Below are 57,671 nucleotides of genomic sequence, written 5' to 3' on the forward strand. Positions count from 1 at the left end.
GCAGCTCATCGATGTTCTGCGTGATGCCGGTGGGGATCAGCCCCCATTTGCGGGCACGCTTGTACAGGCTGCGGAAGTATTCGCTGCTGAACCTGTTGGAGAACAGCAGGTGGAACTCGTCGATGTAGAGCCAGGTGCGCCGGCCACGCTGGCGGTTGTACGCGGTGCGACGCCATATCTGGTCGAGCACCACCATCATGCCGAAGGTCTTCAGCTCGTTGCCCAGAGACGAAATGTCCCAGGATACAAGCCGGTTGTCCACCTGCACGTTGGTCTCATGGGCGAACAGGTTCAGCGAGCCGGTCGTGTACAGGTCCAACGCTCCTGCCAGCTCGTGGCCTTCCGCTGACTCTGAGTCCTGCAAAGACTTCTGCAAGTCCAGCAAGGTCGGCTGCACCATCGGCACGCCATCATGGGCGGCGGCCGCATGGGTTCGGTACAGCTTGACGGCACACCGGTCGATGAGCGACTTCTGGGCTGCGGTCAGCCCTTCCTTGCCGCCCACCAGGGCTGAGATCATCTGTAGGATGAAATCGGCCTTCTCGTGGATGGCGTCACCGTCTGCCATGCCGGACTCCAGGCTGATGTCCATCGGATTGACGGTATCCGTGGATCCGGCGTGAATCTGTATGGTGGTGCCGCCATACGCCTTGATCAGTGGCGGGTATTCGTGTTCCGGGTCAATGATGATGATGTCATCGTCCGGCCGGGAGAGAAACACGTTCGTGATCTCCATCTTGCCGGACTGGCTCTTGCCTGATCCGGTGGTGCCCAGGATGAACCCATTGCCATTCATCTCCTGGGTGCGATCCGCAAGAATCACGTTGCCGGACTGCGAGTTGATCCCATACCAGTTGCCGTGCGGGGCCAGCAGCTCCTGCGTGGTGAAGGGAATGATCACGGCCGTGCTCGCGGTGGTCATGGTTCGTCGCATCGGCAGGGCGCGCACGCCAATCGGCAGTTCGGTGCTGATCCCGTCGAGCGTCATGAACGTGGCGCGTTCCGCCTGGCAGGAATGCTTGCGGATCGCGGTCATCACCTCTTCGGTCACCTGGTCGCAGTCCTCCTTGGTGGTGCCGGTGATGCCGATGATGAGCACGGTGCTGAGGATCTTCTGGTTGGACTGCTCCAATTCCTCGCGCAACTGGGTGGCCTCGTCCAGGCCCTCGGTGAGACGGTGAGGGATCATGGTCTCGTCATAGTGCGCCCTGCGGGCCTTCTTCTGCTCGGTCATGACCTGCATCTCGAACTCTGCTATCTGTCGGTTGAGCATGCCCATGCCGTCAGCCTGGTCGAATGGTTCGATGTGCAGGCTGATGTTCAGATCGCTCTTGATCGCCGTGAGATCCCCGATGAGACTGTCAGAAAGCCAACGCGGGTAGTCCCGCACCCACAGCACCGTGTGATGGGATGAACCGGAACCGTTCATCAGCTCACAACCCTTGCCGTCAGCGTCAAGCCTGATCGCCCAGGGGGCGATGTAATCCTTCGTGTGCATGGACTTGCGTGCCGCTGCGAAATCATCCTCCGTGAACGACGGCACCTCGCCGGGACGCATCAGATGCGATAGCAGCGCGAGCCGTTGCGTGCGGTCAAGCCGTTCCACCCGGCAGCCATCCATGGCGCTCAGCATGCCCTGAATCTCCCCATAGGCGCGGCTCAGCGCTGCGGAAGCCTTCTCCGCATCGCTTTCACGAACCGTCACCGTCAGATACTTTTCGGTGACCACGCTTTTCCCGCTGCCGGAACGCAGCTTGTTCGTGGCGATCCTGTTGAAGTCCTCGCGCCATGCATCGAACCGGTCGCCGGTCAATGGCTTCTGCACCAGGTCGGTCACGTCAGCCTCGTCGAGCACGCGGTTGATGACATTCTCCTGGATCCTGGTGCCTGCGCCGAAGCTGTTGATGAACTTGGCCCACTGGTCTACCAGAGCCTCCTTCGTGTCCTGCGCCGACGCCACATAGTTGATGTCGGACATGCTCATCGTGATCGACCATTCATCCTCGCCCAGGTAGGCCATCCCGTCAGGCTTCATCGCCCTGTACGCAATGACGTCGCCCGTGCGCTTGGGGGCAGCCGACCACACGCCACGGCTCACGTCATCGTAGCCGGTTACGTGGCGGATATGGCCTTTGGCTGAGAGATGCGTGTCAGCGCTCTTTGAGGTTTTCCTTCTCCTTCCTCTTATCCTGCTTGTGTGCTCTTGCGTCTCGCTGATCTGCTGGGCGGCCTGCGTCCATCCCTCGGTATTCGTCTGCATAAGTTATGACCTTTCGTGATGCGTAATGATTGATGACATAGCCGATATACTGTTCGGGTTTCAATCCCTTGGGACGCCACCATCCCCACGCAACAATGGGGATCAGTATCGGAAACAGGACGTAGAGCGCAATGTTGGTGGCATTGTCCCAGGATGCGCCATTCGCGTGCAGCGTGAAGGCCGCAGCGGCATAGGCGCCGCCACCGACCAGCACGGCGACGGCGGCCGCGCCAAGCTGACGCCAGCTCATGCCAAACATGACCTTCGCCTCATAGGCGCGCACATCTTTATAAACTTGCACTTCCAATGCCATTGCCTCATCCTTCCCCAATAACAGCCTTGGCGAGGCTGTTGGAACCTATGACCACCAAAGCCAGGATTATCGGAGCGACGAACAGGTTCCCAAAGTTCTTCATGAGGAAGTCCATTGGATCGCTGCTGGTGTGTACCGTGCTGGTCACCCATCCACTGATCAAGGCCTGGTAGAGCTTGATCCCCGCTATGAGCATGACGCCCTGCAAGGTGATCGTCGCATAGCGTTTGAGATATCCAATGCCGATCTGCTTGGTGTCCTCGTGGGCCAGGAAAGCAAGAGGAAGGCTGCTGAAAGCGGTCATCAGATCCAGTTGGATGAACCGCCAGAAGATCATCACCGTAGGCAGGATCCCCACCACGTTCGCAATCAGCCAGGGGAACAGCACGATCATCAGCATGGCCGCCTGTGCACCCCAATTCGCAGAATCTATCGAAGACTTCATGGCATCGCCTAGGAGCTGCCCCTTGGCAGATCCAGTGCCGACATCGATGTTGCTGCCACTCTTGGCCAGTGAGACACCGATATTGTCAATGCCTTGCAGCAGCGCCCCACTGATCCTCAGCACGGCCAGCACCAGGCAGGCCTTGATCATCACCGATGCCACCAGGCGCACCGACAGCATCTTGTCGCCGTCCGCACGGGTGGTGGCCTGTTGCAGCATAAGCATGAGCATCACGCTGAGCACCAGAGCTGTGATGGGCTTGACGGCCACATTCTGAAATGTGGTCATCGCGTTGTACATCGTGGCGTTGTAGCCAGAGGGCAGTTTCAGCAAGTTCTTCGTATCAGTATTTCCTGTACTGATAGCGTTGAGCATCGCTACAATCCACTGATCCATAGGAACCTCAGACCTGGATGCTCAGGAACAACTGTGCGGCGGCGATAATCAAGCCTCCGCCAACAATCTGCCATATACCCGACTGAATCTGTGGGCCTTGGTGATCCCTCATCGCCAGGCCAGCTACGATGGCTCCCCAGACGATCCACAGGCCGCCACCGATGGTGACGAAGGTCTTCAATAGGTTAAGAATTGTTTGAATGGTCATGTCATGCCTTTCTCTACTCCCTAATAATTATATAACATCATTTTATGTATTTATAGTTTTATACTAGAATCGTGCCTATGAGATCTAATGACCCGGCCGATGCATTGCGTGCAGTCCTGAATATGCGCCGCTACCTCCTGCTGAGGCACATAGCTGATGAGCCGTCCGGGAGCTGCACGATCTCACAGCTTCAGGCCAGCCTTCCCGAGCAGTCACCAACAGGGATATACCGCGACTGTCTCGCGCTCGAACATGCGGGTCTGATACGGCCGACCGGAGGCATACCACGTCGGCCGCACGTCGAATCATCGTGGGAGCTTGCCACGGACGTACACGCACTGCTTGCAGCCCTGGCATCATCCTTTCCCAACCGCTCATGATCGCTTCGCTTCATAGACGAAGGTGGAAGGGTTGATTTTCTTGGATAGGAACGGCCTCACGCCGCGCAGCGTGTACACGCACTCGTCGGATCTGATCAGCGCCAGCTCGTCCGGGGTCATCAGCTCTCGCTTAACCTTGTGCCATGATTTGGTGCTGCTGCCGCTCATCCCGTAGCTCTGACTGTCCTCACGCACGTCGATGGTTCCCGATCCGAGCCGCTTGCTCAGCCACTCGTTCGTGGTGTTGTCATTGCTGCCCAGGTAGAGGATGGAATCACAGTTGCCCACGATGGTGTCCCACTGCTCCTTGTACATGGCTTTGCCCTGGCTATAGGACTGCATGACGATGCATGCGCTGATCCACCGACTGCGGAATGTGGAGATGCGCTGCTCGAAGTCGGGAATCTTGCCAATGTTGGCGAACTCGTCCAGCAGGCACTGAATGGGCACCTGCACATGCCCTTCCGGGCTGTGGTCGGCAATGTAGATGTTCTCCTCGAACAGGCACTGGTAGAAGATCGAGGCGAGGAAGCTGAACGTGCGATCCGTGTCCGACAGTTCCAGGAACAGCACGGTTTTCTCCTTGCCTAGCCGTCCCAGGTCAATGTCATCGTCGGAGAGCATGGCGCGCACATTGCCGACCTGCATGGGCGCGAGCCGGTTACCCAGGCTGATGATGATGCTTTTCTTCGTCTCGCCGGCACCCTGGGTGAACGGCGTGTACTCCTTGATGGCGAATTCAAGGCCCTGGATGATGCGCGTGGCGTCGTCGTCGAACTGGTCGGGATCCTTCAAGTATGAGGCCACCATGTGCTTTGCCGATTCGAACATCAAATCGACGTCGAACCGTTTGTTTTCATCCTGCTCGCTAGCTCCCATGCGGCCGACCAGATCAATGACCATCGGCAGTGACGGATCCTCTTCGGCAAAGTAGACGAACGCTATCAGAGCGTTCAGCAGGGCGCGTTCCGAACTCACCCAGAACGAGTCCGATGATTCCTTGGCGGCAGCACCGGAGGTGTTGTTGATCAGGTTTTCCGTCAGCCGTAGGATTGACACTTCAGGATCCTCACGGTTGAAATACTTCATCGGATTGAAGTGGTTCGACTGGGCGAAGTCAATCAGATTCAAGCATCGTACCTGGTAGCCGCGTGACGCCAGCTCCAATCCGTAGTCGCGCATGATCTCCCCCTTGGGATCGGTCACCGCATAGCTGGTCAGGGCACGGCGCAGATTTGGCATGATGAAGAAGCGCGTCTTACCGGTTCCAGAACCGCCGATGATGAAGGCATTGATATTGCGCTGCGTCTGGTGAGTATCAATGCTCAATCCCTCAGTCTGTGTAAATTGAATGTTCTTTGCAGTCTTGCGATCCATGAAGGAGCGAATGTCTTTCGCGGTTCCCCATGAAGCAGAACCATGTTCCTCACCGTTGCGTTCCTTGCGCCATCCAGCGTTGTAGAGCACGATCAGACCTAGTGCGACCAGGCTTGCCGTGGCTGCCAATAGATCCGTCCGGTAGAGGGAAAAGTGTAGTGGGCGCGAGATGATGTCCGTAAACAGTCGATTCGAGATAGCATCGATGCTCATGCCCCGGGCATGATCCACGCGCACCTGGAAGCAGACCTTGTCCACTATCCAGAACAAGATGACGGCAAAGACGATGCCAAATATGGTCAGGTCTCGTGTACTGCGGGTTCTTCTCATGACTTCACCTTTTCACTGTGTCCATGCGGGCGTTGCGTTCATCCTCATGGGTGAGCACGCTGCTGTCTGATGAGCCGCTAGCGGCCTGCTGCTCTCGCGCATGCTGCTCATCGATGAGCCTCTGCGCGGTCTGATGCAGGAGGTTTCTCACATCCAGCGCGCTGCGCCGCCGAGTATCATCTGCCTGCCCATCATCGTGCGCCAGAAGTGTGGGAGCGCTTACCGGTGCAGGTTCTTCAACGCGGGGCGGCAACGGTTCCGTATGCTCCTCACGCCGGATGAGATCCGGTGGGGTTGGATCCGTGGAAGAAAGTGGTATAGATACCACGGTGATGCCGTCACCGAACCATGAGATCACACGCGGGGCGGTCGTTCCCGTCATCGCCTGCAAGACTCGCAAGCTAGGCTCACTGGATTGCATGCCGCCGACGCGAAGCTGAGCGGTGGCATTCATAGTTCACTCTCCTGCCATGTTTCGCTCGTATCCCCGGTCATCGCCTCGACGTTGACCACAGCAGAACTATGGCCGGCATTGTCTTGCTTCTCCCTGACAAAGCCTCGTATCCAAAGCAGATCGCCACGGGAATACTGATGAGACTGGCAGTATCGGGATACCGTGCCACGGGCATTGCACGGCACGCTGATAAGCTGATTGCCGCCAATATCGCAGGTCACCAGCAGATATGTGACTTCATTACCATCGCTGAAGCGCACATGTTTTGGCTCTCTCAGCAAGGTTCCACGGATCCACACTTGTGCCCCTGGTGGAAGGAGATCGCGCTGTTCATTCATCGAAGTCACCTGGTTTTCGCCTTTGACACCGTATGCACTGGTGCCGCGTTACGAGAGCGGTTGATGCGTTCCTTGGTGTCCTGTTTCAATTCACGTCGCACATCCGACGCTGTCTTCTTCGGAGCAGATTTTGACGACACACGGGTCTGCGTATGCACTGGCTGCTGCACCGAGGGCGATTGCTTTGGCTGCGCTGGGGCGAGCTGAGCGTAATTGACCACACGGCTCGTGTCGAAATGTTTCACGTTCTGCGCGTATGAGTCGATGAACTGTTTGACTGCCGGTTCGCATGATTGCGGGAATACAACCTGCTTCACCCCGTTCTCACCGTCACTCATCGTGTATGGGATACCCAATTTGGTGAAGTTATCGCTGATGATCTTCGCATCACGATCCCACTGCACGGTCTTGAACTGCATGGTGAACTGGGGGGCGTCAGCCGGCAATGTTGCCGGTACAAGGTCTGAGGCTTTCGTCACAGCCACATCCTGTGCAGCTTGATTCACTCCCTGGGCCTGTTCGGGTACTACCACGGGGTCGATGGCGACATTTCCATCAACCTTGGCCAACGTGCGTTCAAGCGCGTGCTTGACCATATCAGCGTCAGAACCTTTGAATACCAGGTAGTATTTGCCAGTATCAGCATTTTTCTCGATACCGTAATGTACGCCGTAACGGTGCAGTTGCGTGCGAGCATTACGCATATCCTCGCGTGAAAGCTGCTCGGTGAAGTGCAGGTCGCCGCCAGACTTCTTCGTGAGTTTCACAACTGACTCACGGCCCTGCCGCAGCGCGTCCTTCGTGGTTTTCCCTATCTTGGAGATTGTCGTTGATGTGGCCGAAGCGAGTATGTTCGCGCCCTTCTCGCTGACGCGCAGGATAAGGGTCGCTCCCTGCATGGCCGCGCTCAGCACGCTTTGTGCAATCTGTTCTTCCATGACCATGATGGCCTTCGCTTTCGTTCAAAAGAATGGTTGGAATATTGAAGAATGCCCCGCCCGCAGGGGGAAGCAGACGGGGCGTCATATGGCCGGCGAATGTTGGCTGCCGACCGTGGCGCTGACGGTTGGGGGAACCGTCAGCGCCCTGCATGAGGGCCGGTGCGGTGATTGACCGCATCGAGGTGTTCAAGCTGCCTGTCTCCCATCGCGGCAGCCCTGCACAGCGATAGTGACATAAGCAGGACGAATGACACCGCGAGAACGGCCACGATCCACAGCATGATGGCTCCTTTCGAGACTGGATGAATGATGATTTTTTTTTTGGGGGGGGGGATGTCCCGCCCGAAGAAGAGAGAAATGGACGGGGCAAGCATGATCACTCCTTGCTGTCCGTATCCTTGCCGGAATCGTCGGAGAGAGTGAGGGAACGGCGGTAGAGGAACAGACCCGCACCGCCACCAGCAAGCAGAACCACGGCGGCAGCCAGCCAGAAGATGTCGGCACCGGTCTTCGCCAGGGCGTTCTTGGCGGCCGTGGGCTTGTTGTACCCGTTCCAGTCGTCGTGCGCGCTGATCGCAGTGTCGTAGCACACCTTGGATGGATCCACAGTCGGGGTCTTGCCATCGAACGGGTCGGTGTCGACGGCCGGGCAGTCGATGATCGGCTGCGCGGTGACCTTCGCACGATCCGTGTGGTGGTCGTTGCTCTTGATGCCCTTCAACATGCCGGTGACGTCCACCGACGCTCCGGGCTTCAACACGAGCGTGTTCCAGTTGGCCGGATACTTGAAGTCCACGACCGTGCCGGAACCCGTGATGGTGGAGTCCTTCAAGTCGATCTTCGAGAGACTGGCCTTGCCGGTGTTGGTGATGTGGAACACGATCTCGGTGTCGCCCGTCACGTCCAGTGCGTCCTTGGGATCGTTGCGATCCCCGGCCTTCATGCCACTCTTCGCATCGTATTTCTCGATGCTGATGGATGGCGTCTGGTCAGGCGTGTGGGTGGTGACAACGTTCGACGGGCGATCCTGGCCGTTCAGATTCTCGATGAACTGGTTCCTGACGTCGCCGGTCCTGGTGCGTTCCATCTGCACGTAGGCACGCCACCCCTGCTCGGTCGTGTCATTCGAGGATGCGATGGCCAGATAGCGTGCCGTGGCAGTGATCGTGATGACACCGTTCACATCCTGAGCCGTGAACAGGTCTCCACCGAACTTCGTGGAGTCCACGCCACTGCCGGCGATCCGGTCACCCTTCGCGGCCAAAGTCACGGCCTTGCCATCCTGGTATTCGACCACATCCTTCGTCGCGTACACCGCCCACTGGCCGGTGTACCGGTCGTGCGACTGGTCGTAGCCGTCGGTGATCCTCCAGTCGGTGATCTCCTTGTACGCACGATTCGTGTGCAGCGTGGAGCTGTCCAGCTGGTAGAGGAACAGGTGGTTCAGGTAGATGCTCTGACCGTCGGCCGAAGCGCCGCCCACGTTGACCGTCACATCCTTGGAGGGGTTGATCTCCTTCAACGGGTTGGACACGGTGTTGGTGAGCTTCTGCTCGTTGTTGGTGACCTGGATCGCAGTGTTCTTCACGGTGTACCCGTCCTTGACGGCCTTCACCGTCATCGGCAGCACGATCTGGTAGGTCTGGCCAAGCACCTGCTGGTCGATGGCGGCAGAGGTGAGCGGATCCAGGTTACGGATCGAATACTCCTGCAAGTCGGACGGCTGCGGGTCGCCCTTCACGGTCTCGCCCGTGGCGGGAATGGTCGTGTCCACCGTCTTGAAGAAGGCATACACGATGCCGTCCTTCGCCTGGATGTTGACCTTGCCGGTCACGTCACTGCCCTTGGCGTCAAGCACCTGAATCCCCGTCGTGTCGAGCTTCAAGTACTGCTCGTCATAGTCGTCGACCATACCCAGGCGCTGCACCACATACGCGGTGTTGTCCAGCTTCGAGGCATCGAGGTTGACGCGATAGTAGATCCTGTCGCCCAGCACGACGGTCTTGCCGTCAATGTTGATCTTCGCATCCTTCTGAGTGTCCTGCTTGGAAGGGTTGTCGTCGGGAGGCGTGTTCTCCACGATGTTCGACGGAGTGATGCTGTTGTTCAGCGTCAGCTTCCACTGGTTGTCCACCTTCGTGTTCGCGGGAGCGTCCTTGGAGACCGTGCCCTCGAACCGGACGATGACCCTCGGGTTTGATCCGGCCTTCCAGTTGGCCTTCACCCAGGTATCGGAGAACGCGAGACGAACCGTGTGCGCGGTGTCATCCCAGGTTCCGGTGTACTGGCTCTTGGGAATGATGTTGCCCGTGTTCAGGTCGGTGACCTCCAAGGTCTGCTTGTCCACGTTCAGATACCGGTCGTAACTGTCCGTCACACCCACGTTCGTCACCTGATAGGCCAGGTTCGCAGGCAGCTTCGGCGTGGTCTCAAGCTTGTATTCGACCTTCTGGCCGGGGAACACGGTCTTGCCGTCCACGCTGGACTGGTCGCCGCCCTGCGAGGCTTCGGCCAGCACATCCTTCGTGACCGGTGGCACATAGCCGCAGATCTCAGGCTCGTTCGTATCCTCGGCCTGCGTGTTCACGGTTTCGGAACCCGCGTTCGTCAAACCCGCGCCATCGTCCACGCCGTCGGGGTTCGTGCAGAACGTCAGCTCGTCGCCGGCCTGCTTGCCGAAGTCGGAGCGCACCTGCTTGGCGCCGCCACCGTTGGCGAAGTTCACGGTTCCTGGAATCAGCAGGGTAATCTGCCGGGCCTTCGCCAGACCCTTCAACGAAGCAAGGTAATCTGCCTTAGCCGTTGCAGTGGCAACCGTGCCGTTCACGGTGATGGTGAACCGGTCGGTCACATCCTTGCCCGTATTGGCGATGTCCGCGACACTGGACTGCTTCTCACGGCTCGCATCAGCCGCATACACGCGGATCTTGGAAGCGTCAGCAGCATCGAAGATGCAGTCAGCCTTCGCCCAATCATCCGTCAAAGTCAACTTCGTAGGAGCCTGGATCAGGTTCGCGGCAACCATCCCGTTGACCACGGAACCGACCGTATCGCCGTCAAGGAATGTCTCGGTGTCGGCACCGGTCTGGTTGCTCCTGGACGGGTCGATCACGGCCTGCCACTTGCCATTGATCTGCTTGATCCAGCTCTTGTCAGGGTTGGGTCTCCATGTAGGGAAGGAATGGCCATCAGTGTTGACCGTGGCATCCTGGTTCCATTTCACAGAGGCGACATCATCGACCTTGGAGAAGTCAGGCTTGGCAACCGTCACATCGAAGCTGAACGCATAGGTGCGGTCCAACGGCATCTCGCCCCTGGACGCCGTACGCACGGCAGTCACCGTGTTCGCACTCTTGTCCCAGGTGATCGTGAAATCGCCAGACACGTCGGCACCACTCGTGGTGTCCACCAGCTTGCAGTTGTCGATGGAATAGTTCACGCCATTCGGCGTGATCGTATCCTTGATGGTCATCTCGTAGCCGCCACGACCGGTACCGGTCGTGATCGTCGTACGATTCACCATCCGGTCGGCAGACGTGCCGTCCTCGATGCTCTTCGAAGGCTTCACGGGAGGAACCGCAGCCACGGGGAACGATTCAGAAGCCTCGCGATCCGTGGTATCCACGGCAGCCGCCATCCTGCCCTGCCTGGCAACCTGCACGTCAAACCAGTACGTGCCTTCCTGCCAATGCGACAAACCAAAATCTGACGGCATGAAATCAGGAGAGTTCTTCGAACCATCATTACTGATGGCCATGCTCTTCGTCGCGCTCTTCGCGGCCACGTATCCGTTCCTCTGCCCGTCATAGTGCATGATGACCTTCGCCGTCAGATTCTCACTCAGCGAGGAACCATTGTTCGACGTGGTGATCACGTCATGCACCGCAGCGGTCGAACCCACCTTCATCGAGGCGGCAGACGCCTGCTTCGTGGACACGGAAAGCTTATAGGCGACCGGTGGTTCGTCGCTGGAAAGGACGATGACAATGATTCCTGGTGTCTTCGCCGCTTCACGAGCAACCAGTCCATTGATCGTGGTCACCCCATCCGAGAACGGAGTGGTCGTCTGATAGCCGACACCCTCATACGAGTAAGTCTTCCCCTGAGTCACCGCATTCCAGGCAGAAGCCCACTGCGATGTATTAAATCCACCGGTACTGCCGGTATAAACACCATCGGTGGAAACCGCGCCGACACTGACCAAGCGGCATCCCGCATTCGTGCTGCCATCATGCTTCGCGGCATAGCGGGACTGGCATTCACTCACCGCGCTCTTCAATGCCGTGGTGGCCGCCGCATCCGCAGGATGCGACGCATCGTTGAATGATGTCAGACCCATTGAAGCCAGCGCAACATCGACGTTGGCCAGCGTAGGAGCGCCAAAGCTGTCGCGATAGGCGAAACTGATCTGGCCGTCACCGCCCGAGCCTGTGCCGCCGCCACCTGATCCACCGCCGCCATCAGCGTAGGCCAGTGGTGAAACGAGCGTGGAAAGCGCCGCGATCACGGCTGCTGCCACGGTCGCACCCTTCTTCCAATTCCTCATATTCTTCCCTTATCATTAAGGGGCAGCCCCTTATGGGTTGCCCTAACAGACCCCTGCTATCGCGTTCATCCGGCAAAAGAGAACCGTGATAACGAAGGCACAATTGGTGTCCGCCGTGCGTGCGGACACGTCACGGCGTGGATAAATCATCGTCAGTCGGCAGGCCCAGCCGTTGCAGTGCCTGAATGCCGGTGATGCCCGTGTTCAACAGTTTGGCCAGGGTGACCGCGAGACCGTCGGGAGTGGCATTCTCCTCGTCCCTGCGCAGCAAGGCGAGCACGTGCGTGCATTTCCAGGTGTGCGTGTGAGCGTGGCCGGATGGGTGGCGGGCCTTGACCGTGAGGTTGAGTTCATGGCCGCGTCTGAGCCAGTTGCGGAAACTCGCATCCCAGTCGGCACTGACCTGTGCCGAGGAGAGACATCGGTCACGGAATTTCGCAAACTCCGCATCACAGTCCAAGCCAAGCGTGGTGGCGAGAGCGTGGTGCGCACTATCAGGCCGCCAGTCGCCGATTCTGCTCATCGTGGGTCGGCGGCGACGGCGGGGGAGTCTCTCACCCGGGTTATTTGTCGGGTTATATGGTTCGTGCGCACCGTGCTGCACGTCTACGGGGCTGTGATTGCATCCCTGGACAGTGCTTGCTGCATCCCTGTGAACGTCCACGGGTGCAGGATCTGCACCCGTGACGGTCGTGTCCTCCACCCGGTGTCTCGTGGTTTGCAGGTTCAGGTCCCATACCGTGGGGCGATGGTTGCCGGGCAGGTACGAGGCGAGCCGCTGGTCGCCATGGTGTATCGCTCCGGACCGTTCCAGCAGGCGCAGCTTGTACTGCACCGTGCGGCGTGACACCTCGGCGATCCGGGACAGTGTCGCCAGACTGGGGTAGGCGCCGGTGCCGTCGGGATTGGCGTAATCACCCAAGGCGATCAGGATCACCTTCGCGGTCGCGTCCTTGCCCGTGGGCGCGTCGTTCAACGCCCACAGCATGCTGCGCAGACTCACGGACGTCTCCTGCGATGGATCCTCGCGGTGCTGCGCACCTCGGCGAGCCGTTCGTCCAGATGCTCGATGCTGTCCGTGGACACCCGATACTGGCGTGAGGGCTGGCATACGCGCAGCACACCCTCCCTGCCGAGCCTGAGGATCTGGCGACGATCCATGCCCAGCATGATCGACGCCTCACTCAGATTCACCCACTTCGGCACGAATCCGCCACCGCTACTCATGATCGGCCCCTTCTCCCGCAACCCCGTGATGCGTGTCCGGCACTGGTAGGGCCGCCTCTTCGACGGGGCTTACCAGGGTCTCGATGTCGACATGGAAGGCTCGCGCCAGCATCTCCAGCTCATGCACATCGAATGGTGATGTGGAGGGGAACCGCAGCCGGCGGATCAGGGTCACCCGAGGGATCCCCGTCAGCTGCGAGGCACGCAGCATGGAAGCGCCCGACCGGGTGATGACCGCCGCGACATGATGCGCGACGAGTGTCGCGAAACTTGAACTGTCCATGAAAGACATGTTAATGCCCAAACAGGCAGTATGTCAATATCGGAAGTGCCCATATAGGGCTTGATAATGACTGTTCAGTGTTATAGAGTGTCCATATGGACATGAACGAAGCTACAGCGAAGACCATAGCATCCGAACGATCAGCGGCGGGGCTGACGATCAAACGGCTCGCGGAACGCTCGGGCGTCCCCGAACGCACCCTGATCCGCATTCTCAAGAACGAGCGTGACATCAAGGTCACCCAACTCGCCCAACTCGCCGAGGTGTTCGGCGTCTACCCCCACGAACTCATCCAATCCGCCGAAGCGTTCATCGAACGCGACCAGCGGGGACCCGTCACCCTGGGGGAGTCGCAGCCAAGCGAACTGTCTGAAATGGACAGAACCGCGTACGTGCTCAACAAGATAGGCAACCATGATGTCAGGCTCGCGGCATCGCACGACCCCAACAAATGGGCTGAGGCGGCAGGCGGCGATGGACGATAACAGGCGCATCCTCCCCGATTTCCTGCACCGGACATACACGCAGATCGTCAACGACACCGAACGCCTCGACGTGAGCGTCGTCAACACTCTGCTTCCGGGGGATCTCACCGGAATATACGATGAAGCAACGAAGCTCATCCTCATAGACCAGCGGCTCATCAGCGCCCAGCAACGCTGCACCCTGGCGCACGAACTCGTGCACTGGGAGCACGCCGACGAAACCTGTTCGGGAACCCTGGGCTCGAAGATCGAGCGCCATACCCGCATGGAAACCGCGTCCAAGCTCATACGGCCGTGCGAATACGCCCTCGCCGAGAACGAATACGACGGTGACACCTACGCCATCGCCTGCGAGCTGGACGTCACCGTGCAAGTCATCGAAGACTTCCGCAACTACCTGGCAATGGTCCCTGCCATGACAGACCGTCGGCAACGGGCATTTTGCCAAAGCCGAAGATCGACGGGTGGCATCTGACAGCCAGGGGAGGAATCAGCCTTGCTTCTTCGCTTGTCTGCCCGTTTCATGCCGCATCATGGCGGTGGAGAGTTGTGATGACAGCTGTTCGTTCTGCTTTCTGAGTTCCTGTATGCGCTGATCATTATCCTCTATACGGGAGCGCAGCGACTCGACGGTATCCTCACCGGGAATGAGCGAACCTATCTGCCTCGCGAGATCCCTTGACCGCGACTGGACACTGTGCTGATACCGCATCGCGGTCTGCGGATCCGAATGACCGGCCGCATCCATGATCTCACGCACCGTCGCACCCTGCTGGGCCAGCAACGTCAACGCCGTATGACGCAGATCATGAAAACGAAGATCCTTGCGTCCCGCCTGGATTCGGGCCTTGTCATACCAACCTCTGAGCGTGTTGGGGTGCAACGGGGCTGAACGATCAGTGACGCCGGGGAAAATAAAAGCACCAGCTTCGGGACCGGTAAGGTCGAGTAGCGTCTCCATCATTGGTTTCAATTGTGGGGGTATGCTCTCGTCGCGTTCACTGTGCTCGGTCTTGGTGCTGCCGATCAGCTCCGGTCCAATGGTTTTACGGCTCGAGCGAATATGAAGCACCATATGGTCCAGATCGATGCTGCTTCTGGTGAGCGCGCAGATCTCGCCGATGCGCGGACCGTTGCAGAACACGGCGATGTACACCGCCGCGCGGTACCGTTCGGGCATGGCCTCGTAGATCATGCGTACCTGTGCGATCGTGGCGGGCACCGTCTCGGTGTTGCGTCGCTGTGATGGTGTCATGATGGTGCAGGGATTCCTGGGAATCATTGGGCTTTCCCCATCGAGCCCGGGACTGCTGGCGGATGCCAACACGCTCTTGAGCACTTTGAGTGCATTGATGCACATGCTGCGCTGGGAGTGATCCAACCCGTCCCACCACCGATCCACATCACGGCTCGTGATCTCGGCCAAGCGTCGTTTGCCAAAAAACGGGAGGATATGGTTCGTCGCGTCCTTTCGTATCCTGTAGATCGTACCTGCCTGGAGTTGGTCGCCCGACCGGGTGCGTCGCAGACCCAGCCATTGTTCAAAGTATTGGGCGAAGGTCAACGAGCGGCGTTGCTGCTCCCGAAGGATCTCCCTTTCAGGCTGCCATGAATGGGCGTCGATACGAAGCTTGGCATCCCTAAGCCACACCAGCGCGCCTGCCTCGTCATCGATGTCGAAGCTGGCATACTGGCGCTCCCTCAATCCAGGCCACATGTCGAACGCCCAGAAGGGCGTCAGATAGCTCGCCTCAATCCACGCGCTCGTCCGATTGCTCTTGTGCCGAAGCGTCCCGAATCTCCGAGCCATAACATCCTCCCGCACCCGTGAACCATACTGCTCTTACCACATGAATTACCACGCCAAACAGGAAACAGCAAGCGAAAACACGCCACTGCACGTCAAGACAGACCAACCGGAAAACCCTGGAAATACAATGGAAGAATGCTGGAATGGCAACAAAAAAGGCCGGTCACAGTGGACCAGCCCTTTGATAACCGTGGAGCTAGCCGGGTTCGAACCGGCGACCCTCTGCTTGCAAAGCAGATGCGCTACCAGCTGCGCCATAGCCCCATGACAGAGAAAAAATAAGCGGCCAGAAAGCCGCTGTCATATCTCTGCGTGGGCCCGGGAGGACTTGAACCTCCGACCTCATCCTTATCAGGGATGCGCTCTAACCACCTGAGCTACGGGCCCGAAAAACCAGTACGCTCGAAAGCGCACAAGAAGATAGAATACCCCTTCCCATGGATTAGTCAAACTGTGGGTGTGCGTGTCGTGCGAATTCTGCAGTCGGCAAGCGATTGAGTGGGAGTAGGAGCCGACGTAGCCATAGTTTCTTCCGCCGGAACCGTGCACTGCCGTCTGGGTTCGTCCGAGGGTGTTCTGCCTCCCTGCTCCTCCCGCTCCGTCGAGCAATCGAGCGACAATAGCCCGTATGCCCAATCGTCATCGTTCCCGGCCGTGCGCGCTCGCTGAAATGACGCTCGTTGTGGACGAGTTCGACGTGCGTGTGACGCGCAAGATGATCAGGAACCTGTACCTGCGCGTCCGGCCCGCGGACGGTTCGGTTGAAGTGTCCGCGCCCGCTCGGATGGGCGACGAACGCATCGTCGACTTCGTGCGCGAGCGGCGCGGCTGGATCGAGCGGCAGCAGCAACGGCTCGCTGCGGCGCGGCGCAACAGTCCTACGGGCGGGGGCGGCGCGGACGGAGAGACGTTCGCGTGGTCCGACGAGCGCAAGCGTGCAGCGGCTGCGGCGATCAATTGCCAGCTTCCCGCGCTGCTTGCGCATTGGGAGCCGATTGTCGGGCGCTCGCCGTCGCATATCACGCTGCGGGTGATGAGTTCGCGCTGGGGCTCCTGTACGCCCCGAACCGGTCGCATCCGGCTGAACCTGCAGCTCGGGCTGATGGATGAGCGTTTTCTGGACTACGTGCTCATCCATGAAATGACGCACCTGTGGGCCAATGGGCACGGTGCCGAGTTCCAGCGGCGAATGGATCGATACCTGCCAAATTGGCGGCAGCTGCGGCGAGAGCTGAATCGTCAAGTAGTGCTGTAGATGGTTCGCCAACCGTGATTATCGTGCTGCAGCTGCCGCATACGATTTATGTAAGAAGATAGGAGCCATGATGCGCCAAGAGAATGCCGCGGGTAACGACGCTGCCAGCAGTTTTGGCAGTGGCACCACTCGCGCCGCCTCACCCGCCCGCGCCCGCGACCTTGGCGTTGCTTTCGACGGCACGACGGGGCCATGCAACGCCATAACCGACGTGCCGGGGGTGCGCGTAGGGTATTCGACGATTATTTCGGATGCCGAACACATGCATGGCGCACAGGCTGCATGCACTGGGGTGACTGCGATTCTGCCGCGCGGCGATGATGTGGAATCGCCGTGCGCCGCCGGGACGTTCGCGCTGAACGGTAACGGAGAGATGACCGGGCGGACGTGGATCGAGGAGTCCGGCTCGCTGACCACGCCCGTGGCGATCACGAACACGCATTCGGTCGGCATCGTGCATTCCGCGATCGACCAGTGGCTCTTCAAACGCTGCCCGCGCAAGGCTGCGGCGTGGATGCTGCCGGTCGTGGCTGAAACATGGGACGGGTATCTCAACGCCATCAACAGCCAGCACGTCACGCTGCAGCATGTGTTCGACGCCTTAGACTGCGCGATTTCGGGCCCGATTGCCGAAGGCAACGTCGGCGGCGGCACTGGCATGTGCTGCTACGGGTTCAAAGGCGGGTCCGGTACGGCCTCGCGCACCGTGACGTTGCTGGGCAAAACGTATACGGTAGGTGCATTTCTGCAATGCAATTTCGGCAAACGATACGAGCTGAACGTGCATGGCGTGCCGCTGGGCCGCGACTCGAAGGCACCGAATCCGATGCAGGAGACGCGCTGGTTCGAGGAGGAATCGGGTGCGCCGAATCCGCCTGAAGGCTCAGGGTCGGTCATTGCCATCGTCGCCACGGATGCACCGCTGCTGCCCGTGCAATGCAAGGCATTGGCTCGGCGTGTGCCTATGGGCCTGGCTCGCACCGGTACCACGGGCGGCCATTTCTCAGGCGATATCTTCCTGGCATTCTCCACCGGCAATCCCGGATCGCTGCGCTCCTCGATGGCCGCCGAAGAGGAAGGCCGCGCACTTGACAGCATGGAATTCGTCGCGTGGGGACTGATGGACGCGCTATACGAGGCGGTCGCCCAATGTGTCGAGGAATCGGTGGTCAATGCGCTTGTGGCCGCGCGTGATATCGTCGGACGCGATGGACATGCCAGCTATGCTCTGCCGCATGACGAGGTGCGGCGGGCGTTTATGCGCTAAGGGCGTCGCATGCTGGCGGAGTTCGTGCGCTGAACTCCGCCAGCATGCCGGACCCGCCTGCATAACCGCCTACTTCTCGTATGATCCATCTGGCCGGAATCGGCCGACTACGGTGGAGACGGCCTCGACGATGCGATCGGCCTGCGCTTCGCTGAGAATCAGCGGCGGCGACATCACGATGATCGTGGGATTCGTGCAGCGGACGACGACATGGAATTCGTCGAGGATCTCATCGGCTATGGCGACCTGCGGCTCAAGCGGCTCACGGGTCTGCTTGTCCTTGACCAGCTCGATGCCGAACGCCATGCCGGCGTGGCGCACCTCGCCGACGACGGGCAGATCGTCCAGCGCCGCGTGCAATCCTGCGGCGAGATAGTCGCCGATCGTGTTGGCGCGTTCCACGAGTCCTTCGTCCTTGATGATGCTAAGGTTCACGGCCGCTGCCGTGGCGGCGAGCGGATGCCCCGAATACGTGTATCCCACCGGGAACCCAACGCCTTCGCGCACCGTATCGGCTATCTCCTTGCGCATCATCGCGGCACCCATCGGCATGTAACCCGAGGTGATGCCCTTGGCCACGGTGATGATGTCCGGCTGCACGCCATAGCGCTGGCAGGCGAACCACGAGCCGGTGCGTCCGAAGCCGGTGACGACCTCGTCTTGGATGAGCAGGATATTGTGCCGGCGCAGCACGGCCTCGAGCTTTGGCCAGTAGCCTTCGGGCGGCGTCACCATGCCGCCGACGCCGAGCAGCGGCTCGCCGATGAAAGCGGCGATATTATCCTCGCCAATCTCTTCGATGGACTGCTCAAGCTCCGCTATGCAGAAATCCACCGGATCCTGGCCGTCGAACAGCCACGAACGATAGGTGTGAGGCGGGGTGAGATGGCGGAAATGCGGCACGAGCGGACCAGCCCGAAGTTGTCGGCCTCGAATCCGGACGCGCACCCGCCGCCGTAGGCTGCGCCATGATATGCGTTGCGGCGCGAAAGAATCCAGTTCTTCTCCGGCTGACCCTTCTTGTACCAGTAATAGCGGGCCGTTTTGATGGCCGCTTCGGTGGATTCGGATCCGCCGCTCGTGAATACGAAATCGGTGATGTGGCTGGGCACGAGTTCCAGCAGCGTGGGGATGAGCTTCAGAATGGATGAATTCGTGAAATCCCAGAAGCTGGTGAAGTATTCGAGCCGAGACGCCTGCTTGCTCAGCGCTTCGCCGATCTCCCGCCTGCCATGGCCGATCTGCGCCAGCCACAGTCCGCCGGTGGCGTCGAGATATTCATTGCCATTGGTGTCCCACAGCAGGCATCCCTCGCCCTTGTCCATAATGAAGCGCCGCGTGTTGTCCAACGGAAGATGCGGGTGGATGAGATGGGTGTCGGCTTCCAAAAGCGCCTGCGTGCTGCGGGCCGCGGCAGTATCGGTGTCGGGTGTTGCGTGATTCGTTATAGTCGGTTTCGCCTCCATTGCGTCAGTGTGCGGTATTCAGCCGCCTCTCCCACACCATATTAATGAGCAATTGCTCAATATTGATTCATGCGAGTTGCGAGAGTGTTACCAAGCGGCGGCATTGCCGAGCGGCGGCATTGCTAGGTGACCGGTATTACTGGAACAGTGTTGCCGAGCGGCTGTGTCGTCAAGTGGCAGTACTGCAAGTGATGGTGTTGCGGCGAGTGCATACTGCACCTGCATTGCAGTAGTGCGTGACGCAAGCCGCGAGGCGGGACCCGTATCGTCGCTGAATCCGTGTCGGCGATCTCGTATAGCACGCAGTTGCTTCAAGCTTGTCGGTCAGCGTAGGCTGCTGTCGTGCAGGGCTCTGAGGTGGCGCCGTTCGTGCATGCTTCCGGTTTCATTTTCTCCTTCACCCCCGCTTTTGTCTCCGCAGCTTGGGCAAGCAGCGCAGCGACGCGCTCGCTGGCGGCGGCGGACTGCGCGATGGTGATGCGGATGCCAGGCGACGTGCGCTCGTCAAGGGCTTTGGGATCGGAGGTTTCAGAGCCGGAGGTGACGCAGAAGCGCGGGCGGAAGGGCTGGCCTGCGGCGACGCGGATGTTATTCTCGGCGAGCAGTTGCGCTGCGGCGGCATCGTCGCGCACGGGTATCCACATGTTCAGGCCGTCGCCGGTTCGCACATCCAAACCGTGGCGGCGCAGCAGCGCGTTCATGGTTCTTTGGCGCGTGGCGTAGGTGTGGCGTGCATTGATCACCGTGTTGAAAGCATGCTTGTCGGTGAGCATTTCGCTCAATATCTCCTGCAGGAACCTGCTGACCCAGCCCTGTCCCAAGCGCCGACGGGCATTGAGCAAGCCCACGATTTCGCCCGTGCCAGAGAGCGCTGCGAGCCGCAGGTCGGGGCCGTGCGATTTAGAGAAGCTGCGGATATGCACCACGTGATCCGGCATGCGCTGCGCGAAGGATACGGCGTAGGCGTTGGCCACATCGCCGCTGTGATCGTCCTCCACAATCAGCGGCATATTCCGCTCGTCGTCGCAATGGCGCAGCAGCACATTCGTGAGTTCGTCGATGCGTTGCTCGGTCATGCTCGCGCCGGTGGGATTCTGCGCCCGCGGCTGCACGACGATCATGGCGACTTGCGGCCGGTGCGCGGCGGCGAAGACAGCTGCACTCGGACGTTCGGCTAGGCGCAGCGCACGATCAAGGGCGTCTGGGATCATGCCGCAGCCGTCCATGGGGACGCCGATAGCCGTAGCGCCGCACCGGTCAATCATGCCCAGCACCGGGGGATAGGTGGGGGTTTCGGTGATGACGAAATCGCCGGGTCTCAGCGACGACTCGATGATGCGTGACAGACCGTCGCCAGCGCCGGAAACCATCGTCATGGCCTGCGGCTCGTATGGCCAGTTGCGGCGGAGCACGCCTTCGAGCATCGGCAGAATCGTCGGGCCATCATAGGAATTCACGAAGGCCTTGCGGTTCCCGAGTTTGCTCAGGAATGGCCGGATATCCGGCAGCAGCGCCGGATCCGGAGTGCCTTTCGACAGGTCGATCAGCGGCATGTCCTGGCGGCTGACGGGCAGCGGAAGAGCGCGGCCCTGCTCCTGCGCATGCGCTTGGGACAGCACATACGTCCCGGCCCGCCCGCGCGAGGCCAGCACTCCGGCACGCGACAGCGCGTGATACGCAGTGGATATCGTGGCTGGGCTCACGCGCAGGCTTGCGGCCATTGCGCGGACGGTGGGCAGCCGCTGCCCTTCGCGCAGCACTTCCGAAGTCGCCAGCGAGGTGATGGACTCCGTGATGCGCTGCGGCGTCGGCGCGTCGGCGGTGGCGAGGATGAGTTCGGAGAGTCGCTGCGCGTCCAGCGTTGCAGCGGTGTTAGGAGCGCCGTTGCCTGTATTGCCTGTATTGTCGCTGGTGCCGCTACCGCCGCTGTCGCTAGGCTTGACGAGGATTTCGCTGTCCGCGTCGATTGCAGGAGATGCCTGGACCGATGGCTGTGATGCCTGCATAGGGACCCTCCTCGTGAGTCGTGCGGGATGCGGTTTGCATGACGTTGCCAAAATGCCGTGCGGCATTATTCCAAGCGAGCTGTCCGAATCTTCGGACAGCGCCCTGTGTTTTCAAACGGCTCCGCACATTGCAAGCGGTGTTTGAACGATTTGGCGAATAACATAACGTTTATTGTGCAGTGCCTGTGTTTCGAAGCGGTTCGTCATGTTACGAGCATGCTAGTGAAGCGTAAACATTCATGCGAAGCAGGAAATGTTCAAGTGTCACAATGACATTTGTTGCTGACGGCTGCATGCGCAGGCTGCATATGCAGATTGTGTGCGCAGTCGAGGCGAATTGCGCGATTGCATTCGACTGGGCGATTCCGGCGCGGTGCGAGCCGTGTTCGCAATCGCCGCAGCAGAAGGCATAACGGAACCACGAACACGCTGCGATATCTGGAATATGAACACATTGGAATATGAACCACTAGGAAAGGGCACGATCATGGGGCACGATGTATCTGCGGACAAGGCGATCTGGGACGACGCCTGCGCATTGGATCTGAAGCATGTTTTCCATTCATGGCAGGCGCAGGCCGACCGTCATCCGGTCGAGGTGACCGGCGGCCACGGCGCGTGGCTGCAGTACGCCGACGGGCGCGAGATGTTGGACTTCACCAGCCAGCAGGTCAATGTCAACATCGGCTACCAGCATCCGAAGGTCGTCGAGGGCATCGCCAAGCAGGCGGCGCTGCTGTGCACCATCGGCCCCGATTACGCGAATCTGGCTCGCGGACGGGCTGCATCGCTGGTGGTGCGCCGCGCCCCGGAAGGCTTCAACAAGGTGTTCTTCACGAACGCCGGCGCGGATGCCAATGAGAACGCCATCCGTGCGGCAAGGCTGTTCACCGGCCGCGACAAGATTCTTTCCTCATACCGCTCGTATCATGGCAACACCGGTGCGGCCATCAGCGCGACCGGCGACTGGCGCCGCAAGCCCAACGACTACGCGCGCGGGCACGTGCACTTCTTCACGCCCTACCTGTACCGCTCCGAATTCTCCGCGACCACGCAGGACGAGGAGTGCGAACGCGCGCTCGCTCATCTGGAGCACGTCATCCAGTTCGAAGGTCCGGACACCATCGCGGCCATCCTGCTCGAATCCGTGCCCGGCACCGCCGGCATCATCACGCCGCCGAAGGACTACTTCAAGGGCGTGCGCGAAATCACCAAGAAGTACGGCATCCTCATGATCACCGACGAAGTGATGACCGGCTTCGGCCGCACCGGCTTCTGGCTCGCGCTCGACGACTACGGCTACACGCCGGATATCATCTCCTTCGCCAAGGGCTGCAACTCAGGCTATGTGCCGGCGGGCGGCGTGATGCTGAGCGATCCGATCGCGCACTACTTCGATGATGTCGTCTTTCCTGGCGGCCTGACGTACTCCGGCCATCCGCTTGCGATGGGCGCGATTGTGGCCGCGCAGGAGGCGATGGAGGAGGAGCATATCGTCGACAACGCCTACAACGTCGGCCACGATATTCTCGGTCCGAAGCTCTCGGCGCTGAGCGAGACGCATCCGAAGATCGGCGAAGTGCGCGGCAAGGGCGTGTTCTGGGCTGTGGAGATGGTGGCCGACCGCGCGAGCCGCGAGCCGCTGGACGGCGCGACGATGAAGCAGATCGTGGCCGAAGGTGCCAAGCTCGGGCTGGTGCTCGGGGTGCACGACAACCGCATCCATGTGACGCCTCCCTGCGTCATCACCCTCGACGAGGCGTCCGACGGCGTCGAGCGGCTGGACAAGGCGCTGACTGCGGCCGGTTGCTGAGCGGTCGTTCGCTGAGCAGCGAGCGGCTGGGAGCGTGCGCGTTGAGCCGCGGACCGCGTTGTTCGGGTTGCGCCCTGGGAGCCGTTAAGCCGTAAAATTCGGTAACAGAATAATCCTGCGATAGTCGTGATACTACTGTGGGAATCGAATGCGACGTTATTGAGATACAGCGCTATTCGCTTTTGAAGCGATTGCAGAAGTCCCAAGATTGAACAAGATTGAAGGAGGTCCGGCATATGACGGAAACAACGAAACGCGCGGTGGTGACCGGCGCATCCAGCGGCATCGGCGCGGCGACTGTGCACGCGTTGGTGGCGGCCGGATGGAGCGTGGTGGCGTTGGCTCGCCGCGAAGACAAGCTCAAGGAGCTGGCCGAGGAGATCGGCTCGGCGGTAAGCTATGTCGCCTGCGACATCACCGACGAAGACTCGACCCAGCAGGCCGTGGACACGATTGTTCAGGGCGGCGGAGTCAAGGCCCTCGTCAATTGCGCCGGCGGCGCGATCGGCAAGGACGCAGTGGCCGAAGCCAGCCTTGACGACTGGCGCAACATGTACGAGCTCAACGTGATCGGCACGCTGCGCATCACGCAGAAGCTGCTCCCGACGCTGAAGGCGGCGCCCGGCGGCGGCACGGTGCTCATCGTCTCCTCGACCGCAGGCATCGAGCCGTACGAGGGTGGCGCCGGGTACTGCGCCTCGAAGTCGGCCGAGCGCATCATGGCGCGAGTGCTGCGGCTTGAGCAAATCGGCCAGCCGCTACGTGTGATCGACATCTCCCCGGGACTGGTCAAAACCGACGAGTTCTCCGTCAAGCGCTTCGGCGGCGATGCTGCCAAGGCTGCCGCCGTGTACCAAGGCGTGCCGAACCCGCTCACGGCCGACGACGTCGCTGAGTCTATTCGCTGGGCGCTCGACCAGCCCGACACCGTCGACATCGACTCGATCGTGGTGCGCCCCCGCGCCGAAGGCTCCTACACCAAGCTCTACCGCGAGAGCTGAGAAGGTTTCGGCGTTTTCGTTTCTGGTCCTCGTGCTGTCGTCACACAAACAGGTTGGTTTGTGTGACGACAGCACGAGGATCAGCGCGTTCTGGTAGCTAGCGTAAGTGCCGCGTTAGCAGTCTTCATTCGTCCGATCTCAGTCGAAGCATCCCATTCTTCACGATGCTGATATAGCAGCAATACACCACAATAATCCGATAAATTATTAAGTATGAGTCCGATAAATTGTAAAGTAGAAGGCCAAAGCTTGCATTTCCGGTGACAGTAACCGTGTAATCATGACATAGCAGCGGGGTGGGGCCAGCGAATCGAATCGCTGGCCCCACCTTGCTGGGAAACTGCGGCGGTGCAAGTTTCACCTCACAATGTGTAACTTGCACCGCCGTTTATATGCTCGCACGTTTATACGTGCAACGAGCGGCTCACACCAAGTGGCTGCGCATGAACCACTGGAACTTTTCGAGATCCTGCACGTGATCCTGCACGATGTTCGAGCTGATCACGTCAAGTTCGTCGAGCTCCTTGATGGCCTCGCGGTCATCGGCGATGAGCTGGTCGTAGAAGTCGCACAGCGCCTTCAGATAATCCGTCGTGGAGTGGCGGCCGGTCAGGTCCACGCCCTTCCAGGTGCGATTGCGCAGAATCGCGTCGGGACGGCCGTCCGGGCTGCCGCCGAGGGTGGCGATGCGCTCTGCCGTCTCATCGGCCTGATTGCGCACGATATCGATCTGCGGATCGAGCATCTCGTGCACGCCGATGAAGCTCGGGCCGGTCACATTCCAATGCGCGTGCTTGAGCACCAGGGACGCTTCCTGCTCCTGGCTCAAACGATTCTGCAAAATGGAGACGATCTTCTCGGAGGCAGCCTCGTCCAGTCCGGGAACCACAAATTCAAGTGCCATAATTCATTCCTTCCTGTCAATGAACACAGTACTTCCATCCTAGCGGTCTTGGCTGTGGCTGCGTGCAGCCACGCCCGCTATCGTGCGAACTTCGCATTCGGCGAAATCCGGCATTTGCCGGTTTGTGGCCGTGTAAGTGCGATTTCGTCAAACAGAGGACGAAAGGCGACATGTTTTCCTCAGCATCTGGTGATGCGGCTGCTATGGCTGTCATTTAGTAAGCACATTGATGTACAAAATCGCTGATACGCGGTTTCGAGATCTTTCTTATACGCACAGAAATGGCGGAATACCAATAATCGTGCGAAGGTCTTTAGGTCGCATACTTTCGTAACTGCTTAATAGACGAAAAAACTGCTGAATAGATGAAAACAACGATTGCGGCATGGGTTGCGCGAGGAAATACTATGGGCGCAAGGTGAAAACTGGATGAAGATGCTGTCACACCATTGAGTAAGCAGATTTTTCGGCTATTAAGCACTTCGCCAAGTAGCCGAGAAAACGAGCATACTGCGTTTTGTTGCAATTCCGCCATTTCTGTGATTTGATATCCGACCAATACGGGGCATATGCCACGCAATTTTGCAAAATCTGCTTACTAAATATATGAAGGACGTGCGGTGCGGAATGAGAGCTCGCGGGTTTTGCAGACAAGGAGGACGCTCGAACTGCATATATCGTTGCAAAGTCGGGGTTTGCGCCTGTCGATTAGCGCTTGGTAATTAGCACCCGCCCGAACAGATGCGGATCGACAGGCGCATGTGCCAGCAGCTCACGTCACGCCTTGGTCGGTGCCTGCTCCGCTGTGGGATGAGCAAAAGCAGCGGAATTAGCAGAAGCAGTCAGAATCTGGTCATTCGCACTTCCCGCATCGCCGACATGCTTGCGCACTTCCAGCGTTTCGATGCGGCGGTGATCGACCTCGGTGACGACCATATCGTAGCCGTCATCAGAGTGCAGCACCTCGCCCACGGCCCCCATGCGGCCGGTGTGGGCTAGGAAGTAGCCGGCGACGGTCTCGTACGGGCCGTCGCCCAGTTCGATGCCGGTCAGATCCGCGAAGTCCTCGATGGTCATGCCGCCGTCAATCGTGGCCACGCCGTTGACGAACGCGCCCGGAGCGCTGCCGTTGCCGCTGTGGCGCGGCTCCTCGGGCAGGTCGTATTCGTCGCGGATGTCGCCGACGAGCTCCTCGGTCATATCCTCCAAAGTGACGATGCCATCGGTGCCGCCGTATTCGTCGATGACGACGGCCAGGTGGATGCCGCGCTTGCGCAGCAGGCTCAGGCTTGGCAGGATTTTCGAGGTGCCGGGCAGCGCGATACCCTCGCGGGTCACGTCGGCGACGGTGCGGGCGTGGGGGTCGCGCACGTCGAGCAGGTCGCGCACATGCACGAAGCCGAGCACATCATCGAAATCCTTGCCGGTGACCGGATAGCGCGAATACGGCATCTCGCGCACGTAGGCCGCGGCCTCGGCCAGCGGCTGCGCGCCATCGAGGAAGACCACGTCGGCACGCGGGCGCATGACCTCGGCGACAATGGTCTCCGAAGCGTCGAACACATCGTCCAGAATCGTGCGCTCGTCCATGCTCAGCCGCGAATTCGAGTTGACCAGCACGCGCAGCTCCTCGTCGGAGACCTCGCTTTCGGTCTCATTGGGGTCGAAGCCGAGCAGGCGCACGATGCCGTTCGTGTTCTTGCCGATGAGCCAGATGATCGGCCGCGTGATCTTGGCGAAGGCGTCGATGGCGGGCACCACGGCGCGTGCGATCTGCTCGGTGCGCTGCATGGCGATGCGCTTGGGCACCATTTCCGAAATGACGATCGAACAGTACGAAATGATAAGCGTCAGCACGATGGTGGTCAGCGGCGCCGCCGCGTTCTGCGGCACGCCCCAGCCCACGACGACCGGCACGATGAACGGCGAAATCGAGGATTCACCGAAGGATGCCGACAGGAAGCCGGACAGCGTCACGCCGATCTGCACGGTCGAGAGGAAGGTGTTCGGGTCACGCGCGATTTTGGCCACGCGTGCTCCGCGCGCATCCTCCAGCTCCATCTGGTCGAGCTGCGAGCCGCGCAGACTGACCAGCGCCAGCTCGGTGCCGGAGAATATGGAGCCGAGCACGAGGAAGACGAAAATCAGAAGGATGTTCAAACCAAGAGGCATGAACTCCACTCTAGGGGAGTGCCCGGTCTTTGGGGTGTGGCTTTGGACCGGTTTGGCTGCCAGCCCAGCCTTCAGCGAGAGAGTACATGATGGTATGTAATCGTATATTGTAGTGTGTAATCGTGTAATATGGTGTGCATTCGTGGTATATGGTGTGCAGCGCGTCATGTACGCAGGGTATGGGACGTACGGCTACACAAGCTACACAAGTCACACAAGGAGGCGCAATATGGCAGCGGAAGCCAATCCATTCAAGCCGACGGCTGGCAAGATGCCGCCCATACTCATCGGACGGCAGACGATTATCGATGACTTTTCCGAATCGCTGAAAAACGGCGTCGGCGCGCCGGGGCGCATCATGCTCGTCACGGGGCAGCGCGGCTTCGGCAAGACGGTCATGCTCACCGAATTTCGGCGCATCGCCAAGGCGCAGCATTGGGAGACCATCGCGGAAACTGCTTCTCAAGGATTGGTTGCGCGGCTGGTGGCGGCGCTGACGCCTGAAAAGTTACGGCTTGACGAGGCGGAAATCAGCCCGACGGTGGCTGTCCCAGGCATCATCTCCGCCAGCCTCGGACAGGCGCATTTCTCCGCGCAGACCAGTCCGTTGACGCTGCGCAATGCGCTCAACGAACGGCTCGGCAGTCGAAAGATCGGCAAAGGCAAAGGCATTATCATCACCATTGATGAGACGCAGGCCGCGTCGCGCGAGGATCTTGTGGCGATTGCTACGGCCGTGCAGCACGTCATCACCGACACCGACGAAAGCGATACGCCTGATGCCGAGAAGAAGGGCGTCGCCATCGTCTTCGCCGGGCTGCCGTACATGGTCAACGATTTGCTTGATAACGAAGTAACGACGTTCCTGCGCCGCGCGTTGCGACGTGAGCTTGACAATGTGCCGCTGCCGGACGTCAGAAGCGCATTCGTCCAGAGCGTCACTGAATCCGGCAAAACCATCAGCAATGACGATGCGCTCGATGCCGCCCGTCGCTCGGAGGGCTACCCGTACATGGTGCAGCTCGTGGGGTATTACATGTGGCAGTCCGCGCAGCGGCGGGGCTCCGCTGTCATCACTGCTGACGACGTGAACGCGGGGGCTGGCGATGCGATGCTAGCCTTTGAGGATGCCGTATGCGCTCCGGCATTGAATGGCACGACGGGTGCTGAACGGCTGTTTCTCACTGCGATGGCTGAGGACTCGCCGAATCCCACGAGAGTGGCTGACATCGCCGAGCGTACGCGTCGAAGCCGCAGCTGGGTGGGCAAATACCGTGCAATCCTCATCAAGGACAAGCTCATCCGGCCGGCCGATCACGGTTACGTGGAATTCGCCGTGCCGCATCTGGGCGAGTACTTGCGTGCGCTTTAGGCGGCGTACGGTTTATGGTCTGCGGTTCGCGATTTGCGGATTACGATCGACGACTGCAATCCGTGATATATCGTCGACAATCGGTGTTCAGCGTCGTCTTTTGCACGCTAACGTGAGGCTGGCGTACGAAATGTTACATAATGGACCTGTAAAACGTTACAGTTTTTACGGCAGGGTCCAACTACCGTAAGAAAGGCGACGCAAGTGAACGGTTCGCCGGCAACGGCTTGCAACCAGCAATCTGTGGTCGGGCGGTTCACAGAGCACAGGAGCGGCAATGACTGTCCCTCTTCATCTATTAAGCAGATTTCCGCGTATGGCCGTGTCAACAGGGTCTTCACAGACATTGGCATGTACCCATAATCGGCGGAATGCCGCGAATCCGTGTCGAAGCATGACGGGCTTGTACTTTCGCAAGTGCTGAATACGCGAAAAAAGTGCTGAATAGATGAAAGTAGTGCCGGATTGTGGTGCCGATGCCGCGATTTTCGTGGTTGCCGCCGACGCGACCGCTGTGGGCGTCTGTTCAGCACTTTTTTCGCGTATTAAGCACTTCGCCAAGTAGCCGACGAATTCGCCATAGCGCGTTTTGGCGGAATACCGCCATTCCCAAGAGTCAGCAAAGGGCCGTCTGAACATGCAAATCTGTGTAATCATCCCAGATGTGCTTAATAGATGTGCCTACCGGTCGCACGCACCCTTAACTGCCTGCAAAAGTGATACATCGCGGCGGTATAGCCATGACAGCGGCATGCACAGGCAAACCGAACACGGTGAAATGCTAAGCGGCATAATGCTCTTACTCGCATATGGCCGTTTCGTCGTCTGGATCGCTTAGAACGACAGGACTTCGACTTTGCCGTTGGTGACCTGGTAGCGGGCGCCGACGATGGTCACCCGCTGCTCGGCGATGGCCTGGCGGATGGTTGCGGAGCCGCTGACGAGTGCTTCGATGGTGCGGGCGACGTGCACGCGCTCGAAGTCGTCGGTGCTGGTGAGGTCGGATTCGCGGGCGGCCTGAATCGAAGCGCCGACTGAGCGCGTGATGATCGAATCCGATTCGGCGATGGTCTTGGCGAGATCGGTCTGGCCGGCACGAGTCGAATCGTCAATCAGCGTCTTAAGCTGGGCGACCGTCGAGGCGACTGCGCCGCAATGCTCGTGCCCGAGCACGACGAGCAGGCTGACCTTGAGCGCTTCCACGGCGAATTCGAGCGAGGCGACAACCGCATCGTCGAGCACTTCGCCGGCCGTGCGAATCGTGAACATATCGCCCAATCCCTGGTCGAAGACGATCTCGGGAGGCACACGTGAATCTGAGCAGGAGAGCACCGCCGCATCCGGATGCTGCGCGTCGATGAGCGATTCGCGCGTCTCCTTGTCCTGCCACGGGTGCTCGGCATCGCCCTGCGAGAACCGGCGATTGCCGGCCAGCATGCGGCTCCACGCGGCCGTGGCCTTCGCTTCGGTCAAGTCGGATTGCTCGGATTGTTCGGGTTGCGCATCGGGTTCGTCGGTCATGGCTTTCCTCTCATTCGGCACATTGCGTCGTTTTGGCTTGTCGTCGTGTCGGCTATTGTCGTATCGTCAATTGCGGCCGTTCGTGCATAGCCTTTCGCCATGATAGTCGCGCACGAATATAAATGATGTAAACAATCACAATCAGCGCGGGTCCACCACGCCCAGCCTAGGCGCACACCGTCGCGAACCTCTGCATACGAATCCCGCAGCCCCCTCCCCCAAAAACCTAAAACCCCAAAAAATCGCGCGGGGCGGGCCGGGAACCCGTAAATTCCCGACCCGCCCTACGGCGTTTATGCCGGATAAAGCCGGACGGACCGCGGCGTGCGCAATCATGCGCAACCGCTCTCATCCGTCCGGATCCGGATCACACCCGAATCAGCCCGTGTTCTGCAGGCCGGCGGCGACTCCCGAAACGGTGCACAGGATCAGGTAGATGAACCCGGCCTGCTGGCTTTCGCTCAGCTCTTCCTTGTCCACCTTCTTGCGCAGCGTCCTCAGCGCGAGCACCTGCGTGACCGACAGCGCGTCGACGTACGGCGAGCGGATACGCACGGCCCGGCCCAGCACGTGACGATGCTGCAGCGGCCATTCGTCGTCGACGATGAGCAGCACCCACTTGCGGGTCAGCTCCATCTCCTCAAGCACCTTGTCGCGCAGATCGTCGCGGTCGCCCAGCGCCAGGTACATCTTGGCGATGCGCTCGTCCGTCTTCGCGATCGACATCTCGATGTTGTCGATGAAGGTGGTGAACAGCGGCCACTCCTTGTACGCCGCACGCAGCGCATCGAGGTCGCCGAACTGCTCGCAGGCCGTTCCCAGGCCGTACCATGCGGCGAGGTTGATGCGCGCCTGCGCCCAGGAGAACACCCAAGGAATCGTGCGCAGATCGTCAAGCGACTTCGCGCCAAGGCCTCGCTTGGCGGGGCGCGAGCCGATCGGCAGCAGACCGACCTCGGTCAGCGGCGTCACGGTGGAGAACCACGGGGCGAAATCGTCGGCCTGGATGAGATCGAGGAAGCGCTTGTGCGAGATATCGCTCAGCGTATTCGCCATATCCGCATACTTCTCGGTCATCTCGGTGTTGATCTTCTCCACGCTCGGCGCGGACTGCAACATCGTGGCGGCCGCGACCGATTCGACGTGGCGCACGGCGAGCACGGGGTTGCCATACCGGGCGAAGATGATCTCGCCCTGCTCGGTGAGCTTGAAGCGGCAGTTGACCGAGCCGACCGGCTGTGCCAGCACGGCGCGGTTCGCGGGGCCGCCGCCGCGGCCGACAGCGCCGCCGCGACCGTGGAACAGGGTCAGATCGATGTCATGGCTCTTCGCCCACTTGGCGATGCGGTCCTGCGCGGAATGCAGCGCGAGCGTAGCGGTGGTCGGGCCGGCGTCCTTGGAGGAATCCGAGTAGCCGAGCATGACTTCCATCTTGCCGCCAGTGGCCTTGAGACGAGCCTGCACCTCGGGGATCTTGATCATTTCCTCGAGCACATCGACGGAATTCTCGAGGTCCTGAAGCTGCTCGAACAGCGGGATCACGTCGATGGTCGGCACGTCCTCGGGGTGCGCGAACGCCATGCGGTTGAGCTCGTACACGTCGCGGATATTCTGCGCCGACTTGGTGAAGGAGATGATGTAGCGGCGCGCGGCCTTCATGCCGTTGCGCTTCTGGATCGAGCCGAGCGCGCGGAAGGTGTCGAGCACCTCGTGCGTCATGGGCTGCAGATCGCCGCGCTCGCCGTGCAGGCCGTGCTCGCGGATATCCTCCAGCGCGCGCGAATGCACCACCGAATGCTGGCGGAACTCCATCTCGACCATGTGGAAGCCGAAGGTCTCAGCCTTCCAGATCAGGTCCTGGACCGGGCCGTAGGCGGCGCGCGGGTCGCCGGCCTCGGCGAGCGAACGCTGCACGATCCGCAGGTCGTCAAGGAACTCGTCGCAGCTGTGATACATGAGATCGGCGTCGCGCTCGATCGTGTAATGCAGCTTGTCGGCCATCACGAGCATGGTCGCGCGGTGCGGCTCCTGCGTGGAGATCAGGGTGGCCTTGTCGGTCAGCCGCTCGCTCATCTCCTTGAGATGGCTCCACAGCTGAAGCAGCTCGGGGCTGGGCGGCGTCGTGCCCGATTCCATCGTCAGATTGCGTCCGACGGTGCGGGTCGCGCCCTCAAGCGCGGTGATGACATGGTCGGTGAACTTGCGGGCGACCTTGCGGCTGACCTTGGCGGTGACGTTTGGGTTGCCGTCGCGGTCGGAGCCGATCCAGCTGCCCGGGTGGAAGAAGGCGGGGCATACCGGCGGCACGAGCCCGGCCTTGTCGCCCAGCACCCAGTCGTCGAAGCGGCGGTAGACCTTGGGAATCGTATCGAAGAGCGTGTCATCGAAGATATCGAGGATGGTGTTCGACTCTTCGACCGGAGTCGGCTTCTTCAGCGCGATCGGCGAAGTGCGCAGCAGGGCGTCGATCTCGTTGTAGAGCCTGCGGCGGTTCTCCTTCTTGTTGGAGCCGCCCAGCGTCGAATCGTTGCTGAGCAGAACCGCGATGCGGCGAATCTTGCCGGCCACTGCCTTGCGGCGGGCCTCGGTCGGATGCGCGGTGAACACCGGGTGGAACTCGAGCTTGTCGAGCAGCGCCTTGGCCTTCGCTGGGCCCATCTCGGTGATGATCTGATGGTAGGTGCTGGTCAGTTCGTTCACCGGATCAACGGCCTGATCGTCGCTGACTTTGGCTTCGCGCTGATGCAGCGAGCTGACGCGGTAATTCTCCTCGCACAGATTCGCCAGATGGAAGTAGGTGGTGAATGCGCGGGCCAGCAGCTGGGCGTCGTGCAGATTCATCGCATCGATGATCTCGCGCGCCTTGTCCAGACCGCTTTCCCCGGCTTCAGCCGGTGCCTGCCCGCTGTACTGCGCGTCGCTGTCGGCCACCACATAATCGCGGACGGTGTCGAACTTGCTGAGCAGCTCGGGGTTGAATTCCCCGACCACATCGCGCAGAATCTCCAGACATAGATCCATGTCGTGCTGCAGCGACGCGGGGAGCTCGTGCTCCTCCGGCAGCTTGGCGGGAGCGGTGACGGGCGTTTGCCCACCACCAGCAGCCGTGGCTTGTGTTTTCTGTTGTGTCATGAGACCTCCTTTGCCGAACTTCGGTTGCTCGATCTGTCGGTCGTTCGCGGCTCCTCCGCGATTGTGGTGACCGGCTGTTGCGAACCCAAAGCCATCGTTCGGTGGTTTGTGCGGCTTCATTGTAAAACTACCAAATCGACATTCGTGTTACCGAAGGGCGTATTGCGCATAATATTGTGCGTATTAGTGGTCATGTTTGCGGTCGTATTTGCTCTTGGTTGATGCGCGATTGATATGCGGTCGATATGTGAATCGATGCGTGAATCGATGTGCTGAGCGCGGCGGCGGGGCATGGCGTTGGGAACGGCTCCGGGCTCATACGTGGCGTGCGCTAGAACTTGTATTGTGACTTCCGAACAACAACGCGAACAGAGCGAACAGGCGACTGCGGCTGCCCACGTGGCCGACCATGCGTCAGGAACTGCTGAGGACACGGCCACGGCGGTGCAGCATTTCCACACCCATTCCATTCCGCTGGATATGGAGGATATCGAGCGCGACTGGGACACGCCGGTGTCCGAAGCCGGCATCGCCGCCAAATCGAGTGTCATTGTGCGCGTCGGCATGCTGGATCTGGGCGCAGGGACCGGAAGCTTCCGGGTGCGCGAGATGATGCATCGCATCGCCTATCCGCTCGGCGTGCATGTGCGAGCCGATGTGAACCTCACCGACATCGAGGCGTCCTGCACCGACGGCAAGAACCGCATCACCGAAGTCGTAGACCTGCCCACGACCGGCGTGAACACCGAGCGCATCTGGCTGCTCGAGCATTTCACCGACTGGTTCAACGTGAATCTCGGCGAGGAATCGATGTACCACGCCAAACCCACAGTCTCCGAGGAACTCGTGGAGCAGCTCGACAACCCCGCGTCGCGCAAATCCGCCATGCGCGCGGTCAAGCAGGCGCGGCGCGAGCGCGAGGATGCTGAGGACGCGGAAGATGCGATTGCGGTCGAGCGCGAGGGCGGGGATGCAGTCGGGGATGCGGCCGAGGGCGGGCAGCTGTCGCCGGCCGCCATGCCTCGCAGCAGCGCCCACAAGCCGCCAAAGGGCCAGTACGCCGAGCACTTCGACCATGTCGGTGCGGCACCGTTGCCAGCAGGCGGCTCCGGCATCACCGTGGGTCAGGTGCATAATCGGCTCGATCTGATCGAACGCCGCCCGCCGCTCTACTCGCCGCTGTTCTCCGGGCTCGGGTCGGCTTTGGCCTGCGCCGCGTTCGTGTTCCTGCTCGGTGGCGGACCCTACGACATGATCGGCGCGTTCATCGGTGCCGGAATCGGCCAATACCTGCGGCGGCTGCTGTTCGCGCGGCGGCTGAACCAGTTCTTCGTCACCTTCGTGTGCGTGGCTATCGCCGCGCTCGCCTGCGTGGGCACTCTGCGCCTGATCGGCATGTTCGACCCGGTCGCGTTGCAGCACGATACGGCATATATTGGCGCGATGCTGTTCGTGATACCCGGATTCCCGCTGATTACCGGCGGTCTGGATATCGCGAAAATCGATTTCCCCTCCGGCATCCAGCGCACCGCCTACACGCTGTCGATCATCCTGATGGCCACGCTGGCCGGGTGGATGGTGGCCACCATCGTGCACCTCAACCCACAGGGCTTCGCGCCGCTGGGACTCGACCTCTGGGTGAACGGGCTGCTGCGCTTCATCGCGGCATTCGTGGGCGTGTGGGGCTTCTCGGTGCTGTTCAACTCGCCGCAGCGTATGTGCTTCACCGCCGCGTCCATCGGCGCGATAACAGACACCCTGCGCCTGACGATCGTCGATTTCGGCGTACCCCCCGAGGCAGCCGCGTTCATCGGCGCGCTGCTCTCCGGCCTGCTCGCCTCGGCCTGGCGCTCCTCAGTGCGCCGTGGCATGCTGCCGCCGCACCTGGACTACCCGCGCATCTGCCTGACCGTGCCCTCGATCGTGATCATGGTGCCGGGCCTCTATATGTATCAGGCCATGTTCCACCTCGGCCAGTTCGACACCCAATCCGCGCTCAACTGGGCCTTCCGCGCCTTCATGGTCATCCTGTGCCTGCCCGTCGGCCTGGCCATGGCCCGCGTCATCACCGACAAAAGCTGGCGCTACGACATTTGACGCTGCGAACGGCTGGGCAGCCATCCGGTCGCCGGCTTTTCGTCCGCATCCTCGTCGCTCAGCGTACGTTATGGTGCACGTTGAGCGAGTCCGTATCGGAAAACGTACGCTGAGTCGCTGTCAGTGTACGTTTTCCAACATGGCCTTCGGTGGCGAGACCGGAATGCGCGCGTACACGAAAAGCTCGTAGGTTCGGAGCGCGAGCAGATGCGTTGAGCGCGTCGTGAAATGTCCTATCAGGGGTGCAGTATTCGAAGGTAGCGAATTAGCGAGAACGGTTATCAATTGGTAGACGTGGTGAATGGAACAGGTATGTCAAGGAAGGACATGACGGCATGATCGAGCTGAAAACGCCTAAGGAAGTCAATGAGATGCGGCCTGCGGGCAAATTCGTGGGAGACATCCTTGCGAAGCTGCGCGAGATGACGCATCCTGGGACGAATCTGCTCGAAATCGACGACTACGTGCGACAGCGGATCGAGGCGCGCCCGGGCGCGGTCTCCTGCTACGTCGATTACGCGCCGGACTTCGGCACCGGCCCCTTCAAGCATTACATCTGCACGTCGGTCAACGATGCGGTGCTGCACGGCATGCCTTACGATTACGCGCTGCGCGACGGCGATTTGCTGTCGATCGATCTCGCGATCACGGTTGACGGGTGGGTTGGCGATTCTGCGATCAGCTTCGTCGTTGGCAAGAAGGCCGACCCTGAAGACCTGCGGCTCATCCAGGCCACGCGCGACGCGCTCGTCGCCGGCATCCGCATGGCGCGCTCGGGCAACCGGCTGGGCGATATCTCGGCCGCTATAGGCGACGTGGCCCGCGAGCAGGGCTATATGGTCAATCTCGAATTCGGCGGGCACGGCCTCGGCCGCATCATGCACGGCGATCCCTTCATTCCCAACGACGGCAGGGCGCATCACGGCTTCCGCCTGCGTCCGGGCCTGGTCATCGCCATCGAGCCCTGGCTGCTGCGCACGACTGACGAAATCGTGCAGGACGAGAAGGACGGGTGGACCATCCGCTCCGCAGACGGCTCGCGCGGCGCCCACACCGAGCACACCCTGGCCATCACCGACGGCGACCCCATCATCCTCACCGCGCGCGAGCACGATGAAACCGTGGATGCGTTGGGGTTCTGAGGGGTTGAGGGGTAGCGTGCCATGTGAAGGCCGCTACCCTGCGTTTTTTACCGCGTGTTTTTGCCCCGCGTTTTTACTTCACATTCTTGATGCGCAGAATGAGCGCGGTGGCGATCAGCACGATGACAATCGCGAAAATGAACACTGCTGAGTAGGCGACCGTAGGGGTCTGGCTGGTGCCGAGCACGGCCTTGACGATGACGACGATCACCGAAGTCATAAGCGAACCGATGACCGTGGACAGCGTGTTCGCAAGGTTCAGGATACCTAAGTCCTTGCCGGCCTCGTCCGGATTGGGCAGCACGGATACGTTCAGCGCCTGGTCGATGGCGTTGTATATGCCGTAGCCGAGCCCGGCGATGGCCGCGAAAAGATACATGCCAAGCTGCGAGCGGAAGAGCAGCGGCATCAGCGTGCCAATGGCGAACAGGCAGCTGGCGAGTGCGACCGGGATTTTGCGCATGCCGAGCCGGTCGGTTATCGGTCCGGCGGAGACAGCGGCGATAAGCGATACGATCAGGGTAATCACGGCCATTGTGGCGATGACGGACACGGCTTTGACCTTCGCGTTTGGGTCATTTGCGAAGATGTAGTCCTGCGCGATGAAGAGCTGGTAGGTGTTGATCATCCAGTAGCCGCCCATCATCAGGGTTCGGCCGACGAGCGCGTAGTAGAAATCAGGGGCGTGCCTCGGCGGACGGAAGCTTGTGAGCATCGACTTGACGGTGATTTCGACGCGCGGCTCGTCCCGGTTCGACTGTTCGCGCGGCCATACGACGACCACGAAGATGCCGGACAGCGCGAATACCGCCAGGCCCATCATCCAGCCAGCGAACACTCCGGCCGCCCCGTTTTTGAGCAGCTGCGCTCCCACGAAGGAGCCTACGGTCTGCCCGGCTGCGCCGCCGGCGCCGTAGAAGCCGGAGATCGTCCCGCGGAACTTGTCGGGGATGCGGTCGGACACGGTGGCGACATACGGGGCCAGCATCATGTTGTAGCCGAGCTGGGTGCAGCACCACAGCACCACGATCAGCGTCTGCGAATGGGTGAATGCGATTGAGCCCACGGACAGGCCGGCAATGATGCCGCCGGAGATGATCCACGGGCTGCGTTTGCCGAAGCGTGAACGGGTCAGGTCAGAGAAGGTGCCGAAGACGATATTGGACAGGAGCGCCACCACCGCGCCAACGGCGTTGATAATGCCGAGCATCGATTCCTTGCTGGCCGGATCGATGCCTTCGAGCACATCCGGCAGGATCAGGGAGCTCAGCGCGACCCAGGGAATGGCGCAGGCAGTGGCCGAAATGGTGAAGCCGATGCCGAGGCGAACCAGTTCCCTCATGGTTGGTCGATGACCGTCGGCGGAAACCATCGGGTCGCGCATATCCATGAAGGCGGAGTCGGGATCGGGCACGGGCGCATCCACGGTAGCTATGGCTTTCAGCCCTTCTGCAGGCGCGGCTGGCGTGGTGGGAACCGAGGCGAGCTGCGGCTTTTTGGCCTGTGGCACCGTTGTAGCCGTCTCCGTAGCTGTCGTATCGGTGCCGTTGAGGGCCGCCTCGGGTGGCTTGTCGCTGGGTGGTTCGTCGTTGGATAATTCGGCCGGCGCGAGTGCTGCGGCGCTGGGATCTAATAATGTGGTCATAGCGGTCTTTCTGCGTGCTCATGTCGTGGGTGGTTCATGCGCCTTGCCCGCGTTGGATGTGTTGGATTGGCATTCGTTGTATTAGCCGGATTGTGTTGGCCGGACTGCGCGATGACTATGATGATTCTGATGGCCGTGTCAGCTCACGGTCGGCGGATTGGCGATGAGATCGTTGCTGCGGTGCTCGCCTGCGCCATCGGTCCAGGTCAGCGAAACGACTGAGGCTTTGCTGTCGACTCCCAGACCGCGACTCGGTTCGAAGCTGAGTGAGGCCGTGCTTGCGCCATCTGCGGCAGTCCAGCTGAGGGTGATCGAGCGGTCGGAGCCGGCAGTATAGCTGAATGCGCCGTTGAAGGCGTCGAGGGTGTTGCGCAGGCGGCACAGCGCATTGAGCGCGCGCACCACGGGGCGTTCGAGGTTCCTGTCGATTTCGGCGACCGAGTAGTAACGCCGGTTGATGTCGCGGCCGTTGTTGGTCGTGGCGAGCAGCTCCATGTCGTTCGCGCCGGCCAAGGCCCCCACGTAATAGACCTGCGGGATGCCCGGCAGGAAGAACTGCACGGCGCGCGCGGCGATATAGTGCTGGTCATTGCAGCCGAGCGCCGAGTAGTACGTGGAGTTGACCTGGTAGAGATCGAGGTTGCTCGCGGCGGCGCCTGTCGCGGCCGCTGACTCGCCGTGCGTATTCGCGTGAATCGTGGTGACCAGGCTGTCCACGGCCTCGTCCGCGATTAGCCCCTTGAGGCTGCGGTCGAGTTGGTCGGAGCCGATGTCGATTACGCCGATGCCGTCATGCGTGTCGAGCACGTTGACCGCGTTGTTCGGGCGGACCTCGATCCAGTGTGCCAAAGCGCTCGTCTCTCCGGTGAACAGCGTGTGCAGCAGGAGCGGCGGCAGCGCGAAATCGTAGACGCGGTCGACCTTCGAGGCGATGCCGATCTGCTTCTTGTAATACGAGTGGACCTCGATTAGGGTCTCCAAACCGCGTTGGGCTGCCTCGGCCTTGATGCGGCCGATCAGCTCGAAGGTTTTCGGCGTCATGAAGCAGCTCGTGCCGGCCTCCTTGGCGCCGTAGCCCACGGCGTCCAGGCGGATGTCCTGCACATGGCTCGCCGCTAGGCGGTCGAGGATCGAAATCAGGTATGCCCAGCCTTCCGGCGAATCCGTATCGATATCGACCTGCTGCGGCGTGAACGTCGTCCACACCAGTCGCGTGGTGCCGCCCCAGTTGTAATGCGTGAACGGCAGGCCCGGCCGCGGGCGGTAGATGCCGGCGAGCTCCTCCTCATTGGCGCCATCAGGAAAGACGCTGGACATGGTCAGGAACATCTTGGCGTAGGGGCTGGTTTCGCCTTTGGCCATAACGTCTTGAAACTGATGCGACTGCCAGGACATATGGTTGACGATGGTGTCCACCATGATTTCGTGGGTGCGGCTCAGTTCGGTCACATCATCCCAAGAGCCAAGTCGGGAATCGACCTGCGTGTGGTCAATGGGGTCGAAGCCGGCGTCCGCCCCATCGAACGGCGTGAAGAACGGCAGGATATGAACGCCCTCGTACACCCCCTCGAAGCGCGTACGCAGCATGTCCGTCATTGAGGAGATCGTCCCGTCGCCGAACCTGTTGGCGTAGGTAATGAGCTGGACTGCGTTCTTCACTGAATCTCCAATCTGTTGCATGCTGTGCTGCGGCAATGTGGTGCTGTTGGTTGTTGGCGGTTGTTGTTGCGTGATCGGTATGCGGCGCTCGCATCGGTGCTGCATCGGCGCCGAATCAGTGTTAAATCTGTATCGAACCGGTTTTACCCAAGTCAATATAAGAGGCCAGGGAGACATCGGCTGTGCTTGCGTTGTTCTTGGGTATGAACGCCTCACCGATATCGGTTTCATGGGTTTTCGGGTTGCGGCGCGTGCGGGTCATGCGTTCTAGGCGCATGGTTGCTGTGCTCGCAGGGTTCAATAGGGCGTTTGGGGCATGCGGTTATGCCGCGCTCGGCAGCATATGTGGATGCTTCCCGAAATGTATTAGGCACTTTTCGTGAATCATGCTTCTGCCAGCGTCGAGGAGGCAGCACGACGGTTCTAGGAAATGGTGGTATTCTGCCGAAACGTCGTGTGCCAGATTCGTGGGCTACTTGGTGAAGTGCTTAATAGACGGGAAAAGTGCTTAATAAGCGATTCAGATGGTGATAATGAACGATAACGGCGGTCGACTATCCGGCAATATCGCGTAGTAAGCACTTTTTTCGTCTATTCAGCACCTCATGAAAGTATGCGCCCGATTGACTCCTCACGAATCGTTGATATTCCGCCAATCCTGAAGGCATGATACGCTTTTGGAAGCCTTCACTCGACCGGTCGCACACAGCAATGTGCTGAGTAGATGGAGGTCGGGACCAGTAAGGCGAAATCAGTGGGGCATAGTCAACGTCAATGATATGGGGCTGCCTAAGTCACACTTTTAGGGCTGCCTAAGGCAATAGTATGGGGAAATGTGCGGTGACTGCGGCAGGCGCACGCAATGCTTGGATGAGGTGATGATGCTGGTACGGGTCGTTGCTGGTGCCGTTGCAGGCACTCGCATGTGCACGGCCGTACAGTCAAGCCGTGCAGCCAAGCTATGCAGTCGAGCTACGACACTGCGCTATGACACCATGTCGATGTGCGGAATTTCACGCGGAATTCCGGCCTGTTGTGTGCGTTTTTGGGCTGATGCGGCGATAATGGAATTATGACTATTGCAACCCATGAACGTTATGCGCAGATGCTGGATGCCGCCCGCCGCGGCGGCTATGCCTACCCCGCGATCAATGTCACCAGCACGCAGACGCTCAACGCCGCGTTGCAGGGATTTGCCGAGGCCGAATCGGATGGCATCATCCAGATTTCGGTTGGGGGAGCGGCCTATCTTTCGGGGCAGTCGGTGAAGGATCGGGTTGTCGGCTCGCTGGCGCTGGCCTCGTTCGCGCACGAGGTCGCGGCGCACTACCCGAATATCACCGTGGCGCTGCACACCGACCATTGCGCCAAACAATATCTGGACGAATGGGTGCGGCCGCTGCTGCGCCATGAGATCGATGAAGTGGCGCACGGCCAGGAGCCGACCTTCCAATCGCATATGTGGGACGGTTCGACGGTGCCGCTGGATGAGAATCTCGATATCGCCGAGGAATTGCTGGAACAGTCGGTGAAGGCGCATACGATTCTCGAAATCGAAATCGGCGCGGTCGGCGGCGAGGAGGACGGTCATTCCGCCGAAATCGACGAGAAGCTCTACTCGACGCCCGCTGATGGCGTGAAAGTCGCGCAACGTCTAGGACTCGGCGAACGCGGCCTGTACATGGCGGCGTTCACCTTCGGCAATGTGCATGGAGCCTACAAGCCAGGCATCGTGCAGCTGCGGCCCGAACTGCTGGGCGATATCCAGCATGAGGTGGCTGCGGCGGTGCGCGACGGGCGGGTGTCTTCCGTGCCGACGGCTTTTGCGGATAGCGCTACCGCGCGTGCTGGTTCTGGTGCAAGCCTTGGCACAGGTGCGAATACCGGCGCTGACACAGACGCGGCGAATGCAGTAGCCGCTGAGAAGCCCTTCGCGCTCGTGTTCCACGGCGGCTCAGGTTCGCGCCCTGAGGAGATCGCCCAGGCAGTGAGCCACGGCGTCGTCAAGATGAACGTCGACACCGACACCCAGTACGCCTTCACCCGCGCGGTCGCCGGCCACATGTTCGAGCATTACGCCGGCGTGCTCAAAATCGACGGCGAAGTAGGCGAGAAACGCTTCTACGACCCGCGCTCCTGGGGCCGCGAAGCCGAATCCTCCATGGCCGCCCGCATAGTCGAGGCCTGCCAGCAGCTCGGCTCCGCCGGCAAAGCGCTGAAGTAGGGCGGTTTTGGGCGCTCGCCTTGTTGTGAGTGCTCGTGCAACTGCCCGAGGTCGTACATATCGCTGGCCGACCGTCACGATTCCCGCACTATCGCGGGGCTTGTGCGGGCGTTGTGTCGTTTGGGCGCTGTCATACGTCACAAGGCCCGCATGATAGTCGAAGTAGTGCGGGAATCGTGATGATTCGTGGCTCAATGACTGTCCAAGGGTGGACTCCGTTGTTTCCTCGGGCCCTTAGCCGGCCTTCGGCATCGGCTACTCCCAGCGCACTGCGCTGGGAGTTTAACGCCTCCGCAGGCGTTGTGACGGTTGCGTGTGTGAGTGTCGCATTTTATACGCTAAGTCGGGGCTGGCGTATGAAATGTTACGGAATCGGACCTCACAACGTTGCCTTTTGCACGGCAGGGTCGCGTTAGCGTACAAAAGGCGACGCTGAAACAGGTCACGATTGCTTGAGATCGCTATGAGACCCAAGCGTTTGGGCGAGGCTGCGGCTCACAGTGACGATTTCTTTCTATGCGTCCGGAGATTGAGCGCGAACTATTAGCGCAAAGCAAGCCAGCCTTCGTGCAGTAACGGCGCAAACCGGTTCACCGAAAGTTCAATGTCATTATGCCGACGCTTAACCTGAGTCACCACTAAGGTTAAGAATCCGGTGCCATGCTGATGCCGTGTTCAAGAAAACATCACATATCATGGCATCCGTCATTACCATTGGATGCGCTCTCTCCTTCCTGGCAGGCTGCGGCAATGCCAACGGTTCCTCCGGAACATCCAGTGATAGCACCAACTCCTCCACCTCATCCGTCGCGCCTCGGCAGGGCGGGAATCTGACCATCGGCTTGGACCGCGAAGTTCAGACGCTCGACATCGCCAGCTCCATCACCACGCAGCAGCCGCTGCTCATCCTGTCCACGGCGGTCTACGAGCCGCTGATGAAGGCGGGCAAGGATGGCTCCGTCGAGCCGGATATGGCCAAATCATTGACCTCCGACACCACGGCGACGCAGTGGAAGCTGACCTTGCGCGACGGCCTGAAGTTCTCCGATGGCACACCGCTGACCTCCAAGGAGGTCGTCGCCCATATCAAGCGCCTCGGCGACCCCGCCACCAAGTCCTCTGCGATGGCCCAAGTGGCGCAGATCAAGCAGATGGACACCCCCGACGCCGCAACGGTCACCTTCGCCCTGGCGAGACCGAACGCGGATTTCGCCGCGCAGTTCACGCGCGCCTTGGGCATGATCGAGTCCACCACCGCCAAGGACCCGTTCGGGTTCCCGCTAGGCGCAGGCCCTTACCAAGTCTCCGACTTCACTCCCGGCAGCTCGGTGAAGCTCACCAAGAACGCCAATTACTGGGGAGACAAGCCCTACCTTGATACGGTGACCTACAAGATGATCCCTGACGCGGACTCACGTTTCCAGAGCCTGAAATCCGGCGACATCGACCTGATGTGGTCCGAATCGGCCTCGCAGTTCCAGGAGGCCGCCAAGGATTCCTCGCTTAAGGTCATGAAGGCTCCGGCATCCATGAGCATGGTCCTGCTGAACTTGAAGGATGCTCAGCTTGCCGATGCTTCCGTCCGCAAGGCTTTGGCGCAGGCGATCGACCGCAAGGCGCTGAACGCCGTGGTGAATCTCGGTGAGGGCAAGCCCATCGACAATCCGTACGCGCTGCTCGGCGGTGTCGCCCCCAAGGACTCCAACTACCCGCAGTACGACCTGAATGCGGCCAAGTCGGTGCTGGAAAGCAAGCATATCAAGCTCACGCTCAACTGCGAGAACCGCCCGGACACCGTGCAGCGCGCCACCGCGCTCAAGGATATGCTGGGCAAGGCTGGCGTCGACATCACAGTCACGCCCGTCGAAAGCGCGAACTACACCTCGCAGCTCATGTCCGGCGAGTTCCAGATGGCCGACTTCGTGACTTCGGTGCTTTCGGATCCTTCCGGAGCGCAGTATCTGTTCACGTCAAAGGGACCGTACAATTTCACCGGATACGCGAACACGACGGTTGACTCCGCCATCGCCGCCGCCTCGGCTACCACCGACGAATCCAAGCGTGCCGCTGCTTTCGCCACCGCATCCAAGGCGCTTGGCAAGGATGTGCCGGTGCTCTGGACCACCGCGACGAACGCCGGTTTCATCATGAGCAATAAGATCGCGGCTTTCCCCGACATCTCGCACAACACCTTGATTGAGGCGCAGGCGGGCAAGATCGCTCTGGGCGAAGGCCACTGATGCGCAAGACCATCGGCACTCGCATCGTCCGCTCGATTCTGGTGCTGCTCGTCGTCATCGTGGCAGTCAACCATCTTGTGGCGCTGCTGCCGGGCGATGCGACCATGCTGCTGCTCGGTCAGGATGCGACCGCGCAGCAGCGCGCGCAGCTGCGACAGGACCTGGGGCTGGATAAAACCGAGTTGCAACGCCTCGGCGGCTGGTTCGGCGGCATCCTGCGCGGCGACTGGGGCACCTCCTTTGCCAGCGGACGGCCGGTGCTGCACGAAATCGCCAGCAGGCTGCCGGTCACCCTCGAAGTCGTCCTGCTCGGCCAGGCCGTCGCAGTGATTCTCGCTCTGCTGATCGCCACGTTCAGCGTGCGGCATATCAATGGCGCGGCGGACCGCACCCTCTCCGGATTGTCGTTCCTCATGCTTTCCGTGCCGTCATTCGTGATTGGTCTGCTGCTGATCTACATCTTCGCGGTGACGCTGAACGTGCTGCCGGCCTCAGGGTATGTGCCATTCGCGCAGAATCCGGGCAAGAATCTGGTGACGATGATCATGCCGGCGCTCACCATGGGGCTGGGCGAGGCCGCCGTGTATGCGCGCACGCTGCGCGGCTCGCTGATAGCCACCATGTCCGAGCCGTACATGGATGCGGCCCATGCGCGCGGCGCATCGCCATGGAAAGCGCTGTGGACCCGCGCCTTGCGTCCGTCGAGCGTCTCGTTCGTCACCTTGGTCGGCATGAACATCGGCGTGAGCATGGGCGGCTCGCTGATCATCGAGAACATCTTCGGCATCCCCGGTATCGGCAGGCTTGCCGTCACTGCCCTGCAGGGGCGCGACATCCCCTTGCTCCAAGGCATTGTGGTGTTCGCAGCCTGCGCGGTGCTGATCATGAGCATGCTCGTTGACGTCGCCGCCTATCTCATCAACCCAAGCGGCTCTCATGAGTAGGGAGCGCACCAGTGAGGAAGGTACAGGTGAAGATGATGCAGGTGAGGAACGCATGAGCGGAAAACCGAGAATGTCCCATATCGCATGGCATGCCTTCGTTGCGAGGCTCACCACGGCCAGAGTCGTGGCGATTGTCTGGCTCGTCATGCTCGTCGTCATGGTGCTGTATTCCTATCTCGCACATATCGATGCGTACGGCAACGACTATCAGGCACTGAGCCAGGCTCCCAGCGCCGCGCATCTCTTCGGCACCGACAATCTGGGTCGCGATGTGTTCGCCCGCACGATGCAGGGAGCCATAATCAGCGCGACTGTGGGAATTACCGCGGTATGCATCGGCTTCGTCTGCGGGCTGGTGCTCGGCATGATCGCCGGCTATCTCAAAGGAACGGCCGACACCATCGTCGAATTCGTGTGCGATGTGGCCTTTGCGGTTCCTCCGATGCTGATTATCTCCACGATTGTCGCTTTGCGAGGGCCGAGCATCATGGTCATCGCCTGCGCGATAGGCGTGTTCAGCATCCCGATGTTCACACGCATGTGCCGCGCGGCGACTGTGCCCATCACCTCGGAGAACTACTGCTTGGCCGCCCGTGTGCAAGGCGCTGGGCTGACGCGCATCATCGCGCGTGAGATTCTGCCCGGCGTGCTGCCGCAAGTCAGCGCCTACGCCTTCACCGCCCTGGCTGGCGCGATTGTGGCGGAAGGGTCGCTGAGCTTCATCGGCTTCGGCCTGCGCCCGCCTACCCCTTCATGGGGCGGGCTGATCGCGGAGGGCCGCACACAGCTCGCCGCAGCCCCGTGGGTCACGCTGTGCCCGGTTGCGGTGCTGTGCCTGACGATCTTCTCCATCAATACCATCAAGGAACTCTTCGAGTCGGAGACCAACGCATGAACGAACCATTGAACAGCACAGCGAATAGGCAGGCGGTGCCAGTGCTCGAAGTGCGCGATCTTTCCGTCACCTTCCAGACCGGGCACGGCCCGATTCAGGCCGTGAAGCATGTCAGCCTCGTCATCCGAGCCGGGCAGGCCTTCGGCATCGTCGGGGAATCGGGAGCCGGCAAAAGCGCGCTCATGCGCGCCATCGCGGATATCCAGCCGCTGGGGACCAGAAGCGAGATCACCGGCAGCGTCACCATCAACGGCAAGGAGCCGGCTCGCATGTCTGCCCGCAGGCGTCGCGCGTTCATGTGCTTGCAGGTCGGCATGATCTTCCAGGATCCGCTGCGTTCGCTCAACCCCACCTACCGCGTCGGCAGTCAGCTGACCGAGGCGCTGGCCAATATGGACAGCCGGCCCGATGCGAAGGCACGCAAGGCACGCGGTCTGGGCATGCTGAGAACCACCGGGTTCGACAACCCCGAATCGCTCTGGCGCCGTTACCCCTTCCAGCTTTCCGGAGGCCAGCGGCAGCGCATCGGCATCGGTGCCGCAGCCATTGGCCACCCGCAGCTGCTCATCGGCGATGAACCCACCACCGCTCTTGACGTGACGGTGCAGCACCAGGTTCTCGACGTGCTGGACGACATCAGACGCGCCACAGGATCCGCTTTTCTGCTGGTCACCCACGATCTCGATGTGGCCGCGGAACGATGTGACACGATTGCGGTTATGAAAAGCGGCAAGATTATCGAAGTCGGACCGACCGAGCAGATCATGACGCGGCCGCAGAATCCCTACACCAAGGCGCTGCTTGCCTGCATTCCTTCGCTTGAGGGGGAGCGGCTGCGCAGACTGCCCACCGTCGAATCAATCTACGCCGAAGGAGGCGCGCAATGACCTCTGCAGTGCAACCTGAGGCAACGTCCGCGGATGGCGGGCGCGGCGAACGGGAGGAATCCGTGCCCGCCGCGCAGCCATCTCAGCCCTCGCAGCCCGCCGCGTTGTCCATACGGCATTTGGCCTGCGCATATGGCACAACGGAAGTGCTCCATGACATCAATCTGGAAGTGCCCCAAGGCCGGTGCGCGGCACTGGTCGGAGAATCCGGCTCGGGCAAATCCACCATCGCCAAAACGGTTATGGGCATGAAGGCGCCTGCGCGCGGATCGGTTCTGGTGTGCGATCGGGAGGTGCAGTACAGGCGAAGCCGATTGCGCAAAGCCAGCGGGCGCAGCGGCAGCCAGACCGGAGCTGTCGGCGGTAACGGTGGCAACGGCAGCGACCATTGGGACAGCCGCCCACGGGTGCATATGGTGTTTCAAGATCCGGTCTCCTCGCTGAATCCACATCGCCGGATTCTCGACGTCGTAGCCGAGCCCTACACCATCGCCAATCACCTCGCATCGAGCGAGCGTCTGGCGAAGGCGGCGGCTCTGCTGGCCCGGGTGGGCATCGACCCGGATCGCTACGGCCCGGCGAAAGCAGGGGAGCTTTCCGGAGGTCAGGCGCAGCGCGTGGCCATCGCACGCGCCATCGCCGCCGATCCCGAGCTGCTGATCTGCGATGAGCCGGTCTCCTCGCTCGATGTGTCGGTGCAGGCCACCGTGCTTAATCTGTTCGCCGATCTGCGCGACCAGGAGCATATGAGCATGCTGTTCATTTCGCACAATCTTTCCGTGGTACGCATGATCTCAGATGCGGTCTACGTGCTCGACCAAGGATCCATCGTGGAAAGCGGCGACACCGAGCAGGTGATCCGGCATCCGCAGCACGCCTACACGCAGCGGCTTATCGCATCAGTGCCGCGCTACCGGGCGCAAGCATAGCGCATAGGCGTCACCGTCGGCCAGCCGCAATATCGTCAACTACAATCACCGCAGCAAAGGAATAGCATCAATGAGTTCAGCACTTCCCGCAACATTTCTCTGGGGAACCAGCAACGCCGCATATCAGATCGAAGGCGGCTGGGACGCCGACGGCAAGGCCCCGTCAGTCTGGGATACGGCATACCGCAATGGCAGCCTTCGCGTGCACGATGGCGCTGATCTGGGCAGGGCCGCCGACGAATATCATCGGCTCGACGAGGATCTCGATCTGATGCGTGACTTGGGCGCGCAGGCCCACCGCTTCTCGATTTCCTGGCCGCGGGTCGTGACCGATGCCGAAGGGCATATCAACGAAGCCGGGCTGGATTACTACGACCGGCTGGTGGATGGGCTGCTGGCGCGCGGCATCCTGCCGGCGGCATGCCTGTACCACTGGGACACCCCGCAATGGCTTGAGGAGCGCTGCGAAGGGTGGATGGGCCGCGAATCGGCCGAGCAATTCGCGCGCTACGCCGAAATCGTGGCGCAGCGGCTCGGCGACCGCGTCGATCAGTGGTACACGATGAACGAGCCGTCCCACCCGGCGATGGCCGGATACGTCGCGGGCTTCCTCCCGCCGATGCGCAGCGAAGGGGCGCGCGGCCTCGACGCCGTGCACAACATCCTGTTGGCGCATGGCATGGCTGTGCGTGCGCTGCGCTCGGCGAAGGTGTCGGGCCGCATCGGCACCATTCTTTCCGTTGCCGGCGTGCAACCCGCCACCTGCAATCCTGCTGACGTGCAGGCTGCCGAGACCGCGCGGCGCTCGTTCGACCGGCTGATGCTCGACCCGCTGATGGGCAGGGGCCACGTCGCGCTGATTCGCGAGCAGGTGCAGGCCGATGGCACTTGCCGTGAGGACGATATGGATGTCATCGCCGAACCGCTGGACATTCTCGGCGTCAATTGGTATTCCAACATGTACGCCACGACGCCGGAGCGTGCGCCGATGTTCTTCGAATCCGGAAACGATAACGAGAAGGCTCTGCATGCGTTCTCATCGATGCTGGGCGAAGGAAACGGTGTCGCCATCGTGCCCGGCCCGGGCAGGCGCTGGTGGAGCCCGCGCGGATTTCGCCAGGAGACGCCCGGCGGCCTGCGCGCAACCGTGGAATGGGTGCACGAAAGCTACCCGGACCATCCGCGCATCATCATTACGGAGAACGGGCGCGGCACCGCGTATCCGAGCGCAGCGGAGGGGCTGACGGAATCAACGGAGTCGGCGATACCGGCGGAGTCGGTGGGCGAGGCTGCAGAAGACGCTGGGCAATTGCAAGCAAGCCTGAACGATGCCGTGCGCATCCGGGCGCTTGAGCACAACATCCGCGATCTGCATGCGCTTGCGAGCGAGGGCATCGCAGTCGACGGGTATTACGTCTGGTCCAACATCGACAACATCCAGTGGATGGACGGGTTCTCCGAGCGCTTCGGGCTGGTCCATGTCGATGCGGCGACGATGGAGCGCACGCCGAAGGATTCCTTCGCCTGGTACCGCGACGTGGTCAGTCACAACGGCGACCTTGACGCGCTCGATGCTCCTGTTGCTGAGGAGCGCTTCGATGGTGACGTCAACGGCATCGAGTTGGGCGGCGTGCCCAACGCTCGTGGCATTGGCGGCCTGCGCACCGTGAGTGACCATTATCTGCGTTCGGGCTTCTTCTTCCGCTCTGCGGGGCTGAACTTCATGAAGCCTGAAGGCGCTGAAGAGCTGCGCCGTCTGGGCGTGCGCACCGTGATCGATCTGCGCGACCCGTGGGAGATCGGAACCTGGCCGTACCAGCTGGACGATGATATCGAGGTGCTGCGCATCGGACTGCTGGGCAGCGGCGTTGCGGATGGCGGCGTTTCCGATGGCGACGGAGAGGGCGCCGGAGAGGGCAATGAGACCGGGGGTTCGACAAGCAAACCACTCAGCGCTCGTGCACTGCGGGGGCTTGCGTCGGTGCAACTGCCGGAGCTGTATCGCCGGATTGCCTTCGATCATGCGGACAAAGTCATTGCGGTGCTGCGGGTTCTGGCCCGCAGCGAAGGCAGACCAGTGCTGATTCATTGCACGGCGGGCAAGGACCGCACCGGCATCGTATCCGCCGTGCTGCTCGGATTGCTGGGCGTCGAGGATGCGCTGATCGTCTCGAATTACGCGCAGTCCGCAGCCAATCTGACCAGCGCGTTCAAAGCGGCCATCAGCCAAGGCCTTCCGGGAAAACTGGGCAAGATCGCCAATCTTCAAGGCGCGGCGGCGGCGCTGCTCGCCTCGCCGGGCGAGACCATGCAAGGGCTGCTCGACGATATGCGCGGGCGCTACGGCACGGTCACGCAATACTGCCTCGCCAATGGAATGAGCGAAGAGGAGATCGCCACGCTGCGCACGCTGTTCATCGAATAGGCCTGGATCCGGGCGTTGCGTGCCTGATTTGCATGTTGGAGGAAAGGCGGAGGATATGATGTCACGGTAAGACATAGTCCAACAGGTGGTGCAAGTCCGAAGTGGAAGCAAAGAAGAGCGTGCGCAAAAGCCCCAAGGGCGAACGCAGGCGGGAAGACATCGTCAGGTCGGCCACCCGTCTGTTCAGCCGATATGGATATGAGCGCGTTCGCATTGCCGACATCGCCAAGGAAGTCGGCATCTCCGACGCCGGAGTGCTCTATCATTTCCCGACCAAGGAGGCGCTGTTCACCGCCATCGTCGATCTGCGCGAACGCGACTACCGATTGGACATGGCGGATGCGGACAGCGTACGGGAGATGCTCGACCGCAGCATCGAAAGCGTGCAGCAGGCGGCCACGCATCCTGATCTTCTGCGGCTGCGCGTCACGCTCACCGGCATTGATGTGGCGGAGGACACCCCGGTGCGCGGGCGGTTGGCGCGCAACTTCGCCCTCATGCTGCCGCCTGCGGAGAAGACAATACGCAAGGGCATCGCGGCGGGCGAAATTCGCGCGAATGTCGACCCGCAGCACGCCGCGCTGACGATGTACGCCATCAACGAGGGCGTGCGCAGCCAGTGGGTGCTCGCCAGCAGCCTGCACTACGAGATGTCGTATGTGCGCACTTACGCCGACGGGGTGAACATGCTTTACCGCGGCATCGCGGAGCGGCCATTGCCCAGCAGAATCGACGTCGGCTCCATCGAGTGACGGCTGAATGACGGGGGCTGGCCTCTAGCTGTGAGACGCCCGTCACGATTCCCGCACTATCGCGGGGCTTGTGCGGGCGTTGTGTCGTTTGGGCGCGGTCATGCGTCACAAGGCCCGCATGATAGTCGAAGTAGTGCGGGAATTGTGACGATTCGTGGCTCAATGACTGTCCAAGGGTGGACTCCGTTGCTACCTCGGGCCCTTAGCGGGCCCTCGGCGTCGGCTACGCAGAACCCACAGGGTTCTGCGCTTAACGCCTCCGCAGGAGTTGTGACGGTTGCGTGTGCGAACGTCGCCTTTTGTACGCTAACTCGACGCTGGCGTATGAAATGCTACGGAATCGGACCTCACAACGTTGCCTTTTGTACGGCAGGGTCGCGTTAGCGTACAAAAGGCGACGCTGAAACAGTCATGTGCCCAGCAGCCGCACGCAACCGCACGCAGCCGCGCCAACCCCGCTGGTATAGGCGTCACGGTAGGGTGTTTTTGGCGTAATCAGGCGGACGCGGAGGTGCGGTATGGCCGGAATCATTCTTATTGGTGCTCAGTGGGGCGACGAAGGCAAGGGCAAGGCGACCGATTTGATCGGCACGCGGGTCGACTATGTCGCGCGCTTCAACGGCGGCAACAACGCGGGCCACACGGTGGTGGTCGGCGACGAATCGTACGCGCTGCACCTGCTGCCCAGCGGCATCATCAGCCCCAACGTCACGCCGGTCATTGGCAATGGCGTCGTGGTCGACCCCGAGGTGCTGTTCGAAGAGATCGAAGGCCTGGAATCGCGCGGCGTGGACTGTTCGCGGCTGCTGGTGAGTGAGGGCGCGCAGGTTATCGCGCCGTACCATCGCGTGCTCGACAAGGTCACCGAGCGCTTCCTCGGCAAGCACAAGATCGGCACGACCGGCCGTGGCATCGGCCCGGCGTACGCGGACAAGATTAACCGCGTCGGCATCCGCGTGCATGACCTGTTCAACGCGCAGCACTTGCATGACAAGGTCGAGGCGAGCCTGCACCAGAAGAACGAGATGCTCGTCAAGCTCTATAACCGCCGCCCGGTTGACGTGGACGAGACCACGGACCATCTGCTGGCGCTCGGCGAAAAGCTCAAGCCCTACGTCGCCAACACTTCGCTGATTCTCAACAAGGCGCTCGAAGAGGGCAAGACCGTGCTCTTCGAAGGCGGCCAGGCCACGATGCTCGACGTGGACCACGGCACCTACCCGTTCGTCACGTCGTCGAACCCGACCGCAGGCGGCGCATGCACCGGAACCGGCGTCGGCCCGACCAAGATCACCCGCGTGATCGGCGTCTCGAAGGCCTACGTCACCCGCGTGGGCGAAGGCCCGTTCCCCACAGAGCTGAACGACGAATCCGGCGAATGGCTGCGCGCCCAGGGCCATGAATTCGGCGTCACCACTGGTAGGCCTCGCCGCTGCGGCTGGTTCGATGCGGTCGTGAACCGCTACGCCGTGCAGGTCAACGGTCTGACCGACATCGTGCTCACCAAGCTCGACGTGCTCACGGGCCTGAAGGAAATCCCCATCTGTGTGGGCTACGACGTGGAAGAAGCAGACGGCACGCACACCCGCTACGACGATATGCCGGTCGATCAGGCCGCCTTCACCGCCGCCAAGCCGATTTATGAAACCATGCCCGGCTGGGATGAGGACATCTCCAAGATTCATACTTTCGAAGGCCTGCCCGCCACCACGCAGGCGTATGTGCATCGTCTCGAAGAGCTCTCCGGCTGCCGCATTTCGGCCATCGGCACCGGCCCGCAGCGCGACCACATCATCTCCGTGCATTCGCTGATCGACTAGACGCCGGTTCAGATTCGTTCGAGGCATGCGGGGCGCTGCAATGGCTCATAATAAGGTGGCTCATAACGAGGATGCGTCGGGTATGAACGCACCTGATGCGCCTGGCGCATCAGAAAACGCCGAATTGCCCCAGAATGCCAACGAACCCCAAAACGTCAAGGTGTCCGAAGGCGGCGTCGCGAAGTTTCTTGGGCAGCTCGGGCGCAAGCAGTGGACGATCGCGATTCGGGCGATCGTGTGCGGCCTCGTCGTGGGCCTGCTCGTGGCGTTGTATCGCTATGGCATCGGCTACGGCACGCGCTTTGCCCGGTGGATATACCCGCAGATTCTGTCCCAGCCGTGGTTGATCGCGCCGTTCATATGCGCTGCCGCAATTACCGGTCTGTTTGTTGCATGGCTGGTGCGGCTCGAACCGATGGCGAGTGGCAGCGGCATCCCGCAGGTCGAGGGCGTGCTCTTGCTCGGGCTGCGGATGCGCTGGCTGCTGGTGCTTGTGGTGCGCTTCGCAGGCGGGCTGCTGTGCGGCATGTTCGGATTGTCGCTGGGCCGCGAAGGGCCGTCGATTCAGATTGGCGCGGCTGCGAGCCAAGGCGTGTCGGGCGCGATGAAGCGCGATGGCTTCGAAGAGAACACGCTGATAACCGCCGGCGCGGCGGCCGGGCTTTCCGCGGCGTTCAACGCGCCGCTCTCCGGCATGATGTTCGCACTGGAAGAGGTGCATCGCAATTTCTCGCCGGTCATATTATTGTCAGCCGCAAGCGCCTCGCTCAGCGCCGATTTCGTCTCGAAGACCTGGTTCGGTCTGCGTCCCGTACTCAATTTCACCAGTATTGGACAACTCGCGCTGCCACTGTATTGGTGGATGATTCCGCTGGGAATCATGGCCGGGCTTGTCGGTTCACTCACGAACCGGATGCTGCTGGGCTTCCAGAGTTTGTATGGCAAGTTTCCGGCCATCGCTGGCTCGGTTATCGCGCTGCTCATCGCCTTGCCGTGCGGCCTGTTCGCGCCGAAAGTCCTTGGCGGCGGCGAGGAGCTCATCGACTTCGCTGAGCATGCCTCCTCGGGCGTGCTGATGCTGCTGGGATTGCTGGCCGTCAAAATGCTGTTCACCGGCACGAGTTTCGGCTCCGGCGTGCCCGGCGGCATCTTCATGCCGATTCTGGCCATTGGCACGCTTTCGGGAAGCATCTTCGGGCTGCTGGCCGCGCGGCTGCTTCCCGGCAGCGTGCCGCAGAGCGCGGTCGCGGTGTTCGCGGTATGCGCGATGGCGGGCACGCTCTCGGCCTCGGTCAAGGCGCCGATGACCTCTATTCTGCTTGCCGTCGAGATGTCCGGCTCGCTCGTGCATATGCTTCCTGTCGCCGCATGCGCCTTCATCGCGCTCTTCGTGTCTGATGTGCTCGGTATTAACCCGATTTACGGGGCCTTGCTGGACCGCTATATGACGGCTCATGGCAGCGACGGCAACGATGGCGGCGGGAAGGGCGACACTGCCGATACTGCACGTCATGAGTCCGGTACACAGTCCGCGCTGCAATGGCGACATGCGCTACATGCGCCGCACGCCCTGCATATGCCGCATGCGATAGCCCATAGCCATAGCCGTTCCGCGCTCGGCAACGCGGTTCTGGAATTCCCGGTCGAGTTCGGCAGCGCCATCGCCGGCCTGCGTGTGGGCGACATCGAATGGCCGAGCGGTGCGGCGCTTGTCGACATTCGCCGGGGTGAGCGCGAGGTGGTGCCGCGCCGCGTGGAGACCATCATGCCGGGCGATTACGTGTTCGTGATGTTCCCCGCGGACGGGCTGGCGCAGGTCCGGGCGGGCATGGTGGCGTTGTGCAGTTCTCCCATGTAATATGGATGGGTCGCATCTGCCGGCGGCGTGTCCGAGTTGTGTTGGACCAGCCAAGGCGTTCGCGGCGGCCGAGTATGACCATGACGGTGTTGTCAGGGCTGTCTAGGCGACGATTCGGCGGCAGAGACTTGGCAGCAATGCTGGGGAAGAAAATACCGGGCAGACGGTAATAATGACGGTAACAACACGGATGATAACGACAACGACGATAACAACACAGCCGAGAACAATGCTACGGAAGGCGGGCGCTATGCGGGTGCGGTTAGGTGAACACGGTGGACGCAGCCGGCATGAGCGTATGGAACGAGGGTGATATGGGACTGTCTGACAATCACACGACGCAAGAGCGGCCGGGCGCGCCGCAGCGCGGGTCCGAGTCGCCGACCGGTGCCGAGGCCGACGGAAATCCCGATTATACCGGCGCCCGCACGGGCGCGCTGGCCGATCTGTTCACCGTTTCGGTGCTCGATTCCATACCGCAGCTGGATTCCACGCTGTCATCGGCAGCGGCATCGAATGAGTCTCATAAGTCCGATACTGAGCAATCCGCGCATGCCGCGCAAGCCGGCTCAAGCTCCGGCTCGGCAGCGGGATGGGAACCCGCCCCCACCACGCAAATGGTCGCGGCGAGGAGTGACAACTCCTCGAAATCCCGCAGCGGCAATCGCCGCGCCAAGGCTCGCGTTCGGGCTGACGCCAATGACCCGACGTTGCCGCCGCAGATACCGCTGGCCCCTCTCAAACGCTTGCAGGCCCGGTTCAATCCGCTTGCCGACTGGGTGATGTATCTGGTGATATTCGCCGGCGGCTGCTTCGGCACCGGCGTGGTGTTCGGCTTGGCACTCGCTTTCGCTGGCCCCGATGCCGGCAGCGACGTGAGCCGGCTGTATCTTGCGACCTTCATCGCCAATACGGTGTCGTGCTTCGGGTATGCGGCGCTGACAACGTACATGTCCCAGGCCTCGTGGCTGAGCAGACGCACACGCCAGCTCGTCGGCGGCGGCGCAGGCATCGGGATGTGGGGCTCAATGTCGAGCACATCGATGCTGATGCTGCAGAGCTTCCTGCTGCTGAGGCGCGGCGCGGGCTGGGAGCTGATTGGGTATCTGCTGGTCTCCTTCTCCGCAGGCATCCTCGCCGCGCTGGCTGGCTCGCTGCTGTCCTCGCGCATCATGACAAGGAAACGCGCCGCGACGCTTATGCAGGTCGTCGCGAATCTCAACTCTCAGCAGGGCCGTCGCAGGCACGCCAGAACGGGCGGTCCGGCGCATGCGGCGGGAACGGTGCCGATTGCGGACATTGCCTTGACAGCCGAGCCGGCGCCCGGCCCGGGAATTGATGGGAGAGGGCATCTCAGCGGACCGGCTCACTATGTGGACGGCGAACCGCCAGCGGCCTATGGCGTTGCCGCGGCAATCGGGCAGAACGGTACGCCGCAGGCCGGCAAGACCAACACGGCTGGCACATTAGGCAGACTAAGCAAGCCCGGCGCGCCTGACACCCCTGATAACGCCGGAACAGTTTCCACAGGATACGCTGCTGGCGAACTCGCCAATCATCCGACGCAGCCACTGTCGTACGAGCCGAAGCCGATCACGGCCGAAATCCCGCTGATACCCGATCCCATCACAGGAGAAGTGCGCTGATGCTGCTGACGACTTTCATACTCGTATGCCTGTGCGGCGGCCTAGGCGCTGTAGCGCGCTTCATCCTGGATACCTCGATCCAGCGCTGGTGGAGCCGCGCGTTTCCCTTCTCCACGTTGGTGATCACCGCCGTCGGCACGTTCTGCGTAGGCCTGGCGGCAGCCGCCTTCATGAACCATGCGGTCGACGCGCGCACCTATCTGCTGTTCGTCATCGGCTTCTTCGGCGGATTCTCGACCTTCTCGACGGCCGTCAACCAGATGACATCGCTGGTGCGCAGCCGCCGCCAATGGAGCGCTCTGGCGTATCTGGCCATCACGGTGCTGGCCGCGCTCGCATGCCTTGCGCTGGGCTGGTGGATGGGTTCGCTGAACCGCTGAGCTACTGAACTGATGAACCGCTGATGCTGATGATGCTGCTGAACCGCCGAGTCATCGAGCTGCTGCGCCACCTAAGCCGCTGACTCAGCTGAACCCATGCGCCGCTGAAACCTCCCGCTCATACCCTATCGCCGCAACATCCCGGTTACATAGGATCGCATCTGGTTACCTGACGGAAATCTGGGCGCAACCAAGTACGCCGTTCCCATCCCTAGGTTAAGAGGGAATCGAGGGGAGGACGCGATATGACAGCTGTACGGCGCAAACTGCGCAAATACCCGGCACGAATGCTGCTGAGTGCGATGTTCTTAATGCTGCTGCTTGCCATAAGTGGCGTATGGTCCACGGCTGCGCAAGCTGCGCAGCCGGTTCCGGTGTGCAATCCGACCGGCACCAACGGATGCGTCAACGGCATCCTGCAGGATG

Annotated in this window: 45 protein-coding genes, 2 tRNA genes and 1 pseudogene (1 of these 48 running past the window's edge); 22 read left to right on the forward strand and 26 right to left on the reverse strand. The window is 61.0% G+C overall.

Annotated features, from left to right (window positions below; translation table 11 throughout):
- From LKK40_RS08690 to LKK40_RS08750, 13 genes are all read right to left on the reverse strand, one after another.
- A partial coding sequence (locus LKK40_RS08690; protein ID WP_304310285.1) for a VirB4-like conjugal transfer ATPase, CD1110 family occupies positions 1-2,260 on the reverse strand: 2,260 nt, incomplete at its 3' end.
- Positions 2,151-2,573 (reverse strand): PrgI family protein, encoded by a 423-nt coding sequence (locus LKK40_RS08695; protein ID WP_273193488.1) that lies wholly within the window; start codon positions 2,571-2,573, stop codon positions 2,151-2,153. The genes LKK40_RS08695 and LKK40_RS08690, both read right to left, overlap by 110 nt.
- A gap of 4 nt (positions 2,574-2,577) precedes the next feature.
- Positions 2,578-3,414 carry a hypothetical protein gene (locus LKK40_RS08700; protein ID WP_273193486.1) on the reverse strand — a complete coding sequence of 279 codons (837 nt, stop codon included), beginning with the start codon at positions 3,412-3,414 and terminating at the stop codon, positions 2,578-2,580.
- A gap of 7 nt (positions 3,415-3,421) precedes the next feature.
- Positions 3,422-3,622 carry a hypothetical protein gene (locus tag LKK40_RS08705; RefSeq protein ID WP_094695315.1) on the reverse strand — a complete coding sequence of 67 codons (201 nt, stop codon included), beginning with the start codon at positions 3,620-3,622 and terminating at the stop codon, positions 3,422-3,424.
- A 374-nt stretch (positions 3,623-3,996) separates the two neighbouring features.
- Positions 3,997-5,709, reverse strand: a complete 1,713-nt coding sequence (locus LKK40_RS08710; RefSeq protein WP_273193480.1) for a VirD4-like conjugal transfer protein, CD1115 family — start codon at positions 5,707-5,709, stop codon at positions 3,997-3,999.
- A 4-nt stretch (positions 5,710-5,713) separates the two neighbouring features.
- Complete coding sequence (locus LKK40_RS08715) at positions 5,714-6,163, reverse strand: hypothetical protein (RefSeq protein ID WP_304310286.1); 450 nt, start codon at positions 6,161-6,163, stop codon at positions 5,714-5,716.
- Complete coding sequence (locus LKK40_RS08720; protein WP_273193475.1) at positions 6,160-6,510, reverse strand: hypothetical protein; 351 nt, start codon at positions 6,508-6,510, stop codon at positions 6,160-6,162. Before LKK40_RS08720 ends, LKK40_RS08715 begins: the two co-directional genes overlap by 4 nt.
- A complete protein-coding gene (locus tag LKK40_RS08725; RefSeq protein WP_273193474.1) occupies positions 6,507-7,439 on the reverse strand; it encodes a DUF3801 domain-containing protein in 933 nt (310 codons plus the stop codon). Before LKK40_RS08725 ends, LKK40_RS08720 begins: the two co-directional genes overlap by 4 nt.
- Positions 7,440-7,579: 140 nt before the next feature.
- Positions 7,580-7,816, reverse strand: coding sequence for a hypothetical protein (locus tag LKK40_RS08730; RefSeq protein WP_304310287.1), 237 nt, complete (start codon positions 7,814-7,816; stop codon positions 7,580-7,582).
- Positions 7,817-7,818: 2 nt separating this feature from the next.
- Positions 7,819-11,988: an LPXTG cell wall anchor domain-containing protein gene (locus tag LKK40_RS08735; RefSeq protein ID WP_273193468.1), complete on the reverse strand. Its 4,170-nt coding sequence runs from the start codon at positions 11,986-11,988 to the stop codon at positions 7,819-7,821.
- A 130-nt stretch (positions 11,989-12,118) separates the two neighbouring features.
- Positions 12,119-12,991, reverse strand: coding sequence for a helix-turn-helix domain-containing protein (locus LKK40_RS08740; RefSeq protein ID WP_273193466.1), 873 nt, complete (start codon positions 12,989-12,991; stop codon positions 12,119-12,121).
- On the reverse strand, positions 12,988-13,215 hold the full coding sequence (locus LKK40_RS08745; RefSeq protein ID WP_273193463.1) for a hypothetical protein: 228 nt from the start codon (positions 13,213-13,215) through the stop codon (positions 12,988-12,990). The genes LKK40_RS08740 and LKK40_RS08745 overlap by 4 nt, the downstream gene beginning before the upstream one ends.
- Positions 13,208-13,498, reverse strand: coding sequence for a hypothetical protein (locus LKK40_RS08750; protein WP_273193458.1), 291 nt, complete (start codon positions 13,496-13,498; stop codon positions 13,208-13,210). Before LKK40_RS08750 ends, LKK40_RS08745 begins: the two co-directional genes overlap by 8 nt.
- A 95-nt stretch (positions 13,499-13,593) precedes the next feature.
- Here LKK40_RS08750 and LKK40_RS08755 point away from each other — a divergent pair, with 95 nt between their 5' ends.
- Entirely contained in the window at positions 13,594-13,983 is a 390-nt protein-coding gene (locus LKK40_RS08755; RefSeq protein WP_273193455.1) for a helix-turn-helix transcriptional regulator, read from the forward strand.
- The gene (locus LKK40_RS08760) at positions 13,973-14,458 is read left to right on the forward strand and encodes an ImmA/IrrE family metallo-endopeptidase (RefSeq protein ID WP_273193452.1); all 486 of its coding nucleotides are present in this window, start codon (positions 13,973-13,975) and stop codon (positions 14,456-14,458) included. The genes LKK40_RS08755 and LKK40_RS08760 overlap by 11 nt, the downstream gene beginning before the upstream one ends.
- A gap of 15 nt (positions 14,459-14,473) precedes the next feature.
- Here LKK40_RS08760 and LKK40_RS08765 read toward each other — a convergent pair whose 3' ends face one another.
- The 3 genes from LKK40_RS08765 to LKK40_RS08775 all read right to left on the reverse strand — a co-directional run bounded on the left by LKK40_RS08765 (position 14,474) and on the right by LKK40_RS08775 (position 16,180).
- On the reverse strand, positions 14,474-15,700 hold the full coding sequence (locus LKK40_RS08765; protein WP_273193449.1) for a tyrosine-type recombinase/integrase: 1,227 nt from the start codon (positions 15,698-15,700) through the stop codon (positions 14,474-14,476).
- Positions 15,701-15,984: 284 nt separating this feature from the next.
- Positions 15,985-16,057: transfer RNA gene (locus LKK40_RS08770), tRNA-Ala, on the reverse strand.
- 49 nt (positions 16,058-16,106) lie between these two features.
- A tRNA-Ile gene (locus LKK40_RS08775) sits at positions 16,107-16,180 on the reverse strand.
- Positions 16,181-16,421: 241 nt separating this feature from the next.
- On the opposite strand from LKK40_RS08775, the gene LKK40_RS08780 reads away from it, so the two are divergent.
- Both LKK40_RS08780 and LKK40_RS08785 read left to right on the forward strand, forming a co-directional pair.
- On the forward strand, positions 16,422-17,048 hold the full coding sequence (locus LKK40_RS08780) for a M48 family metallopeptidase (RefSeq protein ID WP_423773218.1): 627 nt from the start codon (positions 16,422-16,424) through the stop codon (positions 17,046-17,048).
- Positions 17,049-17,115: 67 nt separating this feature from the next.
- Positions 17,116-18,315 carry a P1 family peptidase gene (locus LKK40_RS08785; protein ID WP_273193446.1) on the forward strand — a complete coding sequence of 400 codons (1,200 nt, stop codon included), beginning with the start codon at positions 17,116-17,118 and terminating at the stop codon, positions 18,313-18,315.
- 69 nt (positions 18,316-18,384) lie between these two features.
- On the opposite strand, the gene LKK40_RS08790 is transcribed toward LKK40_RS08785, so the two are convergent.
- From LKK40_RS08790 to LKK40_RS08800, 3 genes are all read right to left on the reverse strand, one after another.
- Positions 18,385-19,218 carry an aspartate aminotransferase family protein gene (locus LKK40_RS08790; protein ID WP_273193442.1) on the reverse strand — a complete coding sequence of 278 codons (834 nt, stop codon included), beginning with the start codon at positions 19,216-19,218 and terminating at the stop codon, positions 18,385-18,387.
- Positions 19,134-19,781, reverse strand: coding sequence for an aminotransferase class III-fold pyridoxal phosphate-dependent enzyme (locus tag LKK40_RS08795; protein WP_273193440.1), 648 nt, complete (start codon positions 19,779-19,781; stop codon positions 19,134-19,136). The genes LKK40_RS08790 and LKK40_RS08795 overlap by 85 nt, the downstream gene beginning before the upstream one ends.
- A 311-nt stretch (positions 19,782-20,092) precedes the next feature.
- Positions 20,093-21,787, reverse strand: a complete 1,695-nt coding sequence (locus tag LKK40_RS08800; protein WP_273193437.1) for an aminotransferase class I/II-fold pyridoxal phosphate-dependent enzyme — start codon at positions 21,785-21,787, stop codon at positions 20,093-20,095.
- Between the two features lie 445 nt (positions 21,788-22,232).
- Between LKK40_RS08800 and LKK40_RS08805 the strand changes: the two genes are divergently transcribed.
- Entirely contained in the window at positions 22,233-23,600 is a 1,368-nt protein-coding gene (locus LKK40_RS08805; protein ID WP_273193435.1) for an aminotransferase class III-fold pyridoxal phosphate-dependent enzyme, read from the forward strand.
- Positions 23,601-23,836: 236 nt separating this feature from the next.
- Positions 23,837-24,601: an SDR family oxidoreductase gene (locus LKK40_RS08810; RefSeq protein ID WP_273193432.1), complete on the forward strand. Its 765-nt coding sequence runs from the start codon at positions 23,837-23,839 to the stop codon at positions 24,599-24,601.
- A gap of 424 nt (positions 24,602-25,025) precedes the next feature.
- Here the strand turns inward: LKK40_RS08810 and LKK40_RS08815 are convergent, their stop codons facing one another.
- Both LKK40_RS08815 and LKK40_RS08820 read right to left on the reverse strand, forming a co-directional pair.
- Positions 25,026-25,505, reverse strand: coding sequence for a Dps family protein (locus LKK40_RS08815; protein ID WP_024463828.1), 480 nt, complete (start codon positions 25,503-25,505; stop codon positions 25,026-25,028).
- 777 nt (positions 25,506-26,282) lie between these two features.
- Positions 26,283-27,677, reverse strand: coding sequence for a hemolysin family protein (locus LKK40_RS08820; RefSeq protein WP_273193426.1), 1,395 nt, complete (start codon positions 27,675-27,677; stop codon positions 26,283-26,285).
- A gap of 229 nt (positions 27,678-27,906) precedes the next feature.
- Here LKK40_RS08820 and LKK40_RS08825 point away from each other — a divergent pair, with 229 nt between their 5' ends.
- Positions 27,907-29,049: an ATP-binding protein gene (locus LKK40_RS08825; RefSeq protein WP_273193423.1), complete on the forward strand. Its 1,143-nt coding sequence runs from the start codon at positions 27,907-27,909 to the stop codon at positions 29,047-29,049.
- Between the two features lie 834 nt (positions 29,050-29,883).
- On the opposite strand, the gene LKK40_RS08830 is transcribed toward LKK40_RS08825, so the two are convergent.
- Both LKK40_RS08830 and LKK40_RS08835 read right to left on the reverse strand, forming a co-directional pair.
- On the reverse strand, positions 29,884-30,570 hold the full coding sequence (locus LKK40_RS08830; RefSeq protein WP_024463831.1) for a carbonic anhydrase: 687 nt from the start codon (positions 30,568-30,570) through the stop codon (positions 29,884-29,886).
- Between the two features lie 378 nt (positions 30,571-30,948).
- Positions 30,949-33,636, reverse strand: a pseudogene (locus LKK40_RS08835) (phosphoenolpyruvate carboxylase); the annotation flags it as partial.
- Between the two features lie 546 nt (positions 33,637-34,182).
- Here LKK40_RS08835 and LKK40_RS08840 point away from each other — a divergent pair.
- Together LKK40_RS08840 and map are read left to right on the forward strand one after the other, a co-directional pair.
- Positions 34,183-35,799 (forward strand): threonine/serine ThrE exporter family protein, encoded by a 1,617-nt coding sequence (locus tag LKK40_RS08840; RefSeq protein WP_304310328.1) that lies wholly within the window; start codon positions 34,183-34,185, stop codon positions 35,797-35,799.
- A 335-nt stretch (positions 35,800-36,134) separates the two neighbouring features.
- Positions 36,135-36,941 (forward strand): type I methionyl aminopeptidase, encoded by an 807-nt coding sequence (gene map / locus LKK40_RS08845; protein WP_304310288.1) that lies wholly within the window; start codon positions 36,135-36,137, stop codon positions 36,939-36,941.
- Between the two features lie 73 nt (positions 36,942-37,014).
- On the opposite strand, the gene LKK40_RS08850 is transcribed toward map, so the two are convergent.
- The 3 genes from LKK40_RS08850 to LKK40_RS08860 form a co-directional block, all read right to left on the reverse strand.
- Positions 37,015-38,586: an MFS transporter gene (locus LKK40_RS08850; protein WP_304310289.1), complete on the reverse strand. Its 1,572-nt coding sequence runs from the start codon at positions 38,584-38,586 to the stop codon at positions 37,015-37,017.
- Positions 38,587-38,724: 138 nt separating this feature from the next.
- Entirely contained in the window at positions 38,725-40,245 is a 1,521-nt protein-coding gene (gtfA, locus tag LKK40_RS08855; protein ID WP_304310290.1) for a sucrose phosphorylase, read from the reverse strand.
- Between the two features lie 121 nt (positions 40,246-40,366).
- Positions 40,367-40,507: a hypothetical protein gene (locus LKK40_RS08860; RefSeq protein WP_304310291.1), complete on the reverse strand. Its 141-nt coding sequence runs from the start codon at positions 40,505-40,507 to the stop codon at positions 40,367-40,369.
- Between the two features lie 810 nt (positions 40,508-41,317).
- Here LKK40_RS08860 and fbaA point away from each other — a divergent pair.
- The 13 genes from fbaA to LKK40_RS08925 form a co-directional block, all read left to right on the forward strand.
- Complete coding sequence (gene fbaA, locus LKK40_RS08865) at positions 41,318-42,469, forward strand: class II fructose-bisphosphate aldolase (RefSeq protein WP_304310292.1); 1,152 nt, start codon at positions 41,318-41,320, stop codon at positions 42,467-42,469.
- A gap of 695 nt (positions 42,470-43,164) precedes the next feature.
- Positions 43,165-44,709, forward strand: a complete 1,545-nt coding sequence (locus tag LKK40_RS08870) for an ABC transporter substrate-binding protein (protein ID WP_304310293.1) — start codon at positions 43,165-43,167, stop codon at positions 44,707-44,709.
- Positions 44,709-45,653, forward strand: coding sequence for an ABC transporter permease (locus tag LKK40_RS08875; RefSeq protein WP_304310294.1), 945 nt, complete (start codon positions 44,709-44,711; stop codon positions 45,651-45,653). The genes LKK40_RS08870 and LKK40_RS08875 overlap by 1 nt, the downstream gene beginning before the upstream one ends.
- A 52-nt stretch (positions 45,654-45,705) precedes the next feature.
- Entirely contained in the window at positions 45,706-46,548 is an 843-nt protein-coding gene (locus LKK40_RS08880; RefSeq protein ID WP_304310295.1) for an ABC transporter permease, read from the forward strand.
- Complete coding sequence (locus LKK40_RS08885) at positions 46,545-47,435, forward strand: ABC transporter ATP-binding protein (protein ID WP_304310296.1); 891 nt, start codon at positions 46,545-46,547, stop codon at positions 47,433-47,435. Before LKK40_RS08880 ends, LKK40_RS08885 begins: the two co-directional genes overlap by 4 nt.
- Complete coding sequence (locus tag LKK40_RS08890; RefSeq protein ID WP_304310297.1) at positions 47,432-48,364, forward strand: ABC transporter ATP-binding protein; 933 nt, start codon at positions 47,432-47,434, stop codon at positions 48,362-48,364. The genes LKK40_RS08885 and LKK40_RS08890 overlap by 4 nt, the downstream gene beginning before the upstream one ends.
- A gap of 70 nt (positions 48,365-48,434) precedes the next feature.
- Complete coding sequence (locus LKK40_RS08895) at positions 48,435-50,789, forward strand: family 1 glycosylhydrolase (protein WP_304310298.1); 2,355 nt, start codon at positions 48,435-48,437, stop codon at positions 50,787-50,789.
- 101 nt (positions 50,790-50,890) lie between these two features.
- Positions 50,891-51,541 carry a TetR/AcrR family transcriptional regulator gene (locus LKK40_RS08900; RefSeq protein WP_304310299.1) on the forward strand — a complete coding sequence of 217 codons (651 nt, stop codon included), beginning with the start codon at positions 50,891-50,893 and terminating at the stop codon, positions 51,539-51,541.
- A 518-nt stretch (positions 51,542-52,059) separates the two neighbouring features.
- Entirely contained in the window at positions 52,060-53,361 is a 1,302-nt protein-coding gene (locus tag LKK40_RS08905; RefSeq protein ID WP_304310300.1) for an adenylosuccinate synthase, read from the forward strand.
- A 217-nt stretch (positions 53,362-53,578) separates the two neighbouring features.
- On the forward strand, positions 53,579-55,219 hold the full coding sequence (locus LKK40_RS08910) for a ClC family H(+)/Cl(-) exchange transporter (protein ID WP_304310329.1): 1,641 nt from the start codon (positions 53,579-53,581) through the stop codon (positions 55,217-55,219).
- A 290-nt stretch (positions 55,220-55,509) separates the two neighbouring features.
- Complete coding sequence (locus LKK40_RS08915) at positions 55,510-56,865, forward strand: FluC/FEX family fluoride channel (protein ID WP_304310301.1); 1,356 nt, start codon at positions 55,510-55,512, stop codon at positions 56,863-56,865.
- The gene (locus tag LKK40_RS08920; RefSeq protein ID WP_434734973.1) at positions 56,865-57,245 is read left to right on the forward strand and encodes a fluoride efflux transporter FluC; all 381 of its coding nucleotides are present in this window, start codon (positions 56,865-56,867) and stop codon (positions 57,243-57,245) included. Before LKK40_RS08915 ends, LKK40_RS08920 begins: the two co-directional genes overlap by 1 nt.
- 302 nt (positions 57,246-57,547) lie before the next feature.
- On the forward strand, positions 57,548-57,671 hold the 5' end (the start) of the coding sequence (locus LKK40_RS08925) for an ABC transporter permease subunit (RefSeq protein ID WP_304310331.1). Its footprint extends 1,232 nt past the window's final position; only the first 124 of its 1,356 coding nucleotides appear in the window; its start codon is at positions 57,548-57,550; its stop codon lies off the right edge, out of view.

The organism is Bifidobacterium tibiigranuli, assembly GCF_022655035.1.
Lineage (GTDB): Bacteria > Actinomycetota > Actinomycetes > Actinomycetales > Bifidobacteriaceae > Bifidobacterium > Bifidobacterium tibiigranuli_A.

Coding starts and splice junctions, on each gene's coding strand:
- fbaA (WP_304310292.1), top strand. CDS start 41,318: ATGACTATTGCAACCCATGAACGTTATGCGCAGATGCTGGATGCCGCC.
- LKK40_RS08745 (WP_273193463.1), bottom strand. CDS start 13,215: ATGAGTAGCGGTGGCGGATTCGTGCCGAAGTGGGTGAATCTGAGTGAG.
- LKK40_RS08760 (WP_273193452.1), top strand. CDS start 13,973: ATGGACGATAACAGGCGCATCCTCCCCGATTTCCTGCACCGGACATAC.
- LKK40_RS08710 (WP_273193480.1), bottom strand. CDS start 5,709: ATGAGAAGAACCCGCAGTACACGAGACCTGACCATATTTGGCATCGTC.
- LKK40_RS08830 (WP_024463831.1), bottom strand. CDS start 30,570: ATGACCGACGAACCCGATGCGCAACCCGAACAATCCGAGCAATCCGAC.
- LKK40_RS08695 (WP_273193488.1), bottom strand. CDS start 2,573: ATGGCATTGGAAGTGCAAGTTTATAAAGATGTGCGCGCCTATGAGGCG.
- LKK40_RS08895 (WP_304310298.1), top strand. CDS start 48,435: ATGAGTTCAGCACTTCCCGCAACATTTCTCTGGGGAACCAGCAACGCC.
- LKK40_RS08735 (WP_273193468.1), bottom strand. CDS start 11,988: ATGAGGAATTGGAAGAAGGGTGCGACCGTGGCAGCAGCCGTGATCGCG.
- LKK40_RS08765 (WP_273193449.1), bottom strand. CDS start 15,700: ATGTGGCCTGGATTGAGGGAGCGCCAGTATGCCAGCTTCGACATCGAT.
- LKK40_RS08815 (WP_024463828.1), bottom strand. CDS start 25,505: ATGGCACTTGAATTTGTGGTTCCCGGACTGGACGAGGCTGCCTCCGAG.
- LKK40_RS08705 (WP_094695315.1), bottom strand. CDS start 3,622: ATGACCATTCAAACAATTCTTAACCTATTGAAGACCTTCGTCACCATC.
- LKK40_RS08780 (WP_423773218.1), top strand. CDS start 16,422: ATGCCCAATCGTCATCGTTCCCGGCCGTGCGCGCTCGCTGAAATGACG.
- LKK40_RS08870 (WP_304310293.1), top strand. CDS start 43,165: ATGGCATCCGTCATTACCATTGGATGCGCTCTCTCCTTCCTGGCAGGC.
- LKK40_RS08785 (WP_273193446.1), top strand. CDS start 17,116: ATGATGCGCCAAGAGAATGCCGCGGGTAACGACGCTGCCAGCAGTTTT.
- LKK40_RS08795 (WP_273193440.1), bottom strand. CDS start 19,781: ATGGAGGCGAAACCGACTATAACGAATCACGCAACACCCGACACCGAT.
- LKK40_RS08915 (WP_304310301.1), top strand. CDS start 55,510: ATGAGCGTATGGAACGAGGGTGATATGGGACTGTCTGACAATCACACG.
- LKK40_RS08750 (WP_273193458.1), bottom strand. CDS start 13,498: ATGGACAGTTCAAGTTTCGCGACACTCGTCGCGCATCATGTCGCGGCG.
- LKK40_RS08820 (WP_273193426.1), bottom strand. CDS start 27,677: ATGCCTCTTGGTTTGAACATCCTTCTGATTTTCGTCTTCCTCGTGCTC.
- LKK40_RS08810 (WP_273193432.1), top strand. CDS start 23,837: ATGACGGAAACAACGAAACGCGCGGTGGTGACCGGCGCATCCAGCGGC.
- LKK40_RS08905 (WP_304310300.1), top strand. CDS start 52,060: ATGGCCGGAATCATTCTTATTGGTGCTCAGTGGGGCGACGAAGGCAAG.
- LKK40_RS08860 (WP_304310291.1), bottom strand. CDS start 40,507: ATGACCCGCACGCGCCGCAACCCGAAAACCCATGAAACCGATATCGGT.
- LKK40_RS08890 (WP_304310297.1), top strand. CDS start 47,432: ATGACCTCTGCAGTGCAACCTGAGGCAACGTCCGCGGATGGCGGGCGC.
- LKK40_RS08885 (WP_304310296.1), top strand. CDS start 46,545: ATGAACGAACCATTGAACAGCACAGCGAATAGGCAGGCGGTGCCAGTG.
- LKK40_RS08875 (WP_304310294.1), top strand. CDS start 44,709: ATGCGCAAGACCATCGGCACTCGCATCGTCCGCTCGATTCTGGTGCTG.
- LKK40_RS08725 (WP_273193474.1), bottom strand. CDS start 7,439: ATGGAAGAACAGATTGCACAAAGCGTGCTGAGCGCGGCCATGCAGGGA.
- LKK40_RS08880 (WP_304310295.1), top strand. CDS start 45,706: ATGAGCGGAAAACCGAGAATGTCCCATATCGCATGGCATGCCTTCGTT.
- LKK40_RS08920 (WP_434734973.1), top strand. CDS start 56,865: ATGCTGCTGACGACTTTCATACTCGTATGCCTGTGCGGCGGCCTAGGC.
- LKK40_RS08840 (WP_304310328.1), top strand. CDS start 34,183: ATGGAGGATATCGAGCGCGACTGGGACACGCCGGTGTCCGAAGCCGGC.
- LKK40_RS08800 (WP_273193437.1), bottom strand. CDS start 21,787: ATGCAGGCATCACAGCCATCGGTCCAGGCATCTCCTGCAATCGACGCG.
- LKK40_RS08755 (WP_273193455.1), top strand. CDS start 13,594: ATGGACATGAACGAAGCTACAGCGAAGACCATAGCATCCGAACGATCA.
- LKK40_RS08700 (WP_273193486.1), bottom strand. CDS start 3,414: ATGGATCAGTGGATTGTAGCGATGCTCAACGCTATCAGTACAGGAAAT.
- LKK40_RS08715 (WP_304310286.1), bottom strand. CDS start 6,163: ATGAATGCCACCGCTCAGCTTCGCGTCGGCGGCATGCAATCCAGTGAG.
- LKK40_RS08730 (WP_304310287.1), bottom strand. CDS start 7,816: ATGCTTGCCCCGTCCATTTCTCTCTTCTTCGGGCGGGACATCCCCCCC.
- map (WP_304310288.1), top strand. CDS start 36,135: ATGATCGAGCTGAAAACGCCTAAGGAAGTCAATGAGATGCGGCCTGCG.
- LKK40_RS08805 (WP_273193435.1), top strand. CDS start 22,233: ATGAACACATTGGAATATGAACCACTAGGAAAGGGCACGATCATGGGG.
- LKK40_RS08825 (WP_273193423.1), top strand. CDS start 27,907: ATGGCAGCGGAAGCCAATCCATTCAAGCCGACGGCTGGCAAGATGCCG.
- LKK40_RS08850 (WP_304310289.1), bottom strand. CDS start 38,586: ATGACCACATTATTAGATCCCAGCGCCGCAGCACTCGCGCCGGCCGAA.